The organism is Paenibacillus sp. Y951 (assembly GCF_056786395.1).
In genome coordinates this window covers 1-57,671 of record NZ_JBXCIY010000018.1, presented here as the reverse complement: position 1 = coordinate 57,671, position 57,671 = coordinate 1, and the positions used below count along the sequence as shown (strand labels likewise).

The 57,671-nt window shown below is 40.0% G+C and carries 57 protein-coding genes and 1 riboswitch (1 of these 58 running past the window's edge); of the genes, 16 read left to right on the top strand and 41 right to left on the bottom strand.

Annotated features, from left to right (window positions below):
* Nucleotides 1-183 carry the 3' end of a hypothetical protein gene (locus AC1TPB_RS20255; RefSeq protein WP_482078199.1) on the top strand. It extends 255 nt beyond the left edge of the window, so 183 of the gene's 438 nt are visible here — the last part of the coding sequence; its start codon lies beyond the left edge, outside the window; its stop codon occupies nucleotides 181-183.
* A gap of 12 nt (nucleotides 184-195) precedes the next feature.
* Here AC1TPB_RS20255 and AC1TPB_RS20250 read toward each other — a convergent pair whose 3' ends face one another.
* The 4 genes from AC1TPB_RS20250 to AC1TPB_RS20235 form a co-directional block, all read right to left on the bottom strand.
* Entirely contained in the window at nucleotides 196-1,533 is a 1,338-nt protein-coding gene (locus AC1TPB_RS20250) for a copper amine oxidase N-terminal domain-containing protein (protein WP_482078198.1), read from the bottom strand.
* Nucleotides 1,534-1,613: 80 nt separating this feature from the next.
* Complete coding sequence (locus AC1TPB_RS20245) at nucleotides 1,614-2,366, bottom strand: adenosylcobinamide amidohydrolase (protein WP_482078197.1); 753 nt, start codon at nucleotides 2,364-2,366, stop codon at nucleotides 1,614-1,616.
* Nucleotides 2,353-3,465, bottom strand: coding sequence for a threonine-phosphate decarboxylase CobD (cobD, locus tag AC1TPB_RS20240; RefSeq protein WP_482078196.1), 1,113 nt, complete (start codon nucleotides 3,463-3,465; stop codon nucleotides 2,353-2,355). Before cobD ends, AC1TPB_RS20245 begins: the two co-directional genes overlap by 14 nt.
* A gap of 354 nt (nucleotides 3,466-3,819) precedes the next feature.
* Nucleotides 3,820-4,023 carry a hypothetical protein gene (locus AC1TPB_RS20235; protein WP_482078195.1) on the bottom strand — a complete coding sequence of 68 codons (204 nt, stop codon included), beginning with the start codon at nucleotides 4,021-4,023 and terminating at the stop codon, nucleotides 3,820-3,822.
* 71 nt (nucleotides 4,024-4,094) lie between these two features.
* Here AC1TPB_RS20235 and AC1TPB_RS20230 point away from each other — a divergent pair, with 71 nt between their 5' ends.
* On the top strand, nucleotides 4,095-4,268 hold the full coding sequence (locus tag AC1TPB_RS20230) for a hypothetical protein (RefSeq protein ID WP_482078194.1): 174 nt from the start codon (nucleotides 4,095-4,097) through the stop codon (nucleotides 4,266-4,268).
* An 8-nt stretch (nucleotides 4,269-4,276) separates the two neighbouring features.
* Here the strand turns inward: AC1TPB_RS20230 and cobS are convergent, their stop codons facing one another.
* From cobS to AC1TPB_RS20195, 7 genes are read right to left on the bottom strand one after another with little or no spacing between them, the layout of a single operon-like run.
* A complete protein-coding gene (gene cobS / locus AC1TPB_RS20225) occupies nucleotides 4,277-5,122 on the bottom strand; it encodes an adenosylcobinamide-GDP ribazoletransferase (protein ID WP_482078193.1) in 846 nt (281 codons plus the stop codon).
* Nucleotides 5,095-6,081 carry an adenosylcobinamide-phosphate synthase CbiB gene (cbiB, locus tag AC1TPB_RS20220; protein WP_482078192.1) on the bottom strand — a complete coding sequence of 329 codons (987 nt, stop codon included), beginning with the start codon at nucleotides 6,079-6,081 and terminating at the stop codon, nucleotides 5,095-5,097. Before cbiB ends, cobS begins: the two co-directional genes overlap by 28 nt.
* Complete coding sequence (gene cobU, locus AC1TPB_RS20215) at nucleotides 6,081-6,665, bottom strand: bifunctional adenosylcobinamide kinase/adenosylcobinamide-phosphate guanylyltransferase (protein WP_482078191.1); 585 nt, start codon at nucleotides 6,663-6,665, stop codon at nucleotides 6,081-6,083. The genes cbiB and cobU overlap by 1 nt, the downstream gene beginning before the upstream one ends.
* A gap of 22 nt (nucleotides 6,666-6,687) precedes the next feature.
* A complete protein-coding gene (cobT, locus tag AC1TPB_RS20210; RefSeq protein ID WP_482078190.1) occupies nucleotides 6,688-7,758 on the bottom strand; it encodes a nicotinate-nucleotide--dimethylbenzimidazole phosphoribosyltransferase in 1,071 nt (356 codons plus the stop codon).
* Nucleotides 7,759-7,779: 21 nt separating this feature from the next.
* Nucleotides 7,780-8,547: an ABC transporter ATP-binding protein gene (locus tag AC1TPB_RS20205; RefSeq protein ID WP_482078189.1), complete on the bottom strand. Its 768-nt coding sequence runs from the start codon at nucleotides 8,545-8,547 to the stop codon at nucleotides 7,780-7,782.
* A complete protein-coding gene (locus AC1TPB_RS20200) occupies nucleotides 8,544-9,587 on the bottom strand; it encodes a FecCD family ABC transporter permease (RefSeq protein WP_482078188.1) in 1,044 nt (347 codons plus the stop codon). The genes AC1TPB_RS20205 and AC1TPB_RS20200 overlap by 4 nt, the downstream gene beginning before the upstream one ends.
* Before the next feature lie 2 nt (nucleotides 9,588-9,589).
* Complete coding sequence (locus AC1TPB_RS20195; RefSeq protein WP_482078187.1) at nucleotides 9,590-10,594, bottom strand: ABC transporter substrate-binding protein; 1,005 nt, start codon at nucleotides 10,592-10,594, stop codon at nucleotides 9,590-9,592.
* Between the two features lie 144 nt (nucleotides 10,595-10,738).
* Nucleotides 10,739-10,947: riboswitch (cobalamin riboswitch) on the bottom strand.
* Between the two features lie 209 nt (nucleotides 10,948-11,156).
* Here AC1TPB_RS20195 and AC1TPB_RS20190 point away from each other — a divergent pair.
* A complete protein-coding gene (locus tag AC1TPB_RS20190; protein ID WP_482078186.1) occupies nucleotides 11,157-11,669 on the top strand; it encodes a hypothetical protein in 513 nt (170 codons plus the stop codon).
* A gap of 80 nt (nucleotides 11,670-11,749) precedes the next feature.
* On the opposite strand, the gene AC1TPB_RS20185 is transcribed toward AC1TPB_RS20190, so the two are convergent.
* Nucleotides 11,750-12,808 carry an aminoglycoside phosphotransferase family protein gene (locus AC1TPB_RS20185; protein WP_482078185.1) on the bottom strand — a complete coding sequence of 353 codons (1,059 nt, stop codon included), beginning with the start codon at nucleotides 12,806-12,808 and terminating at the stop codon, nucleotides 11,750-11,752.
* A 224-nt stretch (nucleotides 12,809-13,032) separates the two neighbouring features.
* Nucleotides 13,033-14,331 (bottom strand): alpha-galactosidase, encoded by a 1,299-nt coding sequence (gene melA, locus AC1TPB_RS20180; protein WP_482078184.1) that lies wholly within the window; start codon nucleotides 14,329-14,331, stop codon nucleotides 13,033-13,035.
* A gap of 202 nt (nucleotides 14,332-14,533) precedes the next feature.
* On the opposite strand from melA, the gene AC1TPB_RS20175 reads away from it, so the two are divergent.
* Both AC1TPB_RS20175 and AC1TPB_RS20170 read left to right on the top strand, forming a co-directional pair.
* A complete protein-coding gene (locus AC1TPB_RS20175) occupies nucleotides 14,534-15,376 on the top strand; it encodes an AraC family transcriptional regulator (protein WP_482078183.1) in 843 nt (280 codons plus the stop codon).
* A 91-nt stretch (nucleotides 15,377-15,467) separates the two neighbouring features.
* Nucleotides 15,468-15,914, top strand: a complete 447-nt coding sequence (locus AC1TPB_RS20170) for an AraC family transcriptional regulator (RefSeq protein ID WP_482078182.1) — start codon at nucleotides 15,468-15,470, stop codon at nucleotides 15,912-15,914.
* Nucleotides 15,915-16,132: 218 nt separating this feature from the next.
* Here AC1TPB_RS20170 and AC1TPB_RS20165 read toward each other — a convergent pair whose 3' ends face one another.
* Nucleotides 16,133-16,996: an alpha/beta fold hydrolase gene (locus tag AC1TPB_RS20165; protein WP_482078181.1), complete on the bottom strand. Its 864-nt coding sequence runs from the start codon at nucleotides 16,994-16,996 to the stop codon at nucleotides 16,133-16,135.
* A 387-nt stretch (nucleotides 16,997-17,383) separates the two neighbouring features.
* Between AC1TPB_RS20165 and AC1TPB_RS20160 the strand changes: the two genes are divergently transcribed.
* Nucleotides 17,384-17,725 carry a hypothetical protein gene (locus tag AC1TPB_RS20160; RefSeq protein ID WP_482078180.1) on the top strand — a complete coding sequence of 114 codons (342 nt, stop codon included), beginning with the start codon at nucleotides 17,384-17,386 and terminating at the stop codon, nucleotides 17,723-17,725.
* An 82-nt stretch (nucleotides 17,726-17,807) separates the two neighbouring features.
* Here AC1TPB_RS20160 and AC1TPB_RS20155 read toward each other — a convergent pair whose 3' ends face one another.
* The 4 genes from AC1TPB_RS20155 to add form a co-directional block, all read right to left on the bottom strand.
* The gene (locus AC1TPB_RS20155) at nucleotides 17,808-18,482 is read right to left on the bottom strand and encodes a sulfite exporter TauE/SafE family protein (RefSeq protein ID WP_482078179.1); all 675 of its coding nucleotides are present in this window, start codon (nucleotides 18,480-18,482) and stop codon (nucleotides 17,808-17,810) included.
* A gap of 2 nt (nucleotides 18,483-18,484) precedes the next feature.
* Nucleotides 18,485-20,776, bottom strand: coding sequence for a heavy metal translocating P-type ATPase (locus AC1TPB_RS20150; RefSeq protein ID WP_482078178.1), 2,292 nt, complete (start codon nucleotides 20,774-20,776; stop codon nucleotides 18,485-18,487).
* 141 nt (nucleotides 20,777-20,917) lie between these two features.
* Complete coding sequence (locus tag AC1TPB_RS20145; RefSeq protein ID WP_482060923.1) at nucleotides 20,918-22,243, bottom strand: deoxyguanosinetriphosphate triphosphohydrolase family protein; 1,326 nt, start codon at nucleotides 22,241-22,243, stop codon at nucleotides 20,918-20,920.
* Between the two features lie 141 nt (nucleotides 22,244-22,384).
* The gene (gene add, locus AC1TPB_RS20140; protein WP_482078177.1) at nucleotides 22,385-23,431 is read right to left on the bottom strand and encodes an adenosine deaminase; all 1,047 of its coding nucleotides are present in this window, start codon (nucleotides 23,429-23,431) and stop codon (nucleotides 22,385-22,387) included.
* Nucleotides 23,432-23,761: 330 nt separating this feature from the next.
* On the opposite strand from add, the gene AC1TPB_RS20135 reads away from it, so the two are divergent.
* On the top strand, nucleotides 23,762-23,905 hold the full coding sequence (locus AC1TPB_RS20135; RefSeq protein ID WP_482061793.1) for a DUF3953 domain-containing protein: 144 nt from the start codon (nucleotides 23,762-23,764) through the stop codon (nucleotides 23,903-23,905).
* A 135-nt stretch (nucleotides 23,906-24,040) separates the two neighbouring features.
* On the opposite strand, the gene AC1TPB_RS20130 is transcribed toward AC1TPB_RS20135, so the two are convergent.
* The 7 genes from AC1TPB_RS20130 to AC1TPB_RS20100 all read right to left on the bottom strand — a co-directional run bounded on the left by AC1TPB_RS20130 (nucleotide 24,041) and on the right by AC1TPB_RS20100 (nucleotide 32,831).
* Nucleotides 24,041-24,352, bottom strand: coding sequence for a rhodanese-like domain-containing protein (locus tag AC1TPB_RS20130; protein ID WP_482078176.1), 312 nt, complete (start codon nucleotides 24,350-24,352; stop codon nucleotides 24,041-24,043).
* A gap of 116 nt (nucleotides 24,353-24,468) precedes the next feature.
* Nucleotides 24,469-27,495 (bottom strand): VWA domain-containing protein, encoded by a 3,027-nt coding sequence (locus AC1TPB_RS20125; RefSeq protein ID WP_482078175.1) that lies wholly within the window; start codon nucleotides 27,493-27,495, stop codon nucleotides 24,469-24,471.
* Nucleotides 27,485-29,407, bottom strand: a complete 1,923-nt coding sequence (locus tag AC1TPB_RS20120) for a vWA domain-containing protein (RefSeq protein ID WP_482078174.1) — start codon at nucleotides 29,405-29,407, stop codon at nucleotides 27,485-27,487. Before AC1TPB_RS20120 ends, AC1TPB_RS20125 begins: the two co-directional genes overlap by 11 nt.
* Before the next feature lie 111 nt (nucleotides 29,408-29,518).
* The gene (locus AC1TPB_RS20115) at nucleotides 29,519-30,316 is read right to left on the bottom strand and encodes a phosphodiester glycosidase family protein (RefSeq protein WP_482078173.1); all 798 of its coding nucleotides are present in this window, start codon (nucleotides 30,314-30,316) and stop codon (nucleotides 29,519-29,521) included.
* A 101-nt stretch (nucleotides 30,317-30,417) separates the two neighbouring features.
* A complete protein-coding gene (locus AC1TPB_RS20110; RefSeq protein WP_482078172.1) occupies nucleotides 30,418-30,897 on the bottom strand; it encodes an NUDIX hydrolase in 480 nt (159 codons plus the stop codon).
* Nucleotide 30,898: 1 nt separating this feature from the next.
* Nucleotides 30,899-31,627: a hypothetical protein gene (locus AC1TPB_RS20105; protein WP_482078171.1), complete on the bottom strand. Its 729-nt coding sequence runs from the start codon at nucleotides 31,625-31,627 to the stop codon at nucleotides 30,899-30,901.
* Nucleotides 31,628-31,760: 133 nt separating this feature from the next.
* Complete coding sequence (locus AC1TPB_RS20100; protein ID WP_482078170.1) at nucleotides 31,761-32,831, bottom strand: DUF58 domain-containing protein; 1,071 nt, start codon at nucleotides 32,829-32,831, stop codon at nucleotides 31,761-31,763.
* Between the two features lie 121 nt (nucleotides 32,832-32,952).
* On the opposite strand from AC1TPB_RS20100, the gene AC1TPB_RS20095 reads away from it, so the two are divergent.
* On the top strand, nucleotides 32,953-33,138 hold the full coding sequence (locus tag AC1TPB_RS20095; protein ID WP_482078169.1) for a hypothetical protein: 186 nt from the start codon (nucleotides 32,953-32,955) through the stop codon (nucleotides 33,136-33,138).
* Here AC1TPB_RS20095 and AC1TPB_RS20090 read toward each other — a convergent pair.
* Entirely contained in the window at nucleotides 33,110-34,078 is a 969-nt protein-coding gene (locus AC1TPB_RS20090) for an AAA family ATPase (protein ID WP_482078222.1), read from the bottom strand. The two genes, AC1TPB_RS20095 and AC1TPB_RS20090, sit on opposite strands and share 29 nt — an antisense overlap.
* Before the next feature lie 181 nt (nucleotides 34,079-34,259).
* On the opposite strand from AC1TPB_RS20090, the gene AC1TPB_RS20085 reads away from it, so the two are divergent.
* Nucleotides 34,260-34,418, top strand: a complete 159-nt coding sequence (locus AC1TPB_RS20085; protein WP_482078168.1) for a hypothetical protein — start codon at nucleotides 34,260-34,262, stop codon at nucleotides 34,416-34,418.
* Between the two features lie 7 nt (nucleotides 34,419-34,425).
* Here the strand turns inward: AC1TPB_RS20085 and AC1TPB_RS20080 are convergent, their stop codons facing one another.
* On the bottom strand, nucleotides 34,426-36,087 hold the full coding sequence (locus tag AC1TPB_RS20080) for a hypothetical protein (protein WP_482078167.1): 1,662 nt from the start codon (nucleotides 36,085-36,087) through the stop codon (nucleotides 34,426-34,428).
* A 158-nt stretch (nucleotides 36,088-36,245) separates the two neighbouring features.
* Here AC1TPB_RS20080 and AC1TPB_RS20075 point away from each other — a divergent pair, with 158 nt between their 5' ends.
* On the top strand, nucleotides 36,246-36,389 hold the full coding sequence (locus AC1TPB_RS20075) for a hypothetical protein (protein ID WP_482078166.1): 144 nt from the start codon (nucleotides 36,246-36,248) through the stop codon (nucleotides 36,387-36,389).
* 14 nt (nucleotides 36,390-36,403) lie between these two features.
* On the opposite strand, the gene AC1TPB_RS20070 is transcribed toward AC1TPB_RS20075, so the two are convergent.
* The 3 genes from AC1TPB_RS20070 to AC1TPB_RS20060 are packed head-to-tail and all read right to left on the bottom strand — an operon-like array spanning nucleotide 36,404 to nucleotide 40,643.
* The gene (locus AC1TPB_RS20070; RefSeq protein WP_482078165.1) at nucleotides 36,404-37,315 is read right to left on the bottom strand and encodes an ABC transporter permease; all 912 of its coding nucleotides are present in this window, start codon (nucleotides 37,313-37,315) and stop codon (nucleotides 36,404-36,406) included.
* On the bottom strand, nucleotides 37,312-38,244 hold the full coding sequence (locus tag AC1TPB_RS20065; RefSeq protein ID WP_482078221.1) for an ABC transporter ATP-binding protein: 933 nt from the start codon (nucleotides 38,242-38,244) through the stop codon (nucleotides 37,312-37,314). The genes AC1TPB_RS20070 and AC1TPB_RS20065 overlap by 4 nt, the downstream gene beginning before the upstream one ends.
* 29 nt (nucleotides 38,245-38,273) lie before the next feature.
* Nucleotides 38,274-40,643: a DUF7408 domain-containing protein gene (locus AC1TPB_RS20060; RefSeq protein WP_482078164.1), complete on the bottom strand. Its 2,370-nt coding sequence runs from the start codon at nucleotides 40,641-40,643 to the stop codon at nucleotides 38,274-38,276.
* Between the two features lie 241 nt (nucleotides 40,644-40,884).
* Here AC1TPB_RS20060 and AC1TPB_RS20055 point away from each other — a divergent pair, with 241 nt between their 5' ends.
* Both AC1TPB_RS20055 and AC1TPB_RS20050 read left to right on the top strand, forming a co-directional pair.
* On the top strand, nucleotides 40,885-42,066 hold the full coding sequence (locus tag AC1TPB_RS20055) for an MFS transporter (RefSeq protein WP_482078163.1): 1,182 nt from the start codon (nucleotides 40,885-40,887) through the stop codon (nucleotides 42,064-42,066).
* Between the two features lie 87 nt (nucleotides 42,067-42,153).
* Nucleotides 42,154-42,756: an HAD family hydrolase gene (locus AC1TPB_RS20050; protein WP_482078162.1), complete on the top strand. Its 603-nt coding sequence runs from the start codon at nucleotides 42,154-42,156 to the stop codon at nucleotides 42,754-42,756.
* On the opposite strand, the gene AC1TPB_RS20045 is transcribed toward AC1TPB_RS20050, so the two are convergent.
* Both AC1TPB_RS20045 and AC1TPB_RS20040 read right to left on the bottom strand, forming a co-directional pair.
* Complete coding sequence (locus AC1TPB_RS20045; protein ID WP_482078161.1) at nucleotides 42,707-44,344, bottom strand: ATP-binding cassette domain-containing protein; 1,638 nt, start codon at nucleotides 44,342-44,344, stop codon at nucleotides 42,707-42,709. The genes AC1TPB_RS20050 and AC1TPB_RS20045 overlap by 50 nt on opposite strands.
* A complete protein-coding gene (locus AC1TPB_RS20040) occupies nucleotides 44,337-45,179 on the bottom strand; it encodes an ATP-binding cassette domain-containing protein (protein ID WP_482078160.1) in 843 nt (280 codons plus the stop codon). The genes AC1TPB_RS20045 and AC1TPB_RS20040 overlap by 8 nt, the downstream gene beginning before the upstream one ends.
* A 98-nt stretch (nucleotides 45,180-45,277) precedes the next feature.
* Between AC1TPB_RS20040 and AC1TPB_RS20035 the strand changes: the two genes are divergently transcribed.
* Nucleotides 45,278-45,856: a biotin transporter BioY gene (locus AC1TPB_RS20035; RefSeq protein ID WP_482078159.1), complete on the top strand. Its 579-nt coding sequence runs from the start codon at nucleotides 45,278-45,280 to the stop codon at nucleotides 45,854-45,856.
* A 361-nt stretch (nucleotides 45,857-46,217) separates the two neighbouring features.
* Here the strand turns inward: AC1TPB_RS20035 and AC1TPB_RS20030 are convergent, their stop codons facing one another.
* Together AC1TPB_RS20030 and AC1TPB_RS20025 are read right to left on the bottom strand one after the other, a co-directional pair.
* The gene (locus tag AC1TPB_RS20030) at nucleotides 46,218-47,111 is read right to left on the bottom strand and encodes a response regulator (RefSeq protein WP_482078158.1); all 894 of its coding nucleotides are present in this window, start codon (nucleotides 47,109-47,111) and stop codon (nucleotides 46,218-46,220) included.
* A 356-nt stretch (nucleotides 47,112-47,467) separates the two neighbouring features.
* A complete protein-coding gene (locus AC1TPB_RS20025; RefSeq protein WP_482078157.1) occupies nucleotides 47,468-47,698 on the bottom strand; it encodes a DUF6199 family natural product biosynthesis protein in 231 nt (76 codons plus the stop codon).
* Between the two features lie 717 nt (nucleotides 47,699-48,415).
* Between AC1TPB_RS20025 and AC1TPB_RS20020 the strand changes: the two genes are divergently transcribed.
* Both AC1TPB_RS20020 and AC1TPB_RS20015 read left to right on the top strand, forming a co-directional pair.
* The gene (locus AC1TPB_RS20020) at nucleotides 48,416-49,408 is read left to right on the top strand and encodes a S41 family peptidase (RefSeq protein WP_482078156.1); all 993 of its coding nucleotides are present in this window, start codon (nucleotides 48,416-48,418) and stop codon (nucleotides 49,406-49,408) included.
* A gap of 277 nt (nucleotides 49,409-49,685) precedes the next feature.
* Nucleotides 49,686-50,468, top strand: coding sequence for a DeoR/GlpR family DNA-binding transcription regulator (locus AC1TPB_RS20015; protein WP_482078155.1), 783 nt, complete (start codon nucleotides 49,686-49,688; stop codon nucleotides 50,466-50,468).
* 209 nt (nucleotides 50,469-50,677) lie between these two features.
* Here the strand turns inward: AC1TPB_RS20015 and AC1TPB_RS20010 are convergent, their stop codons facing one another.
* The 7 genes from AC1TPB_RS20010 to AC1TPB_RS19980 form a co-directional block, all read right to left on the bottom strand.
* Nucleotides 50,678-51,295: a hypothetical protein gene (locus AC1TPB_RS20010; RefSeq protein ID WP_482078154.1), complete on the bottom strand. Its 618-nt coding sequence runs from the start codon at nucleotides 51,293-51,295 to the stop codon at nucleotides 50,678-50,680.
* A gap of 949 nt (nucleotides 51,296-52,244) precedes the next feature.
* Nucleotides 52,245-52,598, bottom strand: coding sequence for a hypothetical protein (locus tag AC1TPB_RS20005; protein WP_482078153.1), 354 nt, complete (start codon nucleotides 52,596-52,598; stop codon nucleotides 52,245-52,247).
* A gap of 104 nt (nucleotides 52,599-52,702) precedes the next feature.
* Nucleotides 52,703-52,873 carry a tyrosine-type recombinase/integrase gene (locus AC1TPB_RS20000; RefSeq protein WP_482077978.1) on the bottom strand — a complete coding sequence of 57 codons (171 nt, stop codon included), beginning with the start codon at nucleotides 52,871-52,873 and terminating at the stop codon, nucleotides 52,703-52,705.
* Nucleotides 52,851-53,546: a tyrosine-type recombinase/integrase gene (locus AC1TPB_RS19995; protein WP_482078152.1), complete on the bottom strand. Its 696-nt coding sequence runs from the start codon at nucleotides 53,544-53,546 to the stop codon at nucleotides 52,851-52,853. Before AC1TPB_RS19995 ends, AC1TPB_RS20000 begins: the two co-directional genes overlap by 23 nt.
* 124 nt (nucleotides 53,547-53,670) lie before the next feature.
* On the bottom strand, nucleotides 53,671-53,844 hold the full coding sequence (locus tag AC1TPB_RS19990) for a hypothetical protein (protein WP_482078151.1): 174 nt from the start codon (nucleotides 53,842-53,844) through the stop codon (nucleotides 53,671-53,673).
* A 166-nt stretch (nucleotides 53,845-54,010) separates the two neighbouring features.
* On the bottom strand, nucleotides 54,011-54,916 hold the full coding sequence (locus AC1TPB_RS19985; RefSeq protein WP_482078150.1) for a DUF3885 domain-containing protein: 906 nt from the start codon (nucleotides 54,914-54,916) through the stop codon (nucleotides 54,011-54,013).
* A gap of 177 nt (nucleotides 54,917-55,093) precedes the next feature.
* The gene (locus tag AC1TPB_RS19980; RefSeq protein WP_482078149.1) at nucleotides 55,094-55,687 is read right to left on the bottom strand and encodes a chloramphenicol phosphotransferase CPT family protein; all 594 of its coding nucleotides are present in this window, start codon (nucleotides 55,685-55,687) and stop codon (nucleotides 55,094-55,096) included.
* A 974-nt stretch (nucleotides 55,688-56,661) separates the two neighbouring features.
* Between AC1TPB_RS19980 and AC1TPB_RS19975 the strand changes: the two genes are divergently transcribed.
* Complete coding sequence (locus AC1TPB_RS19975; RefSeq protein WP_482078148.1) at nucleotides 56,662-57,147, top strand: toll/interleukin-1 receptor domain-containing protein; 486 nt, start codon at nucleotides 56,662-56,664, stop codon at nucleotides 57,145-57,147.
* The last annotated feature ends 524 nt before the right edge of the window (nucleotides 57,148-57,671 follow it).

The window sequence follows — 57,671 nt, the reverse complement described above, 5'->3', positions numbered from 1 at the left end:
ATTATAGAAAGCTATAATGCTAATTATGCTTCCTCTGCCGCTGTAGGTGATCGAATATATAAGCTTTATATTGATGATAATGGATCTTTCGTAACAGATGTAGTGATTGGGCAAGAGCCCCTCTATGCTCCAGGAATAGAAGACCGCAGAATTACTTCTTACTTTCTATTATCTGGGTATTAATCTCCAATCAACCTACTTCATCAGATCTATTCTTGCATCTAACGGATAGAAGATAAGCTGCAGCGGGAATGAAGATCCTGCTGGCGGAATAAATTCTATCGTTAATTTCTTGTCTTTCTTCGATGTTTGTCCTAGTGATACGAACCCATCCATTGGTGCTAACACACCAGATATTGGTACGCGTACAAATTGTCCATTCACTTTGAACGCTCCTTTGAAGGAACCTCCTCTAGCCATTAATAGTACGGCCATATTATGAGGATTATGTATCGTTATATGGTAAACTGCGCCATAATTGCCCGATAGCTTCGTCGCTACATCACGCTGCACATCATATCCATTAACGAATGGATCGGCATTACCATCACCGATAACAAGTCTTTGTATTTTCTTAGTGCCTACTTTTGACATATTCAATTCCCAATGAATAGCAGAAGCCTCAAATATCCCTCTAATATGCCCATCATACGCTAATTTCGAAAGTGAAAGCATATTCGTACTTGCAGCTGTATCTGCTGCAAATGTCATTTGTAATTGACCCGTCGCTTCAACATCAAATATCGCATTAATGCCATACTCCGGGAAAAGTGTTGGGAACTGACGGTAGATGATCGTCTCTCCTGGTTGTACGACGAATTCTTCTACAGTCTCGTTGTTCATTAAGAAATCGACAGCAGCTTCACTACCAAGTAGCATTGCATATTTCGATGGGAGTACCTCACCGGCATTCTTAGTTACCAATATAACTGGCTCAGATCCATTATTCGTCGCTAATATAGCCAGCTGGATATTTCCACCTGATTTATTAACATGGTTCGCATAAAGACGTGCTTTCCCATTAATATGATCTTGATATAATATCCCTGATGTTCTAATATTTTCGGGGCTATCACTTACAAGTAGCTTACGAGTAGTATCGTATGTCGTTTTGTGGGCGGATTGGGGGATTTGTAACAGTTGCGAATTGAATACGGAATCTGACGCTTTAATATAAGAGCCCACTTTCGCAAAATATACACCATATTCGAATTCAGTAAACATAACGTGATCAGTTACTTCGATTTCCTTAGTATAAGTTTCACTTACATTACCATTTTTGTCAGTTGCAACGAGTGATACTTCATGCGTTCCCGCTTCAAAGAAAGCCTCTTGCTTCCCAGTCCATGATAAGAAAACAGACTCTGAATCTGGATCGTAGCTTAAATTCGTATACGTAATCGTTTCACCAATATGATACGTTTCCTTATCGACAGCAAACTTCGCAACAGGAGTTGAATCAACTTCTGTATCAAATGCCGTACAAGCTAGAATACAAGTACTACAAATAAGCGCTACCCATTTTTTATGCATTGTTAGCCTCCGCATGCTTTCCATTACCCGCTCAATACGCTTCACGTTCCAGAAAGTCATACTGAAGGTGGATGTTGTAATTACTCATGTTGCGATGAAACGGCCTTGTATACTGCTTTGTATACAAGCTCTGCAAGCTGGCAGCCTAATTCTGTCGCCGTTCCTGCATACAAATGCTCGTGAATATAACATTCTCGTTGCGTTGAAGCGATGACCATTGCATCCGTCGTTGTTCCTGTTGCAATAAGTCCATTACTTTGCTCTGTTATGCCATAATCGGCAAGGGCCGCGCATTTTGCTTCCGTCGCTGTTATTAGACTATTAATAATCGCCGCTTCACTCAATCTCCCATCGATCATAACAAATATGTTAATCGTTCCTGCATGATATGCCGGATACGTCTGACGAGGCTGCCCAGCTCGCGCCGCATTAGACGTACCCGATGTAACGAGTACAAGTAAACTATAGTCCTCATGGTGGCACTCTCCGATAACTGCGTCACATAAGTTCGCCGCTGTCATTAGACCAACGGTTTTATTTTCCGCAAGCTGTTCCTTAGCAATAAGCTCAACCATGTCATGGATCGGGTCATTACTTTCATAATGAAGTGGCACTCGATAATTAATAAACGCCTGTGCAGTGCTTATACCACCGTTCCATACAGCGCTACTTATTACTTTTAAAGGCAGGTTACTTTCGATCACAATATAATGATGACGATATCTTATAGACAGATGCTGCTGAAACTGTGAAGTAAACGGGTTGCTCTCAGATTGAAATGGCTGCGTGATCGAATATCGCGCTTGCTCACTTCCATTTTTATTGCAATTCATCACCAGCATCCTTTCTATACGATGCTAGATTAGCTGCTAATACACGTAGACATTCGATGTTTTGCTGGCGTGACTTTATTGCCAATCTTATATATGACGCCCCTAATCCTCTAAATGTACTCGCATCACGAATTAATACACCTTGCATACCCATTAGATGTTGCAAAGCTGAGGCTGTTATATTATAGCCATAAGAAAGATCAACTAATATATAATTGGTAACTGTGCGAAAAGGCTTTAGCTGTAGACCCTGAAGCTGATCATACATCCACTGTGCTTCCTCAATTAACCACGCCTTTGTTTGACTAGCAAATGAATGCTCTTGCAACACAGCATGCCCAATAAATTGCGCTAATGAATTTACGCTCCATGGATACTGCATATGCTTCATTTCTTGTAGCGAATGAGCGGGGCCGACGATATAACCAAGTCGTATTCCGGGAATCGAATAAAATTTCGTCATCGACCGAATAACAAAGAGATTACTGTACGTATTAATGTTTGATATCCAGCTAAGCTCATCCTCGTCTTGATGAAAATCTAGAAATGCTTCATCTAGCACAACAATTGCACCTGATTGCAGAAGATTAGTCACCGTCTGTTCACGAAGCAATTGCCCCGTAGGATTATTCGGATGTCCGAGCATATAGAACTCGATAGATTGTTGCTTAATAAGTTCGTCTATCTGCTGTTCATTAGGCGCAAATCCATCTTCTGCGTTACTTTCAATATATGTAATTTCACAGCCAGCTTTTTGCAGTGCTTGCTCGTATTCAATAAAAGAAGGCGCGACAATTGCCGCAGTTTTCGGTTCGTAATAACGAACAATAAGATCTATTAATTCCGCTGCGCCATTACCTACCAGTACCTCTTCCGAATGAATCTGGTGCCTACTCGCTATCGCTTCTCTTAACTGACGACTCGCTGGGTCAGGATACTTTGTAATATGCTGCATATATTGCGACAATATTTCCGCTACAACTTGTGGCGGACCTAATGGATTCATATTGGAGCTGAAGTCTAATAAGCGATCTTCTTCCACACCATATAATTCAGTGGCAGAACGCAAATCACCGCCATGTCCATATCTTTCAAGCAATTGTATTCCTCCTCTCATTATTCCCATCCGAAGCAAAAGCGAAACATTTATATTCGATGTCGAATAAGCTCCAGCTTGTTACCTCGTTTTCAAAAGCATTGAAACGAAACTCAGCAACGTGTACGGTACGAGTACACAAGCGGTTAAATACTCGAAACTTCCAATTCCAATAAAGGTTCAAAAAGTGGGCTTTCAGAACCAAGAAGATTAAGCGTTACTTGAGAAAGGCGGAAGCGCAAGTGTACATTAGTACGTATACGCGATCCTACAATGTTTCTGCAAGAAACATACATCGAAAGCTTATGCTTTACTTTCCAAGTTCGTTTCATATTCGATGTCGAATAAACTACGAAGTCAATCATCGTTATCAAAGTCCGCTTTTTGAACTTCCCCTTCAAATAAAGGTTCAAAATGTGGGCTTTCAGAACCAAGAAGATTAAGCGTTACTTGAGAAAGGCGGAAGCGCAAGTGTACATTAGTACGTACACGCGATCCTACAATGTTTCTGCAAGAAACATACATCGAAAGCTTATCCTTTACTTTCCAAGTTCGTTTCATCTTCGACGTCGAATACGCTACGGTAGCATACCCATCGTTATCAAAGTCCGCTTTTCGAACTACCTATTCCAATGAAGGTTCAAAAAGCGGGCTTTCAGAACCAAGAAGATGAAGCGCTACTTGAGAAAGACGGAAGCGCAAGTGTACGTTATTGGTACACGCGAACCGTACTTTCCAAGTTCGCTTCATATTCGATGTCGAATACGCAACGAAGCCAACCATCGTTATCAAAGCTCGCATTTTGAACTTCCCCTCACAGGACAGCGTGGATAAACATGACGGCGATTACTAGAGTCACTGCTTCAATCAACTCTGTCATCGCACCATAAGTATCCCCGGTTAACCCACCTAATTTGGCTTTCATCCATTTCGCTGCAACCCAGCCAACGATTGCCGATAACATCGGAATAAGCAGTGCTAACCAGAAAAAATCGTTATTTAGCGGAACGTTAATGGTATAAATCATTAATGCCATTAAATATATAAATAAAGTTGTCGTCGTTGCTGCACTTACATATTGGCGCCTTATTCCATGAAACATCGATGCAAGCCCATTACTTCGCGCTGGCTTCCAGCTCGAAACGGCAATAACCATCCACCATCTACTCCACATCGCTGTGCCTACAATAATTAATACTAACCAAGCGATAGAAATTTGCTTAGTAGCAACTTCTTGTAGCAAATAGGCTAGCGCTGACCATTTCAGCGCTATAATTACAATCGCGCTAATTACGCCAAAAGCACCTACTCTACTATCCTTCATAATATCAAGCATTTGATCCCTGTTTCTCGAGCTTAATAATCCATCCGCACTATCCATCAGTCCATCTAGATGTAAACCGCCTGTTAGTACAATCCACACAATAACGAGTAATAACGCTCCGAGATTAGCCGGTGCAGCATAGCTCAATCCCCAGCCCAATAAACTAATGATTAATCCAAGTATTACACCTACAACAGGGAAAAAGATAACACTTTTATGTAGAATGTTTTTTTCAAACTCAATCTGCATACGAATAGGCAATATCGTTAGAAACTGTATTGCTGCTACACATCCATATATATATTGTTTTATTTGTTGACGGTCATCATTATCCACGCTGCGCTCACCCCTATTAAAATCCAAATCCGTACACCGTATAATACGCTAATACTCATCTTAATATGAAGCGCTTGTAATGGTTGCAGCGGCCATCCTAGTCGAGCGCGTTCATGCCACTCGCCAAAGTAACGATTGCGTCCTCCTAATTCAATATGAAGTGCTCCCGCAACTGCTGATTCGGGAATTCCACTGTTAGGACTAGGATGTCGCTTGGCAAAAGTGAACAAAGCTTGATAGCTTTTACGTCCATCAAGCTTTGGATGCAACCATGCGATCATCACAATAATGAAGCCAGTCAATCTCGCCGGAATATAATTAAGTATATCATCTAACCGAGCCGAACACTTACCGTAATATTCATACTTTTCATTACGGTAACCAACCATAGAATCAAGTGTATTCGTTGCGCGATAGACCATCGCCAGTGGTGCACCACCAATAAACGCCCAAAATATTGGTGAGACGAATGCATCTACAATATTTTCGGCAATCGTTTCCACTGTAGCCCTCGTCATATCGCCCTCATCCATTACTTCACTGTCACGACTAACAATATAGCCAACATAACGGCGAGCGCCATCCATATCTCCACTAATTAATGGTTCGTAAACTAGATTTCCGGCATCCTTCAACCCTTTAACAGCAATCGTTGTCGATAGCAACCAGGCCGAGACAATATAAGATAGCCATGGATGAATAGCATAGGTCAGTGCATGGATGCTGACCATCAGGACTCCAACAAGTACAATCGTACTTACTGTAAGGATCATTCCTCGATATAGAAGGGAGCGATCACTATAGCTTCGCTCCGCTTGATACAACTTCCCTTGTAGCCACTTAATCCATCGTCCCATCCAAATAACGGGGTGAGTTGGCCATTTCGGATCTCCGATGACCCAATCGATTAGAATGGCTGCAACGATAATAAGCAGCCATTCTTGCAAACTATACCACATCAATGTCCCTCCAGCTTGTAAGCAAGTGACTTCAATTCAAGCGGAATGCCAGCTGTAACGAGAAACACTTTATCTGCTAACGTAGCAATACGTTGGTTAAGACGACCCGCTTCATCGCGATACATTCTACTAAGCTTGTTCATCGGTACAATACCACTCCCGACCTCATTACTCACGATAACGACCGAGTATGGATACTGTTGCAAATATTGCAGAAATGTATTGATCACTTCAAGCAGCTGCTCATTGCCCGTATTTTCCACATCTAATTCCATAAACCAATTACTGAGCCAAATCGTCATACAATCAATCAATATGACTGGTTCTTCCAATAACTCATTATCTTCGATATAGCGAAGAATGCTTTCTAGACAATGAGTAAGCTGCAATGGCGCTTCCCATGTTTCCCAATGAAACGATTCATTGTCGCGTTGTGTGCGATGCAGTGCAATACGCTCGCGCATCTCTTGGTCAAATGCTTGCGCGGTCGCAATATAAATGCCGTATGTTTTTGCGGAGCTTGAAAATTGCTCAGCAAATCGACTTTTGCCACTACGTGCGCCGCCTGTAACCAGTGTAATCATCTATTCAATCCCTTCTCGACGCCTAGTCCTCTTGACCATCAATACCAGCACTTGCGAAGGTCGCCATTTCCTGCATCAAGCTCAATGCTGCATCGATGAAATGGAAGCATAATACTGCTCCAGTTCCTTCACCAACTCGCAGATCTAATTGAATCATCGGCTGCAGACTAATAGATGCAAGCGCATGAACATGACCTTGCTCTTGTGATTGATGTGATGCAATCATATATCGTGCGGCGTTAGCACTTAACTTCGCAGCTACTAGTGCAGCAGCAGTTGATATATATCCATCAATAATAACTGGACAACGGTTTCTAGCTGCTCCGATCATTACACCAACTAAGCCTGCAATTTCTAATCCGCCAATTTTAGCTAATACATCAAGCGGATCATCCTCATTAGGTGCATTCACTGCGATTGAACGTTCAATAATATTAATTTTGTGCTGAAGCATCGCATCATTAATACCTGTCCCTCTACCTGCTGCTGCAGTTGCATCTAACTTAGCTAATACACTTACAATCGCAGCACTTGCCGTCGTATTACCAATTCCCATCTCACCAGTAGCAAACATGCGGACACCTTGTCCATATTGCTCTTCTACTACTTCGATTCCTACTTGAATAGCTTGAATTGCTTCCTCACGCGACATCGCTGCACCTATTGCCATGTTTGCTGTGCCGTACCTAATTTTGTGAGAACGTAATTGAGGATGTTCAAGATCAGCTGCTACGCCAATATCTACACAGACAACATCAGCATGAGCGCCTCTTGCCAGTACATTAACGGCAGCTCCACCACTTAAGAAATTAAGAACCATTTGCGGGGTTACCGATTGTGGAAATGCACTAATTCCTTCGTCGCATACGCCATGATCACCAGCCATAATGATGACCGAACGTTTACTAAGATCTGGCCATAGTTTTCCAGTTATAGCCGCTAATTGTGCCGTAATAACTTCAAGCTTTCCTAGACTTCCAGGAGGTTTCGTTAATTGATCAGAATGTTCTCTTGCTTGCTGAGCAAATTGTTCTTCAGGTAACTGAATACGCGAAATGTATTGTTGTAATTGTTGTTCTGTCCACTTTTCCATAAATAATCATTCTCCTTTAGTTTACGATAACAATAACTGTGGTGATTGGTTGACTGGATGTTGAATGATAACAGTAGATGCATTATACATTTCTTTCATTCTATCTACAGTAAGTACTTGCTCCGGTGTCCCTGAAGCGATGATTTGCCCATTATGCAAAGCTAGTAATTGATCGCAGTACAATGCAGATACATTCAGATCATGCATAACGGCGATAACTAACAATTGTTTTTGTTGCTGCCAGCTTTTCACTACATCCATAATAATTTGCTGATAGCCAATATCTAGATACGTTGTTGGCTCATCTAATAAAATAATTTCCGGTTGCTGTACAATTAATTTGGCTAAAGCGACTCGCTGACGTTCACCACCGCTTAATTGATCTAATTTACGATGAACTAGATTAGTTAACCCCGTTAATTGTATCGCTTCATTAATAATACCATCTATATTAGTCTTTTCACCACCGAGCCAACTCTGATAAGGAAATCGCCCCATCTCAATGACTTCACGCACCGTAAAACCAAGCGGCGGCAGACCCCCTTGTTGTAACACAGCAACCTTCTGAGCTATCAATTTACGTGGGAGACGATGAATAGGTTGCTCTTGAAACAGTACAGAACCGCTTGTTGGCTTTCTTACTCCAGCTAGCAGTTGAAGTAATGTTGATTTACCCGCTCCATTAGGACCAATAATGCCATAAAAGCGATTCATTTCGAAGGAAAAGTTCAAATCCCGAAAAATATCAATCGAGTCATACCGATAGCTTAATGACTGTGCTTCAATCATAAGGATTGAACACCGCCTTCCTTACGGTTTTTCTTTGTTAGTAAGTAAGCGAAGATTGGGGCGCCAATTAATGCCGTAATAACACCCAGTGGCAATTCCTTCGGACTTAGCGCTAATCTAGCGATCGTATCTGCCATGATCATATAGATTCCACCGCCGATAGCTGATAATGGGATAAGAATACGATAATCTGGACCTACTATCAATCTTATGAGATGAGGCACAACAAGTCCAACAAAACCTATGACGCCAGACACAGATACAGCCGCAGCTGTTAACAATGTGCAAACAATAAGTACGATGATTTTACTACGCTCAACATTGACGCCCATATAAGCAGCTTCGCGTTCGCCAAGTGCTAGTAAATTCAAAATTTGACCAAAGTACATAAGAATCGGCACTGCAATAATTAAAAATGGGAAGAGCATATAGACATGTTCCCAACTTTTCATAGAAATTGAACCCATAATCCAGAACAATATTTCATTCACGACGCCGTTTGACATCGATACCATTAATGATACAAATGAACCTAGAAAAGATTGAATAATAACTCCAGCAAGCACAAGTGTCTGAATTTGCATCGATCCTTGAGATTTGGCTAATGCAATGACTCCGAACAATGTGACAATCCCTGTGCAAAAAGCAATCAGTGGGATCGTCCATAGTCCTAGGAGCATTTGATAACCCATTAATATTATAAACGCTGCACCGACAGAGCTTCCTGAAGCGACGCCTAATGTATAGGGGTCAGCTAATGGGTTACGGAGTACACCTTGGAAACCAACGCCCGCTAATGCTAAGCATGCTCCTACTAAAGCTGCAAGTAGTACACGAGAAAGCCGAACTTGCGTTACGATGGCTATTTCACCTTTCGAATAGTAAGCTTGAGCATCATCATTAAAAGGCAGTGAATGCCACAATATCCCCCACACATCAGCCAATGAGATGCCTGATGAACCAAGGGAAATCGCTGTAATGATCGTTATAAAAAGAAGGAGCATCGCTGCTCCTCCATATCCGATTAATTTCTTATTCATATTTATTGAAATAGCTCTGGATGAATGGCAGCTGCAATTTCAGATAATCCTTGCGCTAGGCGCGGACCTACACGAACTAGCGGATCATTAGTAACTTTAACCACTTCATTATTTTTCACAGCATCAATCGCATCCCAACCTGGGCGCGCCTGAATACTTGCTAGAATAGAGCTTTGCTCCTCTCCAAAATCAGGATAAATAATAACTGCTGGATTTTCAATAATAACCGCCTCAGCATTAACCTCATACCAACTTGGTTGGCTATTAGCTACATTAATACCACCTGCAATCGTTACAAGATCATCTAAAAATGTGCCAGAACCAACAGTGTATCCAACGTCAAACTCTAAGTAAACTTTACGAGCATCAGCATTTGCTACTTTAGCAACGATGTCTTCTTTCACCTTATTCATCTCTGCTGCAACCTCACCTGCTTGAGCCTGTGCATCTAATAATACTCCTAGTTCATTCGTATGAGCAATTACTTCATCGTAAGTTAATGGATCGGATGCGTACACGACAATACCTAGCTCGCGTAACTTCGTGATCGCTTCACTATTCATACTAGATGAAGCGATCACGATATCTGGTTCCAGCGCCATTACTGCTTCTATATTAGTAGTGGAATCTCCTACTTTTTCAATCTCAGCTGTTTCTTCTGGATAATTACTATACCCATCCACACCTACAACTTTATTACCCAAACCGATTGCAAATAAAATTTCTGTTTCACTTGGTACGATTGACACGATTGCTTTAGGACTTTCTGTAAGCGTTACTTCTGTATTGCTTGCATCAGTCACTGTCATCGGATAGACAGATGCAGAAGCCCCAGTACCCGTTGTATCTTCAACGATAATTTGATTTTGATTCGTAGCTCCTTGATTCTGATTGTTACCGTTTACTCCATTATTATCGCCACATGCAGTAAGTGCCAACATCATAGCTAGCATCATAATTAGTAAAACCTTATTACCTTGTATAGCTTTCTTGAAATTCGATAGCATTGTTCCAATCCCCTTTTTCTTTATTTAATTTCATACACATGTACAACACAATATAGCGTCCTCCGATGTTGGAGACGCCGTTACTTAAACGATAAGTTCATAAAGTTTAAGTTTATCCAACACCTCCTAAGTCCACGTAGGAATATGCTTGTATTTCCTTAGGCAGGTCTCCTGACTTGAATGAATTGTAATATTGTCTTCCCAGATTATTGTTATCCAGTGACATTTAATATTACTTTGATATACAACGTATATCCATTCTTACAGTGGCGGGTCCGCGCTGGAATTTCACCAGCTTCCCTTTTCATCTATCATGCGATATGCAGAATAGAACCTAAGTACACGCTATTCAATTAGTTTACTGTCTTACTATACACGATATTACTATATGATGTCACCTGTATACATAAAGAGCAAGCACCGCTACATATAACATATTAGTTACAATATTGTCTCAACAAGAGTTATGTAACGAACGAATTATAAATTAGTACTGCCTACGCCGCTGTTCATCTCCATAGATGATATAAAAGAAAAAACGCAAATTATGGGAGGAAATCTTGTGACCAAATGGAAAACCAGACTATTCACCTTGCTCATACTCGTACTATTATTCGGTGTAGGGTATAGCTATATTGTGGCACAAGGGACTACTGTACGAGATCAATCACTCCTGAAACTAACCGCAACCAGTGCAACATCAATTGGGACATTACAATTTGAAATAGATCATGATAACGCTGTTGCTCTCACTAATAGTCCGTTCACATTACAGCTACTGCCAGGTTCAAATGTAGGTACATATTCGGATTCAGAAGCAGATCTTAACAGATTGGATCAACTAAATACCGATAATTCGCTGCCATCACATACTAAAGTTACGGTTAATCTTAATATGTTAACGATGGATTGTGGTACGATCCAATTTACGATGACACCTGATGAGCACGGTATCTACCACGGCGAAGGAATTCCTGTGATGTCTGGACTTTGGGTGGCTACAGCAACAGTTACGTATGATGATCAACCCCAAGACGAAGCGATACAATTAGCTTTCACATTCGATGTATCTTAAACCGTACTTTCAATGATTATTAGCCTTCATATTCGATGTCCAGTAATCCTTGCTCGTATCAGATGAAACTCACATAGTGGTTATCCCGCGTAAAGGCTCTTATACTCTGAGTAGGCACGCAGATGAATCTCTTTAGCCCGCTTTTGAGTTATTTCTTTCAGTTCAGGTATTTCCTCTGCTTCAATGTAGTCAGCAAGTACATCAATGACATCATCCAATAGTTTTGCACGGAAATAGTATTGTAACCTTTCGCAAAGTTCGCTACCTGCCAACGTTAAAACTAATTCGCTCCAATATGACCACTCTTTCTTATTATATTTCGGCCATAATAGGACGGAATAATCCATTGCAGCATCACCGCTTACCGTTAAGTCATCCCAATCAATAATCCAACAATTATTATTATTGTCTACTAATACATTCTCCCAATTAATATCGTTATGAACGATATCTGAAGCTTTATGCTGAAATGAAGGTGCAGAACGTACTAGTTGTTCTAATGCTTCTACTTCATTCTCGAACCAAGTGATTGAATCTGATGTCACGAAATCAAGCAAATGTTGCTGAGATCTAATGATATCTAGATCTTCTTGGAATCGAGTGATATATTCCTCTGCGAATGCATCTGCATAAGAGTAGACTTGCACATTGTCTTCTACATCGTCTTGTATATCGTTTTGCTCAAACTCTTGTACATTGTTTTGCTCATCGGTTCGAATCATTTGTTGGATCTGTTTATCTATATGTAATTGATGTAGTGAATGCAATACATTCTCAACGATTGGTTTTGAATTAGAAATGGAACTTAATGATTTCCCTTCAATAAATTGAAACACTAACCCATAAGTGTAGCCCTCTATCATTTCCTCTGTTATCTCTCCTATCAATCTAGGAGCCTTATATTGTGTAGACAAATGCTCGCTTATTGATGCCCACTGCTTGAGACGGTAGGCTTTTTCAGTTCGTGCTAGTTTAATATGTATAGTTGTTTCGCCATCAGATACACGGTAGGACTGATTAACAAAACCGCCTGGATTATAAATATAACGAACATCAAACTTTGAGCCGTCTAATCCTAATGATTGAACGTTTCTTGCGACCCATAGCTTGATCTGATTCTCATTGAAATTCAGCTCCATCGTCATTCATCCCCTTTTTATAATTGGTCTCGTAGATTGTACATTTCTGTTTATAGAATAACATTCTGCTCTATATAGATTCAAACTTATTGCACACAGGTAAAGACACCTCCAAGTAATACGAAGCGATATGCTAATCGTATATTTAGAGGTGTCTTCAATTTGCTATATTAATCTACTCCAAAGAGTTTGTTGTGTATATTAACTGAACTTCACTTTCCAACTTACTTGTACGTCGGTAACCAGCTACCATGTGCTTCGATCAACTCATCACATAGCGCAACAATATGATCCATCGACAACTCCGCAGACGTATGAGGATCAAGTAAAGCTGCGTGATAAATATGTTCCCTCTTGCCAGTAATCGCTGCTTCAATCGTTAATAATTGTGTGTTAATATTCGTACGGTTCAATGCAGCTAGCTGTGGAGGAAGATCACCAATAAATGTTGGTTGAACGCCATTCGCATCAACTAGACATGGTACTTCTACACATGCTTCTTTTGGTAAATTAGTAATAAGTCCAGTATTCATGACGTTGCCACCAATTTTAATAGGAATATTCGTCTCGATCGCTTCCATAATATAAGATCCATATTCATGTGTGCGAGAATGTTCTAGATGAGCATCGTTCATAATCTCATCCCGCTTCTGCTTCCACTCATTAATCTGACCGATGCAACGTCGGGGATATTCATCCAATGGAATATTGAAGCGCTCAATTAGCTCAGGGTATTGCGACTTAATAAAGTAAGGATGATATTCAGCATTATGTTCACTTGATTCCGTAATGTAGTAACCAAACTTGTCCATCAGTTCATAACGTACCATATCATGATGTTTTTCTTCTTGTTTCAATCTAGCAAGTCGCTTTATTTCCGGATAAATATCTTGACCATCCTTCGTTATTTCTAGCAGCCACGCCATATGATTAATTCCAGCTATTTTAGATTTAATGCCGCTATTGTCTATTTCCAAATGCTTCAGCAAATCTTGCACACATACTTGTACACTATGACAAAGACCTACTGTGTTAACTCCGCCTTGTGTAGTCATCACATTCGTTAATACTGCCATTGGATTAGTATAGTTTAAGAACAATGCATCTGGACAAACCTCATTAATATCTCTAGCAAAATCCATCATTACTGGAATTGTGCGCAGATTTCTGAACAAGCCGCCGATGCCAATCGTATCCGCAATCGTTTGACGTAGACCATATTTCTTCGGAATTTCAAAGTCCGTAATTGTACATGGGTCGTAGCCACCTACTTGAATCGCATTAACAATATAAGATGCACCCCTCAATGCTTCTTTACGGTCATGATATGCTACAATCCGACATGAACTACCTGCCGTTTCACAGATGTTTTTCAATATAATTTCGGATTCTTTCAAACGAGTTGGATCAATATCGAATAACGCCAATTCAAAGCCTTGTAATGCAGGAGTTAACATGACATCACCTAGTACATTTCTTGCAAATATTGTGCTTCCCGCACCGAGAAAAGTAATTTTAGACATGGATAATTACCTACCTTTCAAATTGTAAATTAGCTGTTGTTATAAGCATTCTTCCTTTATAATATATCTATTAATTGTAATAACGCATATAGATTTTTCGAATCGTTATATGGACATTTGTAGTTTCCTTTCGTATTACAATCAAGTAGTTCGTGTCTTACTAACTTGCTAAATTATTAATAATATTATGGGGGTCTTATCCATGAGTGAGACGGTAGAGTTTTTGAGTATACATACGAGCTTTGATCCTCAAATTGACGATATATTATTTGCAGGACAAGCTCAAACAAATGCCTTACACAATATGGGACCATTAATTCATCCGTATTATATTGTGCACTATGTGATGGCTGGTAAAGGTGAGATTAAAGTTGGAGGAAATACTTATTCTCTATCTAGTGGGGATAGTTTTTTCATCTTTCCAGGTGAATCTGTACAGTATACCTCTGACAAACATGAACCTTGGCAATATTGTTGGATTGGGTTTAAGGGTAATCGATTCAAACATATATTACAGCGCAGTAATATTTCGACTAAAAATCCCATTGTTCAATCGTTAACGAATGAGGACATATATCCGTTCTTCGAACAAATCATTACGTTACTCGCTTCTAATGAAAACTATTCTTCGCTTGAAGCTAGTGGTTATTTCCAATTGTTATTGGCTAAGTATTGCCAAGCCAACGCACCTTTCCAATCACAAAAATTCGATCATAAAACAATTTCGCAACGACAAATTGAAGAAGCAATTGCTTATATCGATTTTCATTACCCACAGCCAATTACTATTGAAGAGCTTGCCCAGCGCGTCGGATACCACCGTAGCCATCTCTGTAAATTATTCAGACAGACGACAGGCATATCACCATTAGCTTATCTTATTAAGGTGAGACTAGAGCAAGCTCAGTTATTGCTTGCTCAGCATATCCCAGTGAATCAAGTTGCTCATGCAGTTGGTTTTAACGATGCCCTCTATTTCTCAAAGCTGTTCAAACGTCACAATGGCATGTCGCCTACAGAATATGAGAAGAAATATGGACATTAAGCATTTTCCAAAAAAAATAATTGATTATTATTTTATATCATAATAGTATTCGAATTGTAGTAACAATTCACTGATAAGGGAGAAGATGACTATGAATCATACCGTAGAAACTCTGCCACAATCTCGCATTGCATATGTGCGACAAGTTGGTCCATATGGTCCTGCTAATATTCAAGCAATGGAGAAGTTAAAGAATTGGGCTAAGGAGAACAATCTATACACTTCGGGAATTATATTTGGAATTTCGCAAGATAATCCAGAAACAACACTTCCAGAAAATTGTAGATATGATGCTTGTATTGTAATTTCAGAGGATGTTCAAATTGATGATTCCATTTGTGAAGGTGAGCTTTCCGGAGGGGATTATTTTATTTACAGAGTCAAACACACAACAAAGGATATTCAAAAAGCGTGGGCTGAAATCTTCCCTGCTTTGCATAACAGTGGCTATCAGATTGATAATAGGCCGATATTAGAAAGATACATTAGTGAGATGACTGAAGATGATTATTGCGATATATGTGTACCTGTTAAATAGTTCGAGTGTACAATTAGCTGCTACAATCGACTTTTGTTCAAGGATTTGTTGGAAGTCAATTTAAGTTGTAAATCCTTGAACAAGGTCGTATGCTATCGCATATCCACATCAACTGTTAGTCCGCCGTCAACATTTCCTAATTAATTCTTATAAATCCTAACCTAAATATAAGAAGTTATCCTTCTTCCCTCCTTCTTAGAGCATTTTTCATATTAGTATTACGAGTAGCCTAGAAAGGTCAATGTTGCTTTATTAACGACATTAGGTTGCTCAAATATAAAGGAGTGGTTTGCTCCTGCAACTAGAAGTAACTGGGCATGAGGTAATACTTTACGTGCATAATCCATTGCTTTATTAGCAGGATAGAGTAATTCCGTCTCCCCGATCATAATTAGGACAGGAAGACTTAACTTTTCAAATTCCTCCTCGTCTATTTTCACAGGATACAAACGAAACAGCGGCATCGAATGTTGAAATCCAGCAATAATTTGCTGACGAAATACTTCATTGAGCGGCTTATTGTGCGAGGATAGTGAACCAAAGGCTCGATCAATCCATTTTTCAGTATGAAACAGAAAGCCTGGAAATGCATAATAAAAAAACTTCAAGCTTAGCCGATGAAAAGATGCAGCCGGGGCATAAAGCACTAATTTAATAATTCGAGACTGATGAGTTAGAGCATATCGCAATGCAATATAACCTCCAATAGAATGCCCTGCCAAGTACACTTTATCGAGCTGTAAATGATCCAGCACTTCATGCAGCCACGCTACAACTTGCTCTGTATGCAAGATTACTTGATTGGCCATGCTTTTACCAATATCTCCGATGATATCAATCGCATATACAGCATATTGCTTTGCAAAGGCAGGTACATTCGGGTACCATATCGCTGAGCTCATGGCATAACCATGAATAAGAACAAGCGGTGGCAGCTTCGGATCACCGAACTGCAACACATGTGTTTGCCCGTAAGTCGTCCCAATATTGAGCGAATTAGCAGGAATGCCAAAAAGCTTCAAACTCTCATCATAGCATTTCTCGTATTGCTCACGATTCTCTGCATCACTGAAAATATCCACCCTACCGCCTCCTCACTGTATTTTCATAGAATCCATAAACGAGACAATAATAAACAACAAGATAATGAAAACTATAGATGAAGAAACTCCTTTAATAACAATAAGATTTAGCTCTCTATGTACATACAGGTAATATTAGATCTTCTCTATATGGTTATCGTTCCAAATATTTGAAACATTATTCAGCTTGGTTTCGTTATATAGTCATTAAGGAATTAAACATTTATCATAACTCTCATCCTGCAATTACAAATGCAATACAAACGGTTCAATTTTGGGATCAATACCAAGAATGTAATGTTAAATGGGCTAAGTCTCTTGGAATTAACTGCGGTCGCTTTTCTATACTGAAAATATTATCTGTCCATATAATGAAGGAGGTTCGAAGTGAAAAAATCGTTAGCATTAATATTTATTTCGATGTTTTTGTTCGTGGCATGTTCGAATTCGAATCCTAACCAATTGCAAAGTTGGGCCTATTATCTTGTGACCTGGAATAATGAAGTTTATAAGATGACAGATGAAGTCATTACAGAGGTTGATAATAAAATTGGAACAATAAAAAAATACTCTACAAATGAAAGTGATGATTTACCGAATCTGTTTTCTAATTATTATGAAAAAGGTACAAAACTATTTAAAATAAAAGATGTAGAAACAAGCGAATCTATTGCAGTACTGGATAATGGTATTTACTATAAAGCAAATAAAACCCTGATCTTGAAATAAGGTACAGCTAAACAGCAGCCAATTGAGGTTGCTGTTTTCATAATGATCATATTCCGCTTCTGAGTAACCAATGCCCGACTTTTCACCATAACCAATGATGAACAGACGGAATGATCCCCCCAGCCGCCAAACCTCGCAGTATAGAGATAACTCCAATGATTACTGCAGTCCAAGTTCCTAGTTCACGCATCACTTTGCGCCATTTCTTACTTGCAACGATAGAGATCGAAGCCGCTAGCAGAAGCGCCGGAAATGTCCCTACAGCAAATAACAACATCGTAAGTCCACCCGTATACCAGTGACCAGTCGCAGCAGCTTCAATGCCCATCGCATACGTTAGTCCGCATGGTAAGAAACCGAATGCAACGCCTGTTGCCAGAACATACCACTGCTGCCCACCCCGCATATATTTAACACCATTAAATAAATTTTTATGTAGCTTTGCTGACAACTTGCTCATTCCGGGAATTTGAAATTTACGCCATACCCATAATAATAGAAAGCAGCCTCCAACAATTGATGCGATCCCCTTTATTCCTGCTAATTGACCTGCTACTTCAACAAATGAACCGACTGTACCAAGTATTATCCCGAACAACGTATAGGAAAATGCCCGACCAGCATGATAGAGCAGTGTTGTCTTCGTCGCTGAAAGTGGCGATTGCAGCGTAACTGCTGTAACGATCCCCCCGCACATACCGATACAATGTGCAGCACTTAGTAGACCAGTCATCACGACTAAGATCATGCTACTCATCGTCAGCATACAGATTCCCCCGCTCTCTCGGCATGATTCAGACGAACATGCAATGACAGTGCGTTGAACACAACGCAAACTGAACTTAGTGCCATCGCAATACCTGCCATCCACGGCTGAAGAAATCCTAGTGCTGCAAAGGGAAGCATAATGCTATTATAAATTAATGCAAATCCAAGATTTTGCTTAATATTACGGACTGTCATCCGGCTCATCTCGATCGAGATCGGAATGCTCGTTAGCTGTGAATATAATAATGTCATATGCCCTGCATGCAGGGCTGCTTCCGTACTATTGCTCATCGCGATCCCAATATGCGCACTTGCTAGCGCAGGAGCATCATTCCATCCGTCACCAACCATTGCGATAGTCGAACCATTGGCTTGTAGCTTTTGTAGCAGTTCTAGCTTTTGTTCTGGTAACAGCTTCGCATTCACATCAGTGATGCCTACTTCTCTTGCAATCCGATATGCTGGCGCAGGATGATCGCCAGTCGCCATAATGGTATGAACACCTAGCTTCTGCAGAAGTAAAATACTTTTCTTAGCGGTCCGCTTCAGTCCATCCGAAAGACCAATCAAGCCGACACAGCGCTCATTTTGGATACAATATATTAATGTTTCACCATGCATCAATCGTTCTGTAGCTATCTCAACGATATGGGCTGGTAACTTAATATGGTGCTGCTCTAGTAAGCGCTCATTGCCAACGATGAATTGCTTGTTAGCAATATAGCCCGTCACACCTCTCCCTGGGTAAGATATTACTCGGTCAACATCTATTGCTAATTCAGTTGCCCAATTGTCTCGAACGGCTTGTGACCGCAATTCCATTTGAATAGCGTGGGCAATAGGATGTTCTTCCTTCTTCTCTAATGCACCTACATAAGTTAACAGCTGACTCCGTGACATATTAAAGCTTTTCATATAATTAATACTTAGTTTTCCTTCTGTTAGCGTGCCCGTCTTGTCAAATATGACAGCGTCGACCTCAGCAAGACGTTCTAATACGCTAGCATCTTTCACAATTAATCCATGCTTTACAAGTCTACTACTCGTAATCGACAATGAGATCGGTGCGGCAAGCCCTAGTGCACATGGACATGCGACCAATAGTACAGCGAGCGCACTGAATACACCCTCACTTAATGTACCCGCCTCTCCCCAAATGACCCAGCAAAGCAATGTGGTAACAGCTAGTACAAGAATCGCCGGAACAAACCAACGGATCACCTTATCAACTTGACGTTGTATGCTGGTCTTTGAACGTTGCCCTTGCCTTACCAGTTCCCGGATTCGATTCAGCATCGTCTGATGCCCTGTTGCTGTAGTTAGCAAAACGAGATTGCCCTGCGCTTGGAATGTCCCTGCCCATAAGCGGTCGCCGACGCCTTTACTAATTAGCCCTTGTTCACCTGTAAGCAAAGCTTCTTCGACATAAGCCTCACCACGTTGTACAATGCCATCGACAGGTATATATTGCTGCTCATGCACATGAACTAGATCATCAACTTTAACAAATTCAGTACGAATAGATTGTAGCTGACCGTCTCGTTCTACTAATGACTCATTAACCTCTAGCTTAGCAAATGCATCATGCTCCTGCTGTAGCTTGAGCGAAGCGTTCAATTCAATATATTTCCCTAATAAAACGGCGGTAATGACGACGGCGGAACTTTCAAAATAGAGTGCTGCTGTTTCATAGCTTGCATATTGCCAGATCCCATCAAGCCCATTACGCAATACCTCGTAATGACTATACAAATATGCCGATGTCGTGCCAATGACAACAAGTACATCCATATTCGCAAGCTTTTCTCTTATTGCGTGATAAGCACTAATATAAAATGGAACACCGATAATCAATTGTACGATCGTTGCCAAAATTAGCTGTAGCCACGGGGCGAATAGCCAGTGTGGCAGCACATTTATCAGGCCATGCAACGGAGCAAAATGTTGAATCATCGAACATATTAACGGCATAGTAAAAACGCCTGCCCACAATAATCTTCGCTGTAGCAAACGTTTCTCTTGTTTCATATCTTCGATCGTTGATAAATGAATATGTGCTATAAAACCAAGCTGCTCTATTAATTGCATCACCTGCTTGGCATCGATTTCTCTACTAGAAGATTGAATCCATGCCGTCCTAAGTGGATAACTAACGGCAACTTCTGCAACACCTGGCATACGTATCAATCTACGCTCTATTCGAGTTGCACAAGCGGAGCAACTCATCCCCTGAACCGATAATACGATTTCCTCTGAAAATTCATGGTCAAGCTTCTGCTCCATAAATGCGCCTCCGATCGGCAAGTAGTAAGACCTTCATTCGAAAGTTTGATTTTGGAACTTCCTCTTAAATGATGGTTGTCTTATACAGTATGATCGAAAGCTGCTATTCATGCTTCATTGGTGCGTTATTCATGCTTATAGTTAGTCCCGCTCATAGATGGAACCACTACGACTCGCAAATAATTCTGTATATACTTTTTCTGCGTAATGATCAGTCATTCCCGCAATATAGTCGGTAATTAATTTCTCCCACGGCCATTCTTGTTCTTGACGATCATAAGATTCTATCCAATCTGGCGGAAGAATAAGTCTTCCAGCAGCTTCATCCTCTAAGCTTTCCCAAAGCTTATGCAGCATATTTTCACTACGTTTTTGTAGTCGCTGCACACGAAAATCTTTGATCATCGTTACCCATGCCAGCTTCTTCAATATTTCCATCGTCCGGAGTGTATAGACATCCTCGACGCCATCCTTAACAAACGTTACTTTCTTCCAACCAATCGTATGCGGATCATCAATTATGCCTACGAGCGAAGCAAAGTGATTCACCCATTGTGCCTTCATCTCACGGCGGGAACGAGAAACTTCTCGACCATACTTGTCATAAATTCGTTTCCACTGCAAGTAGTATTCATCCAGAACATCGCTAACCATTTGACGAATATCGATATTAGCCCAATGGAATGCCGACATACTCGCAGGATCATTTACAATTTCTAGTACAACATTATCAATTAATCTTGCATCTAACAAAAAATCTTCTGTTAATTGTATTTTCCCTGCACGGATACCATCCTCAATATCATGCGTCGAATAGGCGATATCATCACATAGATCCATCAATTGCGCTTCAAGCGTACGGCATCCTTCAGGAATTTTCCATAAGTCTCGTAAGTAAGAAATACCTGCCCACTCCGCTTTATATACTCCTTTTTGCTTACCGTTCTCGCCAATCAGATATGGATATTTATTAATAGCGAGTAGTGCCGCTGCAGTGAGATCTAATCCTTTATCGCTACCTGCTCGTTTCTCCAGAAACATTAGAATGCGGAAGTTCTGAGCATTACCTTCATATTGCGTCCCATACTTTGCTTGTAAAAGCTCATTCAACACTTCCTCACCTTTATGTCCGAACGGAGGATGACCAAGATCATGAGCAAGTGATGCTATTTCTACTACCTCTGGAACGAGCTTTAATCCTGGATGGATATCTTGATTGAGGAACGGATATAATTTACCCAATTTCCGCGAAACTTCACGGGCGATTTGCGATACTTCGATGGAATGGGTTAGTCGTGTACGATAATAATCACCCGAACCAGCGCCAAAAACTTGCGATTTCCCTTGTAAGCGACGAAAGGCTGGTGATTGAATTAATCTTGCATAATCTTTTTCGTATTCTTCTCGATCTTCACTAGATTTAATATGATCAACATCATTCAGACGATATTTACGAATACTTTTCATAGCTGTCCCTCCTTCTCTTGTTGTGCAAAAATTGTTGTTTTATGAAGACACTTTTGTGATCTAACATTATAGCTTAAAATTGGATGTCTATGATCGAAATGGTGGATCGCATATGCTATTACAACTTCGATCAGTGAATAATCAGCTCTCTATCTTCGTTTTCCAAGCGCTAAGCTCCGCATCCATTTTCTCGATAAATGTATCTTTCACCGATTTTTCTAAAAACACAGCATGTACAGCATTATATTGAAGCTGTAGTAGTTGTTCTAATGATAGTGATAACTTCTGCTGTAGCGTCCACAATTCTTTAGTCAGATTCGTATTCGAGACCGTAAGATTATCCGTATTGACCGTAACTATGATGCCTGCATTCAAGTATTGTACTAGCGGATATTGCTCCCAACTCTCAATGGCTTTCGTCTGTAAATTACTTATCGGACAAAATTCAAGTGGTATATGTAGATTGTTAATGTCATTAAATATATGCAAGTCTTCTTGTAAGCGAACGCCATGTCCAATACGCGATGCACCCAACTCATGAACAGATACATCAATATTTTGAGCGCCTCCAGCTTCTCCCGCATGAATCGTTATAGGGAGGTTAAGCTGCACCGCTCTAGCAAAAATATCACGATAGAGCGCTGGTGGATAAAGTGCCTCCGCCCCTGCAAGATCAACCGCAACGAGACCTTTGCCGATAAATGTGGCTGCTTCCTCAATTACCTCCATATTTTGCTCGGCACTATGACCTCGCAAGCAAATACCAATACAGCGTGCGACAACGCCAAACTGTTGTTCACCACGTTGTAGCCCAGCGATGACATGTCGATATGTATCAGCTACCGTTAACCCTTTGTTAACATGTAATTGCGGTGCAAAGCGCACTTCAACATATCGAACATTTTGCTCTGCACATTGCTGGAGAATTTCATACGCGATTCGTTCGAGTGCATTGGCAGTCTGAGTGAAGGGCAGTACAAAATCAAAAGTGCTTAAATATTGATTCAAATCTTCACATTGTTCAGGCACAGTCATATAGGATCGGAGCTCGGATATATCCGTCGTTGGCAATGACATATTCTGCTCGGCAGCTAATTCAATTAATGTTGCAGGCAATATGCTTCCATCAAGATGAAGATGGAGTTCTACTTTCGGCATTTGTTGTAATTGTTCATATGTTAATGTCATTGTTCACAGCTCACTTTCGAGTTAAAATTTATGATCACAAATAATTTTGTTAGCTAATATAACATGAAATGGCACTAAATGCTATGGTAAACCGCCCAATATATTACTTTCGTTAGGATTCTACAACGAACCAAAAACTATTCTTTTCAACATATACAACAAAACTTAATATATAATGTAAATATGGCAAAATAAGGAGGTGTTCGTTTGTTGAGAATATTAAAATTTATATTTAGGTCAATTGCTCTTATTTTGGCAATATACAATCTAATCGTTCTTATTTTTTACTATGATAATAAAACCACATTTAAATTTGAAACAATTCCTTTTATGATTTTCTTCACGGGATTGTTCTACTTAGTCACAGGTTTTTCTGAACTCCAGTCAGAAAGAAAGAGAAATGCTTATATGTATTTTATTTTATCAGTAGGTTACATTTCCCTTTCAATTTACAGCTATCCTGTCTACTCCTAACGAGTTTCCGTAGAATCAAAAGCAAATCAAGTCAAGGACTACAACGTGGTATTATCCCCTTCAAGTAAACAATATAAAAAAACCGTTCAAATGTAGTCTTATCACCACATTTGAACGGAGTACTCAACTTATTATTTATTGACCAAGAACGACTGGACCATGCCAGCCAAGATTACCATCACTAACATTTGTCACATCAAAACCCTGCAAACGCATAAATTCACATACACGTCCACTACGAGCTCCACTGCGACAGATAACGATAACTTCACCTTCAACAGCATGAACCTCTGCCACGCGAGCATTGAATTCTGATAGAGGGATAAGGCGTGCTTGCTCGATATGTCCCGCTTCCCATTCATCTGGTTCTCTAACATCTATAAGGTTAATCAATTCTCCCGCTTCAAGTTTCGCTTGTAATTCATCTGCTGTAATTTCATTCAACATACTTTTAAGTTCATCCTCTCAATGCATATAGTAGCTTATGATCAAATTCTACATAACGTAAGCGTCGATGTCCAATCTTTTGTGAACGGTATATGCTTGATCATCTAATTGATATATTACTTCTTGCGATTTTTTGCTGCTAATAATCGGTTCATATGCTCTGTTCTAGTTTGCTCCTTAGTCGCTTGATCGACATTATTACTCTGTTCTACCTTAATTTGATCAATTTGATTGCTATTGGTAGCATTATTCGAAATTATCGAGGCAGATAGATCCGGCCGCTTATTGACCTTAATATCTTCACTATTCTCCCTCGTTACTTTAGCAGTCGACATCTTAGTAGCATTGTGCTCAACATTCGAAGTCGTATGAACGGAATCGCGTTTCGCAGCACTAGAATCTGTAGCTTGCTGCTTATTAGTCTTCGGCTCATCATCCCAAGTTGACTGCCCCACTTGCGTTGTCTCCTTCATACTCGCATACCATTGCTCTTTGGAGCTTTTTCGTTCCGCTAGACGAGACATCGTCTCACTTTTCGTCGTTTGCGGCACCGATTGTGTCTTGCGTTGTATTTGAACAATAGCTAATCCACGATTGAGCCAAAACTTCCAAGGCAATGATAAGCGACGGTTACCAATATCAACTAGCCATAATAAGAGAATGATCATCAGAAGCATTTTATTCCAATCGATGAGCTGCTTCACTTGCGTCGGTTCAAATTGAAATACATCGGCAGCGTCGTCCGGAGATAGGACACGTCCTCCTGTAAGCTCTGCTAATGCTGTCAGAGACTCTACTCCAATCGTTGAATCCATATTCAAGCGATATTCTGCTGAGTAAGGAACGACAAAGCCAGTCGTTACACCATTTTGAATTGTATTGCTACCATCAACTGAGGTTAGCTCGCCAATTTGCGTAAAGTAAACACCACTTGCTAATACGCCGGAATCGACCTCGTACTGACCATTGCTTACAGGAATAAGTGGGTACACCTGTTCACTTTCTCCATCGTGTACAGCAATGCCTAGATCACCGCGAGACAAGCCATCATGACCAGTAACATGTAATGAATTACTATTACTACCATCAATCGTATATGGCGCAGACACGAATTGCGGGTAGGTCCATTTTACCCATTCAACAAATACGTTAGGAAACTCACTCCAATTAATCCATGAGCTAGCCCATTCTCCATTGACATCAGTCGTCAGCGCAACCGTTTTTCCTGCACCGACATTCCATCTTGCTAGCAGTGGATCTTCCATATGAGTATATAAAGATACTTCTGCCAAATCTTTCGCACTTGTTGCTACGTATGCATCTACTTCTGGAACACCATTACGCCATAGTTGACTCCATGCCCCAGCGTGACCAATGATCGGTTCAAATGTTTTGTCTACAATATAAGAACGTGTCATTAACGCTGTCTCTCTACTGAAAATAGCAGGGAGCGTAGATTGATCCTCCGTATAATAATAACGACCACCTGCATTAGCCGCCAAGCTTTCCAGTAGCTGCGTTGCTGAATCACTGCCAACTGCGACGGTAGATAATGTCATCATATTGGAGATCATATTGTCTGTTAATTGCTTATAGTTATCATTCGTTCCCGACTGTCCATCAGTAAGTAGAATAATATGTTTACGTTCACTATTAAGCGTCAGCATTTCTTGATAAGCTGACTGTAGTGCAGGATAAATACTTGTACCACCTGCAGCGTTAATCGAACTTATCGACGAAATAATATCTTCCTTATTGCTTACTTTCGTTGGAGATACAACCCAAGTTGGCATATCATCAAAGGCAATAACACCTACCGTATCCTCAGGACGAAGCAACTCGACCGTACGAATTGCTGCTTCTTTCGCTAATTCAAGCTTATCGCCACTCATACTCCCTGAATGGTCGATAACTAGAATAAGACCTAACTTCGGTAGTTGTCGCTTACCGGTTAGCTCCATATCGACTGGTAAAATCCGCTCAATGGGCGTATCAAAGTATCCACCTAACCCGTAGCTGTTACTACCACCAAGCATCATAAAGCCAACACCATAGTTTCTTACAGCTGTTTCGATATACTCCATTTTAGTTTGCGGTAAATCAACCGCATTTACATTATTGAATATAATGCTGTCATATTGCACGTATTCCGCTAGCTCATAGCTTAACTCATCGACTGTAATCGTTCGATAACCAATATACGAAGCGGATAAAGCATTTTCAATATTAATAGAGCTGCCTTGTTTTCCTTCGACAATGAGTACGCCCGCAGGACCATCTACTCTACTTAGACCATATGCCGTATTATTAATCGGCTCATGATCATTCGATGTTTGTACTACTGCACGATATTGATGTAACCCCGCTTCTGTCGCAAACTGATCCAGCAAAAACGTATTCTCACCTTGTAGTAGTGACACATCATATTGATTCATCAATTCGTCATCTTCATAAATGTACAATACCGCATTCGTAGCTGACGTACTGTCAAGGGAGATCGATAGTTGATACTTCTCTCCAGCTTTAAGCTGACCGGGTACTTTGAAGGCAGATATGGCAACATCTTGCTCTTGCTGTGATGCTAACGCAACGACATCAACCGCAATATTCAATGATTGCAATAACTGTGCTTCCCGCAGCATATCTCCGTTCGTTTCATTCCCATCACTGATAAGAACAATGCGACCGCCACCTTGCTGGCTTAACATTCCACTTGCTTGACGCAATGCATTAGATATTTGCGTGCCATCTTCGGCTACCGTCGTTCGAAATTGAGTTAATGATTGTAATGGCGTTAACGTTCGATCGATGGCAATGCCATTAGCAAAGGAAAGAATAGCTTGATAACTCTTATCATCGCCTGCAGCAATGGCATCATTAACAAAGCTCCGTGCGATATCGTTATTACTAATTGAAGCAGAGCGGTCAACTGCAAACACAATATTTTTACGATCACTACTACGGTATGGCATAATTTCTGCAATCAAACAAACAATCAGTAATAAAATTAATGAGCGCACAGCAATCGCAGTAATTTTACGCGCTCCTACTAATCGAGTTGTGAATCTAATCATGAACCATATATACAATGGAATAAGTAACAGTAACACTAACCACCACGGCTGTTCTACATTAAAGCCCACGACGGTACACCTCCCATTCCAACACAAGACAACCTAATAGAAGCATAGCAAGCCAAGGAATGATCGTCTGTAAGCCTTTCGCTTCACCCACATCGCTTAATTGCAACTGCTCTTGTGATAGCTCCGAAAGCTGCTTATTCATAGAATAGGAGTACTCAGATAGCTCCGCATGAACAACAGCAGTTCTCGCTTGTACACGCTCATTGTTACGATCTTGCTCGACTAACTGATACACCCCTGGAATAGATGGTACTAATAAAGTTTGATCATAGCTAGTCGTATTACTTTTCTCCGTAGTGCCATTATCACTCATTGCTTGCCAATAGCTACTTGCAGTATTCGTTGATAGTGTAATCGCTGGTTCACTGCCAACTAGATAATTACCCAATTGGTCAGCCGCTCCCTTCACCATATATTGTAGAGATTGCATCATCAGAATGGGAAATTCTGCACGTAATGGGAGATCCGTATCCTGCAATGAAAATGTAAACCGGATTCTAGGTTTTTGCATGTCATAGCCAGCTATAATAGCAGGTAAGCCACCATATTTCACAACGACAGTTCCAAAATTCAGCTCTGCATTCGTTAATTTCCTCATTTGCGAAATGTACGTATCTTGGAATGTAATATATTGCGTAACTTCATGATCGGTCACAATGACTTCTTGCGAAGCGGGTGCTGATGAGCTTATGTCCGCTTTCTTCGGATGATCAATTATCCACAACGGTAGCTTGTCCATATAGTCACGCCAAGCGGGATCAGCTACTAATTGATCGTAGCTGCCATCTACAATGATTAATTGATAAGGATTAGACTTCGAATCTACAGGAGGCGCACTGTTTGGTGCAAGCTTAGTAATGTCAGCATTCATAAGCTGTAGTGCCTTTTCAAGAAATAGATTCCCATCAGCTATAAGGAGTACATCGTATTCAGATGGTTGTGCTAGCACTTGAAACAACCGATTATCACTCGCATTATGATCTCCAGCAGTAAGTTTTAATTCCGCTTTATAATAAGTACCTAGTGGAAGTTTATCCATTACAATCGTCGTATATTGTAAGGAACTCGCTACTTGTTGTTTCGTTACAGATGAGATAACTTTATTGTTATGATCGTATGCCGTAATCATTAAATCGAGCGACTGCCCAAAATGAAGTGGATGAGCAATCGTCACAAACCCTTCTGCTTCATCCTTGTCATCAGCATTAACTGTAAAGCTTCGAATATTCACATTACGTTGCACTTCGTCATTACCAATAATGTTCCAGTACTCTCTACTTGAACTCGCTTGACCCGCATCCTTCTGGATTGAGGTCGCTTTAAAACTTTGATCCACATACAGACTAATGATTTGTTGTTCGTCCTCTGTAACTAAAGCTCTCGCTAACGATAATGTTGTTTCATCATCAGATACACCATAGTACGGTTGTAATTCATTAATGGCATTAACAACTTTATCAACCTGCTTTTCTCTACTTGTAATAATTTGTGGATATTCGCCATTTACAATAAGTGTAATTGGACTGCCAGCTAGCTCCGCTTTCAACCAATCTATCATTCGATCCTTAGCTAATTGGAAATAGCTCTCACCGCTCGCTGAAGTCGTCGCTACCATACTTGCCGAACGATCAAGTACAATAATGACATGTTCATCTTTCGCGATAAACTTCTCGATAACCGGTTCCATAAGCGCAATTACGATACATAAAGCTATCAACAATTGCAGCCATAATAACAGCCGTTTCTTCAACTTTTGCCAAGGTTTGTTCGCTTCTTGTTCCTGTAGTGCTCGGCGCCATAATATATGACTCGATATCATCCGCGGCTGATAACTCTTTTTTAAGATGTACATCGCAACAATAACGAGTAAAGAAATGCCAAACCAAGCTGATGATGCCGAAAGCCATTGCAAACAGAACCACCTCCTACTGTGATATATAATGGGAATGTCTTTTTTGATTAATTATTAACTAGTTTCGCGTTTGATCTTCTCTACATACATAAGCCGCGACCATAAACATTTCTAGCGACTTGCCTCGTCTATCACGATCATCTGCACTACCGTTCGACCATCACCCTTCAGTTGGACGTTATCGGCGAGTAGTTGTGAGGAACCGTCCCCATCTAGAAATATAGCCTCATTCAATTTCCCTACCGCAATATGCTCCTTAATTGCAGTACGAAATTGTTCAGCCGTACATTTGTTAGAAGTTACGATCAGGTAGATCTGTCCTGAACTATTATAGGCCATTCCACTGCGAAGTCGATTTTCGTCTGGGTAGGGTAACGCTTCTTCTTTAACCGCTACATTATACCAATTACTATCATCTCTTAAATTCATACTGATTCCGCCCTGAGCCCAAAACTTCGTCTCATCTGTCATTTGCAATTCGTCAACACTTGCTGCGCGTTGCACGTTGATCTTCTTTAAAACTCGATCGTACACGATAGTCCCTCGTGCATACTTTGCGTTAAACCAGCCTGAGCCATAATCTTTAGCATTTCCGTTTGTCGGCACCCCATCCATAACCGCGATGCTTAGCAAGTTATTGTCCCAAAAGAATCCACCATTGATTCCGTTAAATCCCGATTGCACGACGTTGTCGTTTATACTTTTAAGGGAAATGCTATTCGCTTCCGTCTGCAACACATGTAGAACAACCCCGTTGTCAGCAGTTATTTGAGAGTAATTAACAGCTGTTGGACTATCGTCTTTACTTATAAGCCAAACAGTTATACTCCCCACAATTAGAATGAAAGCACATAAGTAAATCGGAAAATAACGTCTTAAAGTGGCGAATCTTTCATGTTCTCTTCCCACCAGATCCATCCCATCCCACTACCTTCACTTTTGGGAATTCGCCCTTTAATTTTAAAATTAATTTTCTTTATACCACTTTCTAAGTTGATTAGTTGAAAACTCTATATCTCTTCCTTATTCACTACCCAGTCATCAAATCTTAGGCTTATCATTTCAAATTTATTAGTTACAACGTACTCCTTAGCTGCTATGACTAATGGTGAAGAGTTCTCTGTTGTAATTTCATCTAGATTAATCCAATCTGATCCGGAAGTATCATCAGATATAACAGAACTTTCAATGGACGTCTCTATGCTCACTTTAAGAAAAATGGCTATATGCTGAATATGGGTACTTTCGTTTATGTTATACCTAACAATGAACTCTGAAGTACCAATATTGTGGTCTACATTAATGATTAATCCAGTTTCTTCTTGAAATTCACGATAAATGGCTTGAATGATTGATTCATCAGGTTCAATAGTACCGCCTGGTAAATCAAACCTGTTCCTATATGGTCCTCTTGTTTTATGGACGACGAGTAGTTGATTATCACGATAACAAATTCCATATACCCCTAAATGCCGACGATACTTAGTCAATTTACATCATCCTCACTGAATCCACAGTTTCATTTACAATTCGCACCATTGCGTCCACGCCGTCGATCGGACAATGATACTCGATTCGGAAAATATGTTTATCAAACTCGTAGAAAAAAACGCCCGAAAAGACAGAATCATCTTTATATTGATTGTGATTCCCATTCAGTCCGCCTTTCGATATTGTCTCGATAAACTCACCGTTGAAAACACCATCGTGCTCTTGTTGCTCCTTAGCTACTGCTTCATTCAAATTCATATTGGCCATCACTTCATACGATATCGTTGCTACTATTGACAAATCTACCGACAAATCTTGCGAGAAAACGATTCTCTCGTCCTCAACAACAGGTTCACCCATTGCAGTTGTCAACGCGAAGGTCACGCCATATGGCTCGATGGTGTATTCCGTTCCATCGGACGTCGCTGGTACATGCTCCAATGAAGTTTCCAACTTGACGGCGTTACCGACCACAATCGATAACTTCGGAGCTTCAGATGCAGGGGTACCGGACTCAAGCGATGGTTTTTCTTCCTTAACCTCAGCATCCTCCCTATTGTTATCAACACCCTCCGCGTCAATCACTTCATTGACTGTATCCTCATTCCCAACATTAGTTACAGGCCTATGTTGTAGCGTTTGTTCGGCTGAGTTTGTTGGCCCCATACAGCCGGCTACCACCATTACGATTACGCCAGCAAGCAGCGTCGTTACCCATCTATTTTCCATCGCTCATGTCTCCTCTTCGTCCATTAATTATTCAATAATAATCATATCCATAGACGTTGGAAATGGATGGAAAGTTTCTCCATTTGACTCTTCTTCAAAAATAGGCTTCGTTGAGCTGAATTAAGCAAGCAATTTATTTGTAGCTGATCGTTTCTCCACTACTCAATAGTCCGATAAATTGCTCCATAAACGGTAGACTACTATTCATACCATAATAGGCTATGCCACGAGATTCGCATAACTGTCTCAATGTTAGTTGGAATTGTGCCACACCCTGCTCATATTTACTTAAAATCGCTGGTGTAATTGCAACTTCTGTCTTGCGGTTCGTTTCAATATCAATGAGCTTCAATTCACCTTCTAAATGTGGAGTCCATTCTTCTGCATGTAAAATATGAACAAAAACAACCTCTTGACCTCTTGCTTGTAATTGACTGAGCAAGCTTTCAAGTCCTTCATCATACAATCCGTCACTAAACAGCCAAGTAACGCCTGCTCGTCTCGGTAATGACACGCCTGTTTGAAAAGCACGCATCATATCGCTCCAATCCGCTTGCATATCAGGGTCAGAAGCAGCTGAATTCATATCTACTCGTAACCCTTCACCATTTCTTCCTATAATATCAGCAAACGATTGACCATCTTCATTACGATAATGGTGTATGAGCTGACCGAGATGTTTGAACAGTGTGAACTTGGCATGCTTGCCATACAACGAAGGAATCGGATCAATCATTGCTAGTTCATTGAATAAATTAATTTGAACTCTATCTTCACATATTAATGACAAATATCCAACACTAGCAGCAAGTCGTAAAGAGAATAACCACTTATTGCTATCTCCACGACCAAAACTACTCATTGATTTCGAACTATCTACATATAGATTGAACGAACGTTCTTGTTCATCCCAATATTGACGAATATAAGCTTTGGAAGTTCTACCATATAAATTCCAATCAATTCTCCGCACATCATCACCACTAACATAAGGACGATAATCTGCAAATTCAAGAGAACTACCTAGTTGACTCGATCTCCGCTTGCCAGCTAGCATTCCTTTAACACGAGAATTAGAGCGAATAATCATCCCATCAAGCGTCGATAACCAACTCTGATCGGGAAACAATAATTGAAGTAACTGCATAGCGTCTTGTTGATGACTACTGTTTACTGCACTTGACTGTAAGTCACTAGACATCATTATTCCCCTCTCTTACTACAATAGAATATATTAATCACCTTTATCAAAAGCCATGAAACATAACCCAGCAACGTGTACGGCACGAGTACACAAGCGGTCAATGTTCAGCACGAAGCTTCCAATGAAGGTTCAAAAAGTGGGCTTTCAGAACCGAGCAGGTGAAGCGTTACTTGAGCAAGGCGGAAGCGCAAATGTACGTGTTTGGTACATGCGAACTGTACTTGCCAAGTTCGCTTCAGATGCGATGTCGAGTAACCCTCGAAGCTTAATCATCGTTATCAAAGTCCGCTTTTTGAACTACCTTTGAGGGAAGTAATCACACTTTCCACAATATGGTCCCCAGCTATTCCTTGCGCTTGCGCCTCGTAGCTAAGTCCGATACGATGACGTAGTACTGGGGCCGCCACCGTAATTAGATCATTCCATGATACATGTGCTCTACCTTGCGATAAAGCTCTTACTCTACTTATTGCAACTAATGATTGCAGGGCACGTGGTCCCGCTCCGTATCTCACAAATTGCTTTACTTCTTGTGGAGCATCTTCTTCATGACGATGAGTTCGCATCGTAATACTAACAGCCGCATCAAGCATCTCCTCAGAAATAACGATCTGCTTAGCAAGTGCTTGCAATGCTTGTAATTGCTCGCCTGACATCACAACTTGCGCTTGTGGTGCTTTCATCCCTGACGTTCTACGTACGATTTCTTTCAATTCATCACGATTCGGATATTCAATTCCGATTTTCAATAAAAAGCGGTCTAATTGCGCTTCTGGAAGTGGATATGTTCCTTCCTGCTCAATTGGATTTTGTGTCGCTAATACGAAAAACGGCTTAGGCAAGGCGTAGCTTTCTCCACCTGCCGTAACAGTACCTTCTTGCATCGCTTCAAGTAACGCACTTTGTGTCTTTGGTGTTGCACGGTTAATCTCATCTGCTAGCACCAAATTGCCGAAAATCGGACCTTTACCGAATCGTTGCGACGTAATCCCTTGTACACCAAAATCTATTAATGTCGTCCCAGTAATATCTGCAGGCATTAGATCCGGTGTAAATTGTATACGAGAAAACTGTAACGAAAGCACATCGGAAAGCGTTCGAACGAGCATCGTTTTACCTAGTCCTGGAATACCTTCTAGTAGCACATGCCCACCCGCAATAACAGACCAGATTAACTGCTCGACAACCTGCTTCTGTCCTACAATAACTTTTCCGATCTCATCTTGAAGTTGTATAATTTGTTTCATTGCTTCATCTATTTGCTGCTTAGCTTCCAATCGAATCCCTCCTAAAACTTTTCCTGACCTCTCGAATCACTACTTTGCAAATGAAAAGTAGCTTCGAAAGCATGACTCGCTCCATATTCGATATTGAATATGTTATTTTGAACTTAATCTTTTGAAATAACTTTAAATAAAGGTTCAAAAAGTGGACTTTCAGAACCGAGCAGTTGAGACGCTACTTGAGAAAGGCGGAAGCGCAAGTGTACGTAATTGGTACACGCGAACCGTACTTTCCAAGTTCGTTTCAAATGCGATGTCGAATAAGCTACAACGCGTTACATCGTTATCAAAGGCCGCTTTTTGAACTACCTCTAAGGCTGAATTGCGTCAAAGTATTGTTTTACCTTGCTTTGTACATGGTCAGGTAACGTCGTACGAGTTAAAGAATCTTTCGCTTCTGTCTCATATTCACGAAACACTTCAGCATAATCTCCTTGAGTCCCTTCGATCGAAGGGGCTGTGCCGCCCGAGATAATATCCCCACCAGTTGTCGGTCCGCCATCAATGCTCGGCTCACTTGATCCTGCAAATTTACGCGGAGTCGTTATCGTCGAATGATTGCCAGAACCTGTTCCTGCTCCCCCACCGGTGCCACTTCCTTGACCTTGACCTTGACCTTGTCCCTGTCCCTGTCCTTGACCTTGGCCCTGTCCTTGACCCTGACCTTGACCTTGTCCTTGTCCTTGACCTTGTCCCTGTCCTTGTCCTTGTCCTTGTCCTTGTCCTTGATCTTGACCTTGGCCTTGGCCTTGACCTTGGTTATTACCAGTAGGGGGTTGACCTTGAGATCCACTATTAGCATTGCTTTGCGCGATAGCATTCGCTAATTGATCACTTATAGCTTGATTAGATGATCCAATATTTTCACTTAATGCACCCATGCCTTGTTGCATTTGCTGACTTAGCTGCGATGCTAATGCAGCTATTTGCTCCGCGGAAAGCTGCTCTGACAATTGTTCACTGAACTCATTCATCGCTTGCTCAGTCAACTCTCCACTTTGTGCTTGCTCTGCTAATTGCTGCATCGCTTCGGCAAGCTCATTATTTTGCTCTGCCAGCTGCGCCATTGCTTCTGCTAAAGCTTTAGCAGTTTCACTGTCAAGGCTTTGCATCGCTTGCTTCATGCCTTCCTCACGCTGAGCTTGAGGTTTATTGAGACTTTCATTGAATGCTTTCTGAAATTCTTCTAATTGAGGCTCATTAGCTAATGCTTGCTCTAGCTGATCAAGTTCCTCCATTTTCGCTAGTGACTCTTGCTTCAGTTGCTCAAGTTCTTCCAGTGACTGTGCCAGTTCATCAGCATTTTCTAACGTTAAGCCTTCCTTCATATCAAGCTGATTCAACAGTTCATTGAGCGAAGCGAGCAATTGCTCCTTCGTCGCTTCATCAATCTGGGATTGTTCTACTGTTTCTTTCATCTCGGTGATCTGCTCTTCAACCTGCTCAATCACTTTCTTATTACTTACGATTTGCTTTGCTTTATCATTTTTCATATTAGGAATTAGAGTCAATAATAATAGCACGACGATAGTTAATGACATTAAGGAAATCCATTTCCGAACGTTCCAACCATACGACATTGGTAGTCTTAGCTTCAAATCTTGCTCATACTTCGTCGTTGCGTTCGTTGCTTGCTCTAAGATCATCGTTTGAAATAGATTCGGTTGCCTTGCTTCTTCCAGCTCCAAAGCAGTAATGACCGCATCCTGCCCTAGCTCAGCATCTACTAGTCTAGCAGCAGCCTTCACATTGCTCCGATGGCGCCATTTCATCGCAAGTACGATTATGATCGCTACTAGCCACAAGCCTATAGCAATCCATTCATTATATAAAATAGGTATGAACCGACTGACTATAAGCAGCAATAGCGGAAGGACGCTTCCTATCACAATACCTTTTACAAGTGAGGCAATTAGAAATACTTTATTCCATCTCGCTTGAATCCGTCTTAATAACGTAATGAGCGTAGTCATTTCTTCACTCCCCTCTATACGTAATAACAGAAATGGAGCCCCTAATTCAGACTCCATTTCTACCTATAATAATTTCGTTCACTTCATATTCGATGTCGAGTATACTACTTCAGCATAATCATCGTTATCAAAGTCCGCGTTTTGAACGACCAATTACAATGAAGGTTCAAAAAGCGGGCTTTCAGAACCGAGCAGTTGAGACGATACTTGAGAAAGGCGGAAGCGCAAGTGTACGTATTTGGTACATGCGAACCGTACTTTCCAAGTTCGTTTCAAATGCGATGCCGAGTACGCTACGTTAGCATAATCATCGTTATCAAAGTCCGCGTTTTGAACGACCTCTAATAGGTCTGAGCTTCCTAATCGCCTGCCACAGACACACAACAAGAATAACAGTATAAATCAACATATACTCTAACCACATTGGTATATAATCATAAAAACCTTTTTGCGTTGTCATTGTTCTGTTAACTATCTCTTTAAAAATTTCTGGTTCGAATATACTAAGTAACGCACATGCCGGGTTGAATGCAAGAATATGAATAATCCATTCAACATAAGCAGGTGTATTATTAGAACCGTTATAAATATATTCTTGTATTGCAGTAAAGCAGATCAAAAATATGACCCCAGTCCCTGCGAACATGAACAAAACAATACCATACGTCACAATAACCGCTAGCATCGTACGTTTGAACAATGTTGAAAACAAAATTCCAAATCCACCGAATATAAGCATATTGAATAGGAAGAAACCGAACACTGCAAGTAGCTGTGATGGTGATACTCCACCATATAGAAATACAATTCCATAGATTGGTAATGTACTAAACACGATGAGGAACATAAAACTTAAGCTAGATACTAATTTACTAATAATAATGGATGAAGAACTTTGCTGTGTTGTTAATAATAAGTTAAGCGTCTGTTTCTCACGTTCTCCACTAATTACGCCAGCCGTTAGTCCAGGTGCCATAAATGCAATTAATCCTAGCTGAGCAAAACTCATCACAATAAATAGTATTTCATTAAAATCATTCGTATAAATGCCTGCTCCATTAGACTCAATGCCGACAATAAAAAAGGTCGCTGTTGCAAACAAACCAATCGCCAATAAATAACTTAATAACGTCCACATCGATTTGGCACTGCGCATTCTTAAGCGATATTCTTTATCAAGTACTGGATTAATAAACAACTGCTTCATATTTGCTATAATGTTACTCATTGTTCAGATGCTCCTCCTCTCGTAATAGCTAGGAATATATCTTCTAGATCTGTTTGTGCTTCATGGAACGAAACAACAGGATAGCCAGCTTCAATAATCAAACGCAGCAGATTGGCTTGCTCCTCATCATTTCCGGAAAATTGTACTTGTACAGACGCTCCGTCTACAAACATACCTTGTACTAGAGAATGATCCCCCAAAAATGCTTTAAGTTGATCTTGACCGTTAGCTAGCTTGATCGTAATTAGACGTTTAGCCATTAATTGTTGCTGAATATTGCTAATATTACCAACTGCAATCATTTCCCCGTGCTCGATAACGCCAATCTCATCAACCATTTCGGCTAGCTCAGGCAAAATATGTGAAGAAATAATAATTGTTTTCCCCATACTTTTCAATTCTTTCAATATTTCACGCATTTCGATACGAGCACGTGGATCTAAGCCAGAAGCTGGCTCATCAAGAATAAGTAATTCTGGATCATGAACTAAGCTTCTTGCTAAGCAAAGTCTTTGCTTCATTCCACGCGATAATGAATCAACATAGGCTTCTCGCTTATCTGATAAATTAACTAGCTCTAGCAATTGCGGAATAAGTGCATCTCGTTCCGGTTTCGTTAGCCCATAACTCGCACCGTAAAAATGTAAGTACTCATTCGTTTTCAATTGATCGTATACACCGAAAAAGTCTGGCATATACCCTATTTTTTTTCTAACAAGATGTGGATGCTCTGTTACATCAAGCCCATCTACTTTTGCATATCCTGCTGATGGCAGCATTAAAGTAGCCAAAATTGACATTGTTGTTGATTTACCAGCTCCATTCGGTCCAACAAACCCGAAGACTGTACCTTTCTTTATCGAAAGATCGATTCCTTTCAACGCTTGAAAGTTGCCGAATGATTTACTAAGACCTTTAATCTCGATCATTAACTGTTCTTGTTCTTGTTCGATGCTCATTAGCGTAATTCCCCTTCCACAAGCAGTGTTGGAATAACACCCTCTCCACCATTTTTTGTTTCCATTTTAAATACAACAGCATTATTAGCATTAATATAATCTGCTAACTCAAACGTTGGTTCCCCTTTATAAATATCCCAAGCTTGCGTAGCCTCGTTAAACAATGACATATTAAAATCATTAAAATAATACTGCTCAATAACGGGTTGAAACGAAGCTGTCGCACTAGCTTCTGAACTCGCTCCATTTAGTGGATAAGTGAGCAGAATAGCTCCATTGTAAAGATAGAAGTTATTGTTCCCATGTCTTTCAAGCTGAACATTATCTTCAGTCGTTACAACTGGCTCTACGAGATATGACTCTGGCATTTGCTCAAAAATAAGATCCATAAGATTAACATTCCACATCGTTAATTGATCTGTCTTCACTTTTTTGTCGTTGACTTGGTATAAAGACTGCTCACTATAACTAAAGCCTATTAATTTAATAGAGTCACCAATTAAAGTTCTATTGTCTATTAATGAAGATTCACGTGCATACTCTTCCCAGTAGTTCGAGGATTGAGGGAAGATTTGATGACCATAGGAACTTCGATATGTATTAGCAATTGAAAATTGTAAAGGTGTCGTTATTGGTAATTCTGTACTTTCACCATTAGCTAGTTGCCCAATAAGCTCCGCATTCCCACCATTTATGAACGCAAGATGAGAAATATCTACACCAGTATTATTCTGTATCATCAATATGAATTGGTCATTTCGTTTTTCGATAGAAACGTCGATTTGTTCGAATTCATCTTTTCCATATACGGCAGGTGATTTCAAGAAACTACGTGTTGTCCAATATTTATTTGCGTTCCATTGTAGCTCTTTATGATCCCCATCATATCGAATCACATATTCTTTATTACTTTTCAACGTATTATAATTACCATTGCTATTGTTCGGTGATAGCCGTACATACTGTTTGTTAGGAACATTAATCGATATATCTTTGTTACTTGCCAGAAACACTGATCCAATACCACTCACTATCGTTGTATCTCCTGATTGCTGAACAATATCAACATTGTGAACATAATTTTCCGTTTTGTTCATGGCGCCAGCATAGATTACGATAATCGTTGTCACCACTGCACTTGCTGGAATCATCCACCACGCCCATTCTCGCTTGTCCACACGCTTCAAAATCATATATAAAATTGGAGCGACTAGAAAGACATAGATTGCGAAAACTAGCATTAGTAGCATTACAGGAGGAGCTTTTAGTCTTGGAAAATATTGAATTGCCTGCTGTAATGTCCAATTCATATCTTCATTATAGTAGTTTCCAGACATAGCTGCCGGGATCAAACTTTCAGATAAAAGTGTTTGGATAAAGGAAGTTCTGCCTTCCCATACCGAAAATGGTTTTAAGCCCAAATCAAATGCGGTATATATTACTTTACCTAGCCCTACATTATGTTGAGCAATGATTGGCGTATCATTACTCGTTAAGATCGACTGACCACGAATTAATGAACCTTGTGTAATTTGAATGGGATCAAGCGGGTTTTCTGATAGAGCAAATTGCTCAATTATCGAAGTATCTGTTAACGTCGTTGCGCCTTGACCACTTACCGGTACAATATCTGTAATAGCTTTCATCGTTTCGCCGTAGTTTGCACCACCACCAACTAATAACGTTCCACCTTTGGCAACCCAATCTGTTAAAGCATCTACTTTCTGCTCTGACCATGTACTTGTAATCACATCATTCAGTACGAGTACTTTGAACATATCGAGTGATTCCGCTGTTTCAGCAATAAAATCCTCTTCAATGATTACTGTCGTAAGATCATAGCCTTGGCCTTTGAGTAATAGTAGAAAATTCAAAGTATCAGGATCGGCTGCAATAATTCCGACCAATGCTGTTGATCCGACACTGTTCCCTACGAGGTTAGTATCACCTGTTACTGCAAGCTGATCTCCCTTTTCCATATGTCCTTCAAAAAATTGAAAAGAATTAAACTTATCATTGAAATTGCCATCAACAACCATGTTCAATTGAATTTCACTGCCACTGACAATTTCAACAGGAACGACATGTGAAACAGTGTTAGCTTGGTCTGTACTAATATTTAGCACCAATTCCCCTGTAATATCACGATCAAAGTTATTTTTCAACGTAACAAATACAGGTGTTGGCATACCAACTTGATACTGGCCATCGTACCCAACCTTAGCTCCAATATGGATACTTTTTTTCTCCTTGCTGTCTACTGCTGCACCGAATACTACGGATGATGAGTTCATTAACGACCAGAGCGTTAACGGGATCAGCATAATGAGTACATATAGCAATATTTTTCGTTTATTTACATTCAACACAATGTTTCCCCTTTCGTTTCCACTAATTAATGATATTACTATGTACTATTGGGTACTATTTCGTCTAGCATATACATCATTAACGTCATATTTAATGAAATAGTTGCATTCGAGCTAGACAGCTTCGCCTCCTTCAAAACATCCATATTATATAGACGAACGAAACTAGGTTAACCACTGCAAAATAATGATGTGACAAAGTGAATGGTTTCAATTACATTATTGTAGGGAGGGATTTCTAATGAACCATCTACAATCTAGAAAAATTCAATCCGTTATCTTTCTATTCGTAACGCTATTTTTCTGGATATCCATGTACATCTATGTACCCATCTTAACACCACATTTATCCAATTCGAATTATTCTTTACAATTTATTGGAGTTGTTTTAGCTACATATGGATTAATCCAACTATTATTTCGCTTTCCACTAGGCATTCTATCTGACCATTTACAAAGAAGAAAGCCGTTTATCATTGTCGGTATGCTTTGCAGTGTATGTAGCTGTCTCTTATTTCTAGCACCTGACATCTGGATCTTCCCAGTGCTTGGGCGAGCGGTAGCAGGAATATGTGCTTCGACTTGGGTGGCGTTCACAATTATGTATGCTAACAATTTCAAGCAGGAGGAAATGCCAAAGGCAATGGCGCAAATTAGCTTGTACACCGTCATTGGCCAATTTATCGGAATGATCGCTTCAGGCTGGTTATCCGATCTGTATCAATATCGCACAACATTTATCGTTGGCGCAATCATTGGTGCAATTGGCTTGTTGCTTTCCTTTCTATTATACGAGCAGCCGCCAGCAAGTAAGCAAAAGGGAATGTCCTTTAAGCTCGTTGGATCGGTACTCCATTCACGGCGCGTCTTGTTTGCCTCGCTGCTCTCAATTCTCGCTCATGGCGTTCTTTTCATTACGATGTTCGGCTTCACGCCACTTAAAGCGATTGAGCTTGGAGCAACGGGTACTCAGCTGACCATTCTAATCGCTTGCTTTATGATTCCACATGCGATTGCTGCCATAGTAGCTTATCCAATTATGCTAAAGCTGCATCATCGCGGTACATTTGCCATTAGTTTTTTCATAAGTGGACTATGTACGTTAGCTTTAATATTCGTTGATTCATTACCACTCATGTATATAACGCAAATATTGAATGGCTTTGCACAAGGACTTCATCTACCATTATTGCTTTCGTTTGCTATATCCCGGGTGGAAAGTAATGTTAGAGCAACAGCGATGGGGCTATATCAAGCATTGTATTCTGTAGGTATGTTCTCTGGCCCGCTAATTGCAGGTATGCTCAATGAAAGCTTTGGGATCAATAGTGGCTTTCTATTCGGAAGTATACTAGCCTTCATCGCACTACTCGTAATTCCATGGTCGCTTTATGTAGATTTCAAAAACAATAAACTCAAATAAAATGGAAGATTCGATGCCAAGTAAGCTTTCTGCATCACTTCGTTATCAAAGTCTGCTGTTTGAACTACCATTTAAGGGGAGAATATCATGAAAAACATTCTAGTACTCGACGTCGGCGGCGTCCTCGCAGCCAACCTTACGCCACAGCTTTGGCAGAACTTAGCCAATGTAGCGAATACATCTATCGATACACTGTACGCATCCTATAAAAAAGAAATTAGTAAGAAGCTTTGGATCGGAGAGTATACAGAGGGGCAGTTTTGGCAATGGTTAGAGCAATATGGCATTCAGCTCACTATTGATCGGCAACGTGAACTCATTGCCCAAGCGTTACAGCCATTGCCTGCGCTCCAGTACCTTCAGCAATGGTCACAGCTAGCAGAAATCCATATCATGAGCAATCATCTTAGCGATTGGCTCCAACCTCTGCTAGCCCCTTATGAAATGTATATTGAACGTATTCATGTATCAGATCAAGTTCGTCTTAGCAAGCCGAATCCACAATGGTTTACGCTGCTTCATGAACAATTTAACGACGCTGCATCGATCTGGTTCGTAGATGACAGCGACCATAATGTAGCAGCAGCCGAGTTAATTGGCTGGAATACCCTCTTAGCCGATCAAACGCATAGCTGGATCGCTACATTAAGCGAACAACTGCAATTAAGCAGCAATAGCCGACCGCAATAATTAACAATATAGTATCCTGCTTTCGCCACTTTACTTTATAGACTACGCGCTGACCGAGCTTAGAGACGACGAAACCTCTAAGTTCAAGGCTTGTAGCAAGTTGGTCTGCAAGCTTTAAGCTGCCTCTCATAAATGGCATCATGAGCATAACGATGCCATTCCACGATATCGCTGCATGAATATTCAATTTCGCTCTTGCAATGACATTAGTTCTCTGCCATTTGGCCGCTAAATTAGGAATGAGTCGAAAGATTAATGATATTAGCATCGTGTATTGATAGATCGGTATGCGGATCAACGATAGCCACCCAAAGCTTTGCTCTAAAGCCCGCTGCAACCGAAAAGGCGTTAGTAGCTCCATAATCGGCAACGCTATGCCAATCATTACAATTAATTGCGTCATGCGTAGCATAACACCACTCGCTTTTTCTAGATCAAAGCCAAATGGTGTCAATTGGAGCCCCCCTACTATTGTGAACAGTAGTGCCATCATAATGAACGGTAGCAATATAGACAACCACTTTTGCCAATGACGATGAAAGATACTGATGACGATGATCGCCATTATCCCGTAAGCTAGCGTCGACAACCAATCATTCCATAGTACAATCGCTGAACTGCATAGCAATAGACTTACGAGAATCGATCTCGGATCAAATATCTGATTCCAGAAGGGTCTACTACGTCCGCTAGCCTTGTCAAAGCTTCGATCAATGTCTGTTTCCCCATTAAATTTGTCAAAGCTTCGATCTATTCCAGGTTTTCCATCTAATATTTCCCCAGCTCTTTGCGTTTCGACTTTACTTACAACCGTGTCGCTTTCCGTTGTTCGCTTATCTATTAATTTTTCATACGAAAGCTGTTCGATGCTGTCCGCATGTAACTGCCACTGTGCTAGTTGCTGCTCCACTAGTCCAGTTTCATCGAGTGTAATAAGGTGGTCAAATAACGGTAGCAATTCCCCCCATTGGTGGCTAATAATGATCGTACCGAGACCATGCTCATTACGTTGCTTTATGGCCGTTATTAATTGCTGTTGTCCTTCATAATCCAATGCTGCAAGCGGTTCATCCAATAGAAGCCACGGAGTTTCGCTTGTAAATGCGAGTGCGAATGCCGCTTTTTTCTGCTGTCCAATACTAAGCTGCTGTACATTAATGTGTAGCATATCTTCGCTCACACCAAATAATTGAAAATAATGTGTAGCTACTTGCCCCTTGCCCTTAGCCGTTGTTTCAAGCTTGTCCTTACGAATCGCTTTATTGATTAACGAAAACTCTTGCGCTACCGTCTCACAAAGCCAACTTTCTTCCACATGCTGTATTTGGATCGTGGTCGCTTGAAGCGCCTGCTTATTCCACTTTTTCCGTCGCATTCCCATAAGCTGTAGCTGCTCTGTTCCGATCAATATATGTCCATCTACGACTGCTCTCATTCCAGCAATCGCTTCTAGTAAAGTCGTCTTGCCAGCTCCATTACTACCAGAAATCCCGTAGCATCGCCCCGCTGCAAACGTATAATCTAGCTGCTGCAGTTGATCCTCATAGAAGCGAACGCGCTCCAATCTAATATCAGCTCGCTCACTCAACAGTATGCACCTCCTTCACAAGCTGCTCAATATTGAAGGGCAGCTGTGTGATGGAATGACCTAATCCGATTAACTCCCTAGCTTTTTGCACAGCCCATGGAATTGGCAATTGAAGTCGCTCCGCTTCGCTAGTACCTGCCTCTTCTTCAAATAACTGCTGGGCACTCCCAACAAAACGGAGTGCCAGCTTGTCCATTACCCATACCGTATCACTATATTGTAATTCATCTAATTGCTGCGTAATCCAGATGACCGCAATATTTCGCTCTGCACAATAGGCTCTGATCTGCTGCATAACAATCTGCTTCGCACGAGGCGCTAGCATCGACGTAATCTCATCTAAAATGAGCAATGGTGTCTCCATCATTAGACAACCTGCGATCGCTACTAGCTGACGCTCACCGCCTGATAGCTGCTCGATCGGTAGATGTAGTAAATGATCGATATGTAAAGCAGAAGCAATCTGCTCAATCGCTTCTGCATATCCGATATGATGCGAACCGAATTGCTCATAGGAAATAACAAGATCCTCATACGGTGTTGATCCTAACAAATATTCACTTGTCGTCTGCGTAATAATAGGCAGTGTATCAGTAAAGTTTCGATGCTCGAGCCCTTCAATATGTAGACGATCATGCTCATGTCCCGATATATATTTGGCTAATGTACTTTTGCCTGAACCATTATGACCTATTATGTTAATCCACTGCCCGCAACGTATAGTAACCGTGAACGGCTGCAATAAAATATGCTGATCTAACTTTGATGTGACTGTTAATGCATCCGCTATATATATCATTTCACGAGCTTGAATAATTTTATTTTCCCCCTTCACAACAATAATAATTTATGCTAAACTGCTGTTTGTTAACCTAAATAATATAATAATAGGTTTACAATGAATATGCAATACCATTTGAAAGGTGGACCACTATGAAAGCTGTATCTATGCGCTCGCTCGTCTACATCGCTTTATTCAGTGCACTCTTTATTGTTTTTACTACATTACAAATTAAGCTATCATTCTCGCCCGTCCCAATTACGTTGCAAACATTGGCGTTCGTTCTAGCCGGTATCTTTCTCAAGCCTAGAGCTGCTTTTCTCAGTATTTTTATCGTTATTATATTAGGAGCAATCGGCTTGCCTGTATTCGCTGGAAAAAGTGGATTAGCTTATATTTTTGGACCTACTGGCGGATTCCTCTTCTATTTCCCTGTTGGATCTCTTATTATTAGCTATCTCACTCAACTAGGGTTGAACTTTAATTTTAACAAACAAACAAAACTATTGTCGATTACATATTTCGCTGCCGTATTTATCGTCTTCGGCCTAATAATGCCTTACGCAATAGGTATACCTTGGTTTATGGCGGTACTTGATATGAGCTTCACAAAAGCAATGACTCTAGCATGTTACCCTTATTTATTATTTGATTTCATAAAAATGGCCATTGCCGTAGCAATAGTGATGACGATGAAAAAAGGAATTCAGCATATGCGACTACAGCAATAGGCGCGCTCCGAGAACTAATTGATCTACTCTACGAAGATTGAGTTTACTATTCTTAATTCTGATTCAAAGTAGTAATCAGTTCTTAAAGAGACAAAGCTTCACTTGAGCGGACACAGAAGCCCTTATTTGTGGATTTTTGGGTCGAATGCATCTATTGGTGTGGAATAAGTGCGTCTGTGTCCGGTAAAGATCGATAATAGATGCATTACTGCAAATAAGGTTTCTCATGTCCGCTATCCATCGAGTGAAAAATCAAAATCCGCCTTTTGAAAAGGCGGATTTTTAACTATCGTTATCTGTTAGTTGAGCAAATAATCAATTGAAGGAAGTCCCCCTACTCGATAGAATAGAGGATTGTTATTTAGGACTGATACTGCATTATCTCTATTATTTCTTCACGAGTGCGTTCGTCATACTCCCGAGTGCAAAGATGAAGGACTTTTGAAATCATTTCTTGTGACATTGCTTCTTTATTTATGTTGTCTTCTCCGAATTCTTCTTTTATTGCTTTGAATGTTTGTTTGTTAAAAGTAACATTACCATCGTCTATTTTAATTAAGGCATCAAGAATGTTTTCTTCTTGGAATGGTTTTACTACAAAGTCCCTCGCTCCTTGTTCGAGAATCTCAAAGATTACAGGCAAGAAGCCTTTAGCGGATAAAACTAGAATCTTTGCGTCTTTGTCGATCTCCTTTATTTTTTCCGTTGCAGTTGTACCATCCATTACAGGCATATTAATATCCATGATAATATAATCTGGTTTTTCATCAGAAAACTTCTCAATAGCTTGTAGACCGTTCTCCGCCGTCAGAACGAGATAACCATGCTTTACTAGGATTTCACCCAGAATTTGTCGCATAAAAGCCACATCATCAACTATCAAAATCTTTTTCACACTCATTCCCTTTTCATCCCTTTCTATCTCGTTTATTCTTCGATGAACAGATGCGACTTTTTTCTCAATAGTATTTTTATCAATCTCAAGTTGTTGGAGCCTTGCACTTAGGGCTATTTTTAACCTTTGTTTGTCCAAATACGCCTCTGTATGTAGCAGTTCCCTAATGGCATCTAAACTGAACCCGTATTGTTTAAGTTCAATTATTAACAATAATTGGCTAACTTGTTCTTTCGAATAATACCTGTAACGGTTGCTCTCTTCAACGTGTATCGGCTTTAGCAAGCTAATTTCGTCGTAATACCTTAGTGCATCGACTGATGTTTTAACGATTTTCGATATTTCTCCAATGGTATACACAAAACCCCTCCTTTCCAGATGTTCCTCATTAACTATGATAAACCCTCGGGTAACTCCAAGGTCAAGTTCATATTTCTTAATATTTTTAGAAGGTTTTTTTTCGTATCAATTCTTCCTAAAGGCGACTTAATAAGTGGCACCATCCTACGTGCAACTGCCCGTTACTTCAATGTTCAATTGATATTAAGCTCGGTGATTGCCATATCTTTTTCCCATATCGAACCCAATACTTCTCTCCAACTGCAATTACACCACTAATATTCAAGGATGTTGATACGCTGGTTATCCTCCTACTTTCATTTTCTAAGGAAATTGAGGTATCACGAGAATCAAAAAAGTAAAATTGGATGTTAATGCTAACTAAAAGTTACAACCCCCAATATAATAGTCAGCACCACAATAGCTATCAATGAGGATACTTTCGTATAACGAATTGCCCCTTCAGATAGTTCAGGTTCTTCTTTATACATCCATCGTTTCCCCCATAATAAACTTTCCTCAGGACAAAAATAAGTCCATATTAATATTCCGTATAAAGGAATAATAAAAACAATAAACATTACAATAATTTCAGCTATGTTTTCCACTGCATCACGCTCCCTTACCATGCCCCAGTTCAATCAACCTTTTTTTATTTATAATATCGTAATATGAATATTTGTGTTCAGGATAAAACTGAATCAGTCATTATTGACCATTAGTGGAATACCGAAAACTAGCTAATATATTGAAGAATTAACTGATATAATGCTATGCAAAGCCCTAAAATACTCGCTTTCATTTTAGATGGATGGTATCTTTTACTGCCAAACAAGTAGAAGAAAACTAATATAAAACCCAACGGAATCCATAGTTGAAAGACCCCTTCTTTTGTACTGCGAGAAAAAATTGAAGCAATGTAAGTGCTTATCAGAAAGTAAAATTTCACAGTCCCAACATACAACTTCCATTTACACCCTATACGGAAACCCTAAGAGATTTGTTACACATAACTACTCGTTAGTGCGGAACATATTTTACAATTTTTTCTTCCATCCACGTAACTTAATGTAATAGTAGGTCGGTAATACTGCGCACAAAATTATTAGGACTGCCATAAGGAATTTCATATAGCTCCACCCCTCCAGCTGGTGATTATTCTGAACAAAATACAACACTAAATATACACTAATAATATAAATATTTCCAATCGTTATTACTCAACTATCGTTCCGCGTTAACTCAATTAAAGGCTGGACAAAATTTACATTAACACTTATTCTATAACTGATATTGAAACTTGATGTGTAGAGAGGATGTTCTTATTGTCCCATTCCGAACTGAGCAACGATTTAATAAAAGACACGATTGAATCTCTAGCAAACCTGTTGGAGGAATTTTATATTTTTCCAGAGACAGCAGTAAAAATTCGAGTCGATCTTTTTGAAAAGCTTTCTGAAGGTGAATATAGAGAAGCAGTTAATGGGCATGCCCTATCCGAAGTCATAACAAATCAAATGCAGAAAATAAGCAATGACCTCCATTTAAATTTATCCTTTAGTGAAGACGTATTACCCTCAAAGTCCAATGGTTTTGAGAGCAGTGAGTATACGGAACTACAACTAAAACTAAATAACTACGGGTTTGAGAGGGTGGAGAGATTACCAGGAAATATCGGATATCTAGTATTAAATGAGTTTGCACCTCCTGAGCTTGCAGGTGAAACAGCAGCAAACGCTATGAGTTTTGTGGGAAATACAAGTGGATTAATAGTAGATCTTAGAAATAATTCAGGTGGAACCTCTTTTATGGTCGCATTCATCTCCAGTTATCTGTTGGATAATTCTTCACCCGTGCATTTGAACGATCTTTATTGGCGCTCTTTTAATGTCACACAATCATTTTGGAGTTTACCTTTCGTCCCTGGAAAACGATTTGGTGGAGACAAGCCTATTTGCATATTGACTAGTAACATAACCTGTTCGGCGGCTGAGGAGTTCGCCTATAGTTTACAAGCCCTTGATAGAGCACAAATTATCGGAGAAAAGACTAGAGGGGGTGCAAATCCAGGTGGCATCCATCGAATTAACGACCATTTTCAAGCATTTATTCCGAATGGTCGTGCGATTAATCCAATTACAAAAGATAATTGGGAAGGGAGCGGCGTTATTCCCGACTTAAAAGTTGCTAGTGAAGAGGCTTTTGATATAGCCTATAAGACACTCCTTAATAAAGTTCTAGAGAACTATTCAAAACATCCGTATCAGGGAGAAGAGCAACTAATAGCAGAGATCAAAACCAAATTAACATTGCTTTAATCGTTACTTCAAGCCATTTAAATAAAATCAATTCACAGATCAAAAAGCTGCCGTTGTAATTCGGCAGCTTTTTGAGTTCAGCTAATGTATCTCGTTAGTTGAATAAATGCTTTGATATGCACCCTAAAATAGTGTTGTAATAAGGACAATAATCAAAAACCTTCATATAACAGATAAAAACGGAATAAACACGAAACAAATCATTGACAAAACTGAATAAACGCGAATATAATGAAGTCATCACCGGTGAAATTTTTCCATTTTGGAGGCGACTAAATTGTTCTCAGAAGAAAGGCGCGACAAAATCATTGAGCTTCTTAACAACGATGGGCGAGTATTGGCAAAAGATTTAGCGGATATGTTTGACTTATCGATCGATTCGATCCGAAGGGATTTATCCATCATGGAAGAGAAAGGATTACTGAAGAGAACACATGGCGGAGCAATACCTGCTTCTAAAGTGCGTAGCACTCCTTTACCTACGTCGGAACGGTACCAGGAAAGCGCACCACATCAAGATGCCATTTCAAAATTAGCGGCATCTTTTATTAAAGAAAAAGATACAGTTTTTATTGGTGGAGCAGGTATTCATTACGGCATGTTAAGGTTTCTTCCCGAAATCCCCTTAACAATTCTCACTAATTCAATGAATATTGCTGAATCTTTGAAGGAAAGGGAACTAATTGATACGTATCTTGTTGGCGGTAAAGTAAAGCCATCCGGTAATATAACTGATACACTGGCTAACGACTTCATACGGCAATTTTCAATTGATATTTGCTTTATGACTGGTGGAGGAGTTTCAAAGAATGGGATAAGTACCTCCACTCCTGAAGTAGCTAGCTTTGGCAGAGCTGTTAGTGAAGTTTCTAGAAGAACAATATGTTTAGCCCCTCATGAGAAACTGGGTGTTGACTTCTTTGCTAAGCAATGTCCAATCACACAAATTGATGTTCTTATCACTGACGATCAAGGTAGTATTGACGTAATTGAAGAAATTGAAAGTAAAGGTATCAAAGTGTTGATCGCTAGCACAATTGCAACAGAAATAAAGGAATAGATCAGTCCATTTACACTGGTGATCTATTCCCTCTTATGAGAGTCGCTTATGGGCGACTCTTTTTATTATAATCTATTACGGATTTTCAACTATCCTGCCCGTTGAGAAAAGGCTACTTGATGGCATTGAACTAACGTTCTCCGAGGGAGTTGAATGATTTAAGGTCTACTTCCAATATCTTCCTAGCGAACTCGTTCCACGCATTCGACTTATTTATGTCCTGAAAAATCAACTTGGATCTTTTTCAATCTTTCAAGGTGTGGTTTCAACTTCCCTAGCATAAACGCTTTATAATTCTCCGCTAGATAAAACATGTGAGTTGCGTCGTTATCCTTAATCGACGCAATCGTCTTATTTAACTCATAGAGCTCCGTCGCCAACGAGCGCAAGGTTTCTCTAGTCTTGGTGTCTATCGTTTTAGGATTAGACTTCCCATACGATTTGCTTATATCGTATATCGACCACCATATTCTCGCCTCACGAGCAAGAATATACATGTCCAGCTGCTCATCTGTTGTCATTGCCATATTATTAACAAAATGCTTAGGAACAGCATGGTTAATGTAGGGATCGCTAAATTCAATGAATTTTAATAGTTGATCGTCGCTTTCTTCCGCTTGTATCTTCGCCTTATCGATCAATTGCCGAATCTTAGCAGGATCTTCATTTTCATTCGACTCACTGATTGCCATTAAAGTGTCAGCAAGCGGAATCGTTTCAAAAGCGTGCTTTACTAAATAGATAAATGCCGAGTCGTTCTTCTGCTGATACAGTGAATAGAGGTCGTTGTATTTTACAGATGATTGGTTTTCCAAATGTCTGTACATTGCAGCGTTTATTAATATGAAAATAATAAGTATAAGTGCGTAGTTCTTTATGTGCTTGGGCAAAGTGTTCTTCCTTTCTGAACATGTAAAGATTCACTTTAACATGGAATACATAGACCGTATATGGATAAAATATTCCACTAAACTGACCGTTAGCTTAATAAAATGAGCAAGATACCCAAGTACCTGCTTATCAATGATTATTATTGAACTATCGTTCCTCGTTAGTTTAATAATTTTTTGTAAATAAACATTCCCTGTCAGTACTGTAATTCCACTGACATTACCTCCCTGAGTCGGGGAACACTTAGCGAAGTGTATGCACCGTTTGACCAAGGATTCAACCCTAAATATCTTAACCACTATCCTGCCAACGTTAGCTGATATCTGGTTTAGAATGGGTTTCTCCCAATTATAAAAGGAATAAATATTGTATAAATTGAAACTACAAAAAGAAACCAAAAAGTTTTAGATTTAAGACGTTGAGTAAAATAAATAGCATTATTCTTAATAAGTAGTCCAGCAATGATAGTATAAAGTACAAAAAAGAAATAGGATACTCCGAACCAATTCACCCAAACGTTGCCCAAAACGTCAATACCAACATCATTATAAATATTACTTAACACGTAATAAGTAAATAAAAAGCCTGATATAAGAAAAGTGATTGATTCAAGTAATTTAATACCCTCCATTTTTAACATTTGCATACGTAATCACCCCAATTCACTTATTATCCAATTATATGTTTACTTTAAACAACGGAAATAGTTTAGGATTAGTTACACACTAATTCATACAAACCTGCCAGTTAGTCATGCATGCAGCGCAAGCGCCGCACCACAGATGATGGAAGTAATTCCATTTTTCCATGGGAGCGTAATAAAAAAAAGGAGTAGTTGCCGACTGCAATTGCTCCTTGGTGCGTTACACTAACGTTCCCCGTTAGTTAATTTTTTTTGTTTTTCATCCTTATTTTCTTTCTCAAAAATTCATCAACTAACCAGAATATAAGTGCGGCTATAATTGTTACTCCAACAAGAAATAAACTCTCAAATAAGAAAGAAATCACTAATCCAGCTATTAAACCAAATATACTATGAATAAATAATGCCACTATATTTCTTTGTTTTCCGTTTAGATTTTTTGTTAAAATTAGAAGTACAAATGGAAAAGCACCCGTAAGAAAAAGTCCAATAGCTAAGAAACTTGAGCCTTCTGTTATCGCCAAAAGAATAGTAAGCAATATTGCTATTAACAAAGTAGTTAAAATAAACCCTTGAAATTTTCTTGAAAATATCAAAATACCCCCCTTATATTAAAAAATTTGATTTATCTCGTTCAATAATCCTACCCTTTAGTTGAATAGCGGCGGATCACTAAAGGCGAGTCCACCGCTAATTCATGCTAAAAAAATCGCCGATAAAGTTCTCTCCGGCGCTCACCACGGAGCTGAGCATAGATTTGCGTGGTTGATGCTTTTTCATGCCCCAGCATACCTTGGATGAAATCCAATGGTGCACCGTTATCAAGTAGTTGGCACGCATAAGTATGTCTAAATCGATGGGGATATAACATTTGCTTTGATTTCTCCCCGATCTGCCAGCCGTTTCAAAGCCCACCTGATCGTAGGAATAGCCATTCTTTTAGTCGGATGTGTATCGGTTACGAATAAGGCTTTACAGGTGTCAGTACGGCTAGCAAGATACTTCTTTAACCATACTTTGCACTCTGTCGTAAAGTAAACTTCTCTCTGCTTTGACCCTTTGACATTAACTATTGCAGAGCAGTTTTCCCAGTTGAGATCCTCGATGTTTATCTTCTCCACTTCACCAACTCGGCAGCCGGAACAGTAAAGAAACTCAAGAAGAGCTCGTTCCCTAAGTGACTGACAAGAGATCTTTAAGTGAATAACTTCTTCCTCGATCAAAAATTTAGGAATACGTTTATCCAGTTTTGGTTCTCTTAATTTTAGAGAGGGATTCGAAGTCAGGTACGTCTCCTCATAAGCGTAGCGAAAAAGGGAACGAACAAACCGAATTCGATGTCCTAGGCTACTAGGCTTTAATCGATCTGCTTGTTTGGCCAAGTACTCCTTCAGCATTGTTAACGTGATCTCTGATATTTCGATATCGCCAAGTTCCAACATCAGTATTTTGTGCTGGAGGACATAAGCTTTTAATGTTTTCGGACTAAATTCTTGAATACGTTTATCAGCCTCGTACAACCGCCACAACTCACTCAAGTTCATAACAAAACCTCCCTATAGAAACTATTAATCTAGTTTGCTTCTAAGTAGAGGTTTTAATCTACGTACCTTTTGAACTATCGTTCTCCATTAGCTTAATCATAATGCCATTAATACAAGGTTCAAATTAAGTGTATGGTAAGGCATACCGGTACAAGTGACCTTTCGGAAGGAAAAAAGGGGGATCAGGCTCGTCCTGGAAGGAACCATGTATATGATTTTCGCCTTCATTAGCTACAATAACACATATCGTTCCATCTGCAGTCTCTCTAACCAGATCTCCTACCTTTAAAGTAGACAAATTGGGGTCGGTAATAGCTACGTTTACTAACTCTTCAATCCAGGTTTATCCCAACTCCTATAAAGATTGGCTATGTTAAATCTTAATGTTGATTTTCAACCTTAATAAACCGCTCTACGTGCATCTCGATATTCTTACAGAAGGCTGTTTTTAGACCTCCACTGAATCAAACTGTATTCTCATAGCTCCAACCGACATAGGTCCCATATTTTTTACCGTACATACTCATGAGATGTGTTTGATAATCAATAAGTGCTAAGGCTTGCGTTGTGGTAGCTATAAACGTGACTCGGTTATCTGTTAATGAAATCCGCCGAATCGCAAACGATGTGAGCGCGATTTCTATTGCAAACTTATCGGCGTTCACGGACGGAATCTCGAAATGATGCGATATGTGACAGGTATTAACTCGACCAAGATTGATACCAGAATCAGTAACTTTTTTGTCGTCAAACTCCCATCGAGTCTTTCGTTCTTCGTCCGTTTCAATAATACCGGCGAGCCCTTCACCGAAAAGGCTGTCAATTTCGTATCGATTAAAATCTAGGATCCATTTTCGGTGTTGGTGGTAGAGAGGTAAAAGAATGCCTTTGTCGGAACTGAAAACATCACAGCCGCGATCGTCATACATGTGAAACAAAATGCCTTTTGTTTTGTTATACATGTAAATCTGACCGCCGGAGGTCGGTTTACGCATGAAATCGGCATTTTCAATGGATTCAAGTACATACGGCATTCGGATTTCTTTCGCTTTAACTTCAACGGTCCATTCTATAGTGTAGAGATCGTCATCCGATTCATCAAATTCATATGGCAAAGTGCACAATCGCGTTTGCTTCAATCGCGTTTTGAAAAAGCGCTTTAATCGTATTTTCCTGACTTGTTTTTCATCCGTACCATAACTGGTACGATGCAAAAAAATCACATCGTCTTCAGGATCGAAAATTGAACGAAAAATGGCACTCGCGCGCCGTAGACTTTCGTACCGATACGCCTCACCCATCAAATTTTGCAGTCCTAGTTCGAAACGAATGTAAAGACCATTAGCCGTCAATTTTTTTACAATATTCACTGTAAATATCCCCTTCGTATAAAATATTAGCTTTAATTTACCACTTCGTACAGGCAAGCCGCCTTCATGTTTCGATTGAGCTATCGTTCTTCGTTAGTTTAATTCGAAATCTTGCGAGCAGACCGAGGGGCAATAGCCCCAATGCTTGAATATAGTGTTATCTGATGGATTCGCCTTCTATGAAACAATAATCTCTCTTTTACTTAAATTCTTAAACACAGAGTAATTCTGATCGGACTTAATAAAACTTATTATTTTATCGGTACATTCAACTGGGCTGAGTTCTTCCGCGTTCACTTCAAGATCATATTCATCATAGGAATATATGTAGTCGAACTGGGAATCGGCAAGTCCAATCGCGCGATCTCCCCTGCTTTGCTCTCTTCTGGTAAGTTCTTCTTTCGAGCATCGTACCCCTACAAACAATATAGGTTGATTAATAAGTACATCATAAAAATCATTAAACGACTTGTCATTTGCGATTATGGTATCTACTATTACATTAAAACCCAGTTCTGATAACAATTTTATTGTCGAAAGGTACACTGACAATATGGAATGATCAACTATTTGCGAGACAACTTGATGATCTATTCCTCTTGGAGGTTCATCTGGAAATTTATTATTCACAAAATCATTGTAATTATTAAAAAAATCATCAATTGATAAATGATAAAAAGGAATCTCTTTCTGATTTATCAGTTCAGTCGATATGGAGGTCTTTCCAGAACTTGACGTTCCGTTCAAAAACACAATGAGTCCACGCTTCACATGAATCACCCTTAACTATAAGATTTGCGTTTCATTTATACAACCTTATTTTGACAAATTTCATCAGATTATCCAACTGATAAAATATTCGAGGAATGTTTCAATTATTCTGCCCGTTAGCCATACATGCAGCGCAAGAGCGGCGCTGCACCACAGAGGATGAAAATGAATACCTCTGTCTATACTGTTTGTACGGCTGGCGAAGAAGGTCGATAAGCTATGGTGCCATAGAGCCCAACCGTTAGTCTGACTCCAACGACCACGGTGTATCACAGATTGTCGCTCCCTTTTGGGAAGCACTCATGGGAGATTAATCCTACTCTGGTTTTTGCACCAGCCTTTCCTTTATTAGTTGTGGAATGTTGTTTTTCGGTATACCTAACTTTATAAAAAATCACATAAGGCTCAGCCCTTTTTTAAAAAGTGTTATTCTGAGTCTTCTTTATTTTGCTCTTTTTCAGGTTTTGAGCTGATTTTATTTTCATGGGAGCTTAATGAAACTTTGTCAGTCTATTTCTTTATTTTCTCAGTATATAACTTTATTTGTCCAGTCTAACACTTTATTTTTTGGTCTAGAACTATATTTTCTTCTGACAGTATTTTCTATTGACAGATAATCAACGGGGTGTGTCGAACTTTCCTTGGTTCGACAAGATAATTGGTATAATTGGATGGTAAAATGATGATTTAGTATGATTTGACAGAAAACTGATGTTATAATATGTTAGAAATACACATTCAAGGGAGGTAGAGAAATGAGCAGATGCACAGCTCCAGTAAGGGGACATATTTCAGCAAGTGCCGCAGAAAATTGCCCAGCGTGTCGAGGGAGTAGACGTTATAGTGGTGGTTATAGTACCTATGGGGCGTATTCGTCTCCGTCTTTCACCCAGTCAAGTGGGACCAGTCGGAGCAGCGGTGGCGGTTCCGGCAGCCGAAATGTAAAGGCGAAATGGTCGAAAGCAAGTTCTGCAGTGTTTTACACGCCTGCAGAAGTTCGGGCACTTACACCAATTCGAAACAAAGTCGAAACCTTAGCAAATGAGAAACCTGATCTTCGAGATGTCTTCCTTTGCCATGCGTGGGACGACAGGAAAGGGATTGCCAAGGAACTGCACGATCTGCTTGAATTACGTGGTGTCTCTGTTTGGTTCAGCGAGAAGGATGCAGCTCTAGGCGTACCGTTGCTTCGCTCCATCGACAAAGGCTTGGTGAACTCGCGAGTTGGGATTGTTTTGGTGACACCCGCTCTGCTAAAACGCCTTAAAACAGAGGGCGTTGCAGATAAAGAACTTTCAGCACTCCTCGCTCGTGAACAACTTGTTCCAATTGTGCACAATACCACGTATGATGAACTTCGGGATGTCAGTCCTTTGCTCGGTTCACGAAGCGGCCTTGACACTACAGAAGATTCAATGGCAGACGTCGCAGACAGACTCGCAGATTTGCTCATCATCTAAAAGTTATTATGAATATTGCGACGAGGCTATATGGCCGCTCTGTAGTTTGTTGGTTTCATTGCGAACACTACTATCAAATATTATTAAGTAGCTGATTTTACGTTCTAAAATCGACTCCATGCGACCTGAGAAAGCAACGTGACATTTTTCTTTGGAACATTATCCGCTGCGAAAAGAAATGAAACCAGTGAAAAGTAACCCATGCTCATCAGCGTAAGAAGCGTGATCGACCATTTTGGTTGTACCCGCTTCTTTTCATATTATATGGGCTATATACCAGCCTCACTATAACTTTATTTCCCGATCTAATTCATTATTGTTCAGAATTGTCAGCAGAAAATAAAGTATTAGACTGTCGCTGTTTCATTGTACTAACGTTCTCCGTTAGAATTCCTGTAAAACGAATAATTTGGACTTTGCACAAAAAAGAGTGCCTCTGTAACATAGGAGTTGATAACGGGTTGCAGCCCAAAAATCTCACTATTAGGAGGTCACTCATCTATGAAGTTTAAAGCTCAGGATAA

What these genes read in the sequence shown, in the direction of transcription:
- AC1TPB_RS20070 (WP_482078165.1), bottom strand. Translation starts at nt 37,315, where the DNA reads ATGAGTAACATTATAGCAAATATGAAGCAGTTGTTTATTAATCCAGTA.
- AC1TPB_RS20205 (WP_482078189.1), bottom strand. Translation starts at nt 8,547, where the DNA reads ATGATTGAAGCACAGTCATTAAGCTATCGGTATGACTCGATTGATATT.
- AC1TPB_RS20145 (WP_482060923.1), bottom strand. Translation starts at nt 22,243, where the DNA reads ATGAAAAGTATTCGTAAATATCGTCTGAATGATGTTGATCATATTAAA.
- AC1TPB_RS20035 (WP_482078159.1), top strand. Translation starts at nt 45,278, where the DNA reads ATGAAAGCTGTATCTATGCGCTCGCTCGTCTACATCGCTTTATTCAGT.
- AC1TPB_RS20155 (WP_482078179.1), bottom strand. Translation starts at nt 18,482, where the DNA reads ATGAGTAGCATGATCTTAGTCGTGATGACTGGTCTACTAAGTGCTGCA.
- AC1TPB_RS20185 (WP_482078185.1), bottom strand. Translation starts at nt 12,808, where the DNA reads ATGGAGCTGAATTTCAATGAGAATCAGATCAAGCTATGGGTCGCAAGA.
- AC1TPB_RS20075 (WP_482078166.1), top strand. Translation starts at nt 36,246, where the DNA reads ATGAAGGTTCAAAAAGCGGGCTTTCAGAACCGAGCAGTTGAGACGATA.
- AC1TPB_RS20055 (WP_482078163.1), top strand. Translation starts at nt 40,885, where the DNA reads ATGAACCATCTACAATCTAGAAAAATTCAATCCGTTATCTTTCTATTC.
- cbiB (WP_482078192.1), bottom strand. Translation starts at nt 6,081, where the DNA reads ATGTGGTATAGTTTGCAAGAATGGCTGCTTATTATCGTTGCAGCCATT.
- AC1TPB_RS20105 (WP_482078171.1), bottom strand. Translation starts at nt 31,627, where the DNA reads ATGGAAAATAGATGGGTAACGACGCTGCTTGCTGGCGTAATCGTAATG.
- AC1TPB_RS20095 (WP_482078169.1), top strand. Translation starts at nt 32,953, where the DNA reads ATGAAGGTTCAAAAAGTGGGCTTTCAGAACCGAGCAGGTGAAGCGTTA.
- AC1TPB_RS20000 (WP_482077978.1), bottom strand. Translation starts at nt 52,873, where the DNA reads ATGTTATATCCCCATCGATTTAGACATACTTATGCGTGCCAACTACTT.
- AC1TPB_RS20245 (WP_482078197.1), bottom strand. Translation starts at nt 2,366, where the DNA reads ATGAATTGCAATAAAAATGGAAGTGAGCAAGCGCGATATTCGATCACG.
- AC1TPB_RS19995 (WP_482078152.1), bottom strand. Translation starts at nt 53,546, where the DNA reads ATGAACTTGAGTGAGTTGTGGCGGTTGTACGAGGCTGATAAACGTATT.
- AC1TPB_RS20010 (WP_482078154.1), bottom strand. Translation starts at nt 51,295, where the DNA reads ATGTACAGACATTTGGAAAACCAATCATCTGTAAAATACAACGACCTC.
- add (WP_482078177.1), bottom strand. Translation starts at nt 23,431, where the DNA reads ATGACATTAACATATGAACAATTACAACAAATGCCGAAAGTAGAACTC.
- melA (WP_482078184.1), bottom strand. Translation starts at nt 14,331, where the DNA reads ATGTCTAAAATTACTTTTCTCGGTGCGGGAAGCACAATATTTGCAAGA.
- AC1TPB_RS20135 (WP_482061793.1), top strand. Translation starts at nt 23,762, where the DNA reads ATGATTTTCTTCACGGGATTGTTCTACTTAGTCACAGGTTTTTCTGAA.
- AC1TPB_RS20230 (WP_482078194.1), top strand. Translation starts at nt 4,095, where the DNA reads ATGAAGGTTCAAAAAGCGGGCTTTCAGAACCAAGAAGATGAAGCGCTA.
- cobU (WP_482078191.1), bottom strand. Translation starts at nt 6,665, where the DNA reads ATGATTACACTGGTTACAGGCGGCGCACGTAGTGGCAAAAGTCGATTT.
- AC1TPB_RS20130 (WP_482078176.1), bottom strand. Translation starts at nt 24,352, where the DNA reads ATGTTGAATGAAATTACAGCAGATGAATTACAAGCGAAACTTGAAGCG.
- AC1TPB_RS20235 (WP_482078195.1), bottom strand. Translation starts at nt 4,023, where the DNA reads ATGAAACGAACTTGGAAAGTAAAGGATAAGCTTTCGATGTATGTTTCT.
- AC1TPB_RS20170 (WP_482078182.1), top strand. Translation starts at nt 15,468, where the DNA reads ATGAATCATACCGTAGAAACTCTGCCACAATCTCGCATTGCATATGTG.
- AC1TPB_RS20090 (WP_482078222.1), bottom strand. Translation starts at nt 34,078, where the DNA reads ATGAAACAAATTATACAACTTCAAGATGAGATCGGAAAAGTTATTGTA.
- AC1TPB_RS20150 (WP_482078178.1), bottom strand. Translation starts at nt 20,776, where the DNA reads ATGGAGCAGAAGCTTGACCATGAATTTTCAGAGGAAATCGTATTATCG.
- AC1TPB_RS20200 (WP_482078188.1), bottom strand. Translation starts at nt 9,587, where the DNA reads ATGAATAAGAAATTAATCGGATATGGAGGAGCAGCGATGCTCCTTCTT.
- AC1TPB_RS20065 (WP_482078221.1), bottom strand. Translation starts at nt 38,244, where the DNA reads ATGATCGAGATTAAAGGTCTTAGTAAATCATTCGGCAACTTTCAAGCG.
- AC1TPB_RS20080 (WP_482078167.1), bottom strand. Translation starts at nt 36,087, where the DNA reads ATGACTACGCTCATTACGTTATTAAGACGGATTCAAGCGAGATGGAAT.
- AC1TPB_RS20175 (WP_482078183.1), top strand. Translation starts at nt 14,534, where the DNA reads ATGAGTGAGACGGTAGAGTTTTTGAGTATACATACGAGCTTTGATCCT.
- AC1TPB_RS20195 (WP_482078187.1), bottom strand. Translation starts at nt 10,594, where the DNA reads ATGCTATCGAATTTCAAGAAAGCTATACAAGGTAATAAGGTTTTACTA.
- AC1TPB_RS20250 (WP_482078198.1), bottom strand. Translation starts at nt 1,533, where the DNA reads ATGCATAAAAAATGGGTAGCGCTTATTTGTAGTACTTGTATTCTAGCT.
- cobT (WP_482078190.1), bottom strand. Translation starts at nt 7,758, where the DNA reads ATGGAAAAGTGGACAGAACAACAATTACAACAATACATTTCGCGTATT.
- AC1TPB_RS20050 (WP_482078162.1), top strand. Translation starts at nt 42,154, where the DNA reads ATGAAAAACATTCTAGTACTCGACGTCGGCGGCGTCCTCGCAGCCAAC.
- AC1TPB_RS20100 (WP_482078170.1), bottom strand. Translation starts at nt 32,831, where the DNA reads ATGATGTCTAGTGACTTACAGTCAAGTGCAGTAAACAGTAGTCATCAA.